Annotated in this window: 58 protein-coding genes and 1 riboswitch (2 of these 59 running past the window's edge); of the genes, 23 read left to right on the forward strand and 35 right to left on the reverse strand. The window is 55.9% G+C overall.

Annotation, left to right across the window (positions count from 1 at the left end; all coding sequences use genetic code 11):
• The 3 genes in view from H573_RS0109195 to H573_RS0109205 are tightly spaced (at most 23 nt apart) and all read left to right on the forward strand, a layout consistent with a single transcriptional unit that may run on beyond the window.
• Window positions 1-611: the final stretch of an aspartate aminotransferase family protein gene (locus H573_RS0109195; protein WP_027874004.1), read on the forward strand. The gene continues 661 nt to the left of window position 1, outside the view; only the last 611 of its 1272 coding nucleotides appear in the window; its start codon lies off the left edge, out of view; the stop codon is at window positions 609-611.
• Complete coding sequence (gene doeA / locus H573_RS0109200) at window positions 608-1864, forward strand: ectoine hydrolase (protein WP_027874005.1); 1257 nt, start codon at window positions 608-610, stop codon at window positions 1862-1864. The genes H573_RS0109195 and doeA overlap by 4 nt, the downstream gene beginning before the upstream one ends.
• A gap of 23 nt (window positions 1865-1887) precedes the next feature.
• Window positions 1888-3249, forward strand: coding sequence for an NAD-dependent succinate-semialdehyde dehydrogenase (locus tag H573_RS0109205; RefSeq protein ID WP_027874006.1), 1362 nt, complete (start codon window positions 1888-1890; stop codon window positions 3247-3249).
• Between the two features lie 3 nt (window positions 3250-3252).
• Here H573_RS0109205 and H573_RS0109210 read toward each other — a convergent pair whose 3' ends face one another.
• Both H573_RS0109210 and H573_RS0109215 read right to left on the reverse strand, forming a co-directional pair.
• The gene (locus H573_RS0109210) at window positions 3253-3936 is read right to left on the reverse strand and encodes an NAD(P)H-binding protein (protein ID WP_027874007.1); all 684 of its coding nucleotides are present in this window, start codon (window positions 3934-3936) and stop codon (window positions 3253-3255) included.
• A gap of 27 nt (window positions 3937-3963) precedes the next feature.
• Window positions 3964-4716: a hypothetical protein gene (locus H573_RS0109215; protein WP_027874008.1), complete on the reverse strand. Its 753-nt coding sequence runs from the start codon at window positions 4714-4716 to the stop codon at window positions 3964-3966.
• A gap of 81 nt (window positions 4717-4797) precedes the next feature.
• Between H573_RS0109215 and H573_RS0109220 the strand changes: the two genes are divergently transcribed.
• Window positions 4798-5076, forward strand: coding sequence for a peptidylprolyl isomerase (locus H573_RS0109220; protein ID WP_027874009.1), 279 nt, complete (start codon window positions 4798-4800; stop codon window positions 5074-5076).
• Here H573_RS0109220 and H573_RS0109225 read toward each other — a convergent pair.
• The 4 genes from H573_RS0109225 to H573_RS0109240 all read right to left on the reverse strand — a co-directional run bounded on the left by H573_RS0109225 (window position 5073) and on the right by H573_RS0109240 (window position 10634).
• Entirely contained in the window at window positions 5073-6551 is a 1479-nt protein-coding gene (locus H573_RS0109225) for a PepSY-associated TM helix domain-containing protein (RefSeq protein ID WP_036256342.1), read from the reverse strand. The genes H573_RS0109220 and H573_RS0109225 overlap by 4 nt on opposite strands.
• An 11-nt stretch (window positions 6552-6562) precedes the next feature.
• Window positions 6563-8668, reverse strand: a complete 2106-nt coding sequence (locus H573_RS0109230) for a TonB-dependent receptor (RefSeq protein WP_051171165.1) — start codon at window positions 8666-8668, stop codon at window positions 6563-6565.
• A 110-nt stretch (window positions 8669-8778) separates the two neighbouring features.
• Window positions 8779-8934: riboswitch (cobalamin riboswitch) on the reverse strand.
• Window positions 8935-8964: 30 nt separating this feature from the next.
• Entirely contained in the window at window positions 8965-9504 is a 540-nt protein-coding gene (locus tag H573_RS0109235) for a hypothetical protein (protein ID WP_027874012.1), read from the reverse strand.
• A gap of 86 nt (window positions 9505-9590) precedes the next feature.
• Window positions 9591-10634, reverse strand: coding sequence for a transporter (locus H573_RS0109240; RefSeq protein WP_027874013.1), 1044 nt, complete (start codon window positions 10632-10634; stop codon window positions 9591-9593).
• Window positions 10635-10776: 142 nt separating this feature from the next.
• On the opposite strand from H573_RS0109240, the gene H573_RS0109245 reads away from it, so the two are divergent.
• Window positions 10777-12036: an ATP-binding protein gene (locus tag H573_RS0109245; RefSeq protein ID WP_161624251.1), complete on the forward strand. Its 1260-nt coding sequence runs from the start codon at window positions 10777-10779 to the stop codon at window positions 12034-12036.
• An 11-nt stretch (window positions 12037-12047) separates the two neighbouring features.
• Entirely contained in the window at window positions 12048-12587 is a 540-nt protein-coding gene (locus H573_RS0109250) for a response regulator transcription factor (protein ID WP_027874015.1), read from the forward strand.
• Here the strand turns inward: H573_RS0109250 and H573_RS19005 are convergent, their stop codons facing one another.
• The 3 genes from H573_RS19005 to H573_RS0109265 all read right to left on the reverse strand — a co-directional run bounded on the left by H573_RS19005 (window position 12588) and on the right by H573_RS0109265 (window position 17976).
• Entirely contained in the window at window positions 12588-15527 is a 2940-nt protein-coding gene (locus H573_RS19005; RefSeq protein WP_051171167.1) for a choice-of-anchor I family protein, read from the reverse strand.
• Window positions 15528-15651: 124 nt separating this feature from the next.
• Entirely contained in the window at window positions 15652-16872 is a 1221-nt protein-coding gene (locus H573_RS0109260) for an argininosuccinate synthase (RefSeq protein ID WP_027874017.1), read from the reverse strand.
• Between the two features lie 186 nt (window positions 16873-17058).
• Window positions 17059-17976, reverse strand: a complete 918-nt coding sequence (locus H573_RS0109265; RefSeq protein ID WP_051171168.1) for an alpha/beta fold hydrolase — start codon at window positions 17974-17976, stop codon at window positions 17059-17061.
• 118 nt (window positions 17977-18094) lie between these two features.
• Between H573_RS0109265 and H573_RS0109270 the strand changes: the two genes are divergently transcribed.
• The 4 genes from H573_RS0109270 (at window position 18095) to H573_RS0109285 (ending at window position 21495) form a co-directional block, all read left to right on the forward strand.
• The gene (locus H573_RS0109270) at window positions 18095-18685 is read left to right on the forward strand and encodes a TetR/AcrR family transcriptional regulator (protein WP_027874019.1); all 591 of its coding nucleotides are present in this window, start codon (window positions 18095-18097) and stop codon (window positions 18683-18685) included.
• 21 nt (window positions 18686-18706) lie between these two features.
• A complete protein-coding gene (locus H573_RS0109275; RefSeq protein ID WP_051171169.1) occupies window positions 18707-20602 on the forward strand; it encodes an N-acyl-D-amino-acid deacylase family protein in 1896 nt (631 codons plus the stop codon).
• 109 nt (window positions 20603-20711) lie between these two features.
• Window positions 20712-21011, forward strand: a complete 300-nt coding sequence (locus tag H573_RS0109280) for a ComEA family DNA-binding protein (RefSeq protein WP_027874021.1) — start codon at window positions 20712-20714, stop codon at window positions 21009-21011.
• A gap of 181 nt (window positions 21012-21192) precedes the next feature.
• Window positions 21193-21495, forward strand: coding sequence for a hypothetical protein (locus H573_RS0109285; protein ID WP_234701854.1), 303 nt, complete (start codon window positions 21193-21195; stop codon window positions 21493-21495).
• A 31-nt stretch (window positions 21496-21526) separates the two neighbouring features.
• Here H573_RS0109285 and H573_RS0109290 read toward each other — a convergent pair whose 3' ends face one another.
• Window positions 21527-21991, reverse strand: coding sequence for a DUF4442 domain-containing protein (locus H573_RS0109290; RefSeq protein WP_027874023.1), 465 nt, complete (start codon window positions 21989-21991; stop codon window positions 21527-21529).
• A gap of 148 nt (window positions 21992-22139) precedes the next feature.
• Window positions 22140-22997: a LysR family transcriptional regulator gene (locus tag H573_RS0109295; protein ID WP_027874024.1), complete on the reverse strand. Its 858-nt coding sequence runs from the start codon at window positions 22995-22997 to the stop codon at window positions 22140-22142.
• A 100-nt stretch (window positions 22998-23097) separates the two neighbouring features.
• Here H573_RS0109295 and H573_RS0109300 point away from each other — a divergent pair, with 100 nt between their 5' ends.
• From H573_RS0109300 to H573_RS0109310, 3 genes are all read left to right on the forward strand, one after another.
• Complete coding sequence (locus tag H573_RS0109300; protein ID WP_027874025.1) at window positions 23098-23508, forward strand: nuclear transport factor 2 family protein; 411 nt, start codon at window positions 23098-23100, stop codon at window positions 23506-23508.
• A gap of 35 nt (window positions 23509-23543) precedes the next feature.
• On the forward strand, window positions 23544-24446 hold the full coding sequence (locus H573_RS0109305) for an NAD-dependent epimerase/dehydratase family protein (protein ID WP_027874026.1): 903 nt from the start codon (window positions 23544-23546) through the stop codon (window positions 24444-24446).
• Window positions 24447-24606: 160 nt separating this feature from the next.
• Complete coding sequence (locus H573_RS0109310) at window positions 24607-24789, forward strand: DUF6435 family protein (RefSeq protein ID WP_027874027.1); 183 nt, start codon at window positions 24607-24609, stop codon at window positions 24787-24789.
• A gap of 64 nt (window positions 24790-24853) precedes the next feature.
• Here H573_RS0109310 and H573_RS0109315 read toward each other — a convergent pair whose 3' ends face one another.
• The 5 genes from H573_RS0109315 to H573_RS0109340 all read right to left on the reverse strand — a co-directional run bounded on the left by H573_RS0109315 (window position 24854) and on the right by H573_RS0109340 (window position 28064).
• The gene (locus H573_RS0109315; RefSeq protein ID WP_027874028.1) at window positions 24854-25204 is read right to left on the reverse strand and encodes an EAL domain-containing protein; all 351 of its coding nucleotides are present in this window, start codon (window positions 25202-25204) and stop codon (window positions 24854-24856) included.
• 52 nt (window positions 25205-25256) lie between these two features.
• Entirely contained in the window at window positions 25257-26540 is a 1284-nt protein-coding gene (locus H573_RS0109320) for a DUF2254 domain-containing protein (RefSeq protein WP_027874029.1), read from the reverse strand.
• 198 nt (window positions 26541-26738) lie between these two features.
• Window positions 26739-27050 carry a ssr3402 family protein gene (locus H573_RS0109330; RefSeq protein WP_051171186.1) on the reverse strand — a complete coding sequence of 104 codons (312 nt, stop codon included), beginning with the start codon at window positions 27048-27050 and terminating at the stop codon, window positions 26739-26741.
• 46 nt (window positions 27051-27096) lie between these two features.
• The gene (locus tag H573_RS0109335; protein WP_027874031.1) at window positions 27097-27498 is read right to left on the reverse strand and encodes a hypothetical protein; all 402 of its coding nucleotides are present in this window, start codon (window positions 27496-27498) and stop codon (window positions 27097-27099) included.
• A gap of 65 nt (window positions 27499-27563) precedes the next feature.
• Window positions 27564-28064 carry a hypothetical protein gene (locus H573_RS0109340; RefSeq protein ID WP_154653868.1) on the reverse strand — a complete coding sequence of 167 codons (501 nt, stop codon included), beginning with the start codon at window positions 28062-28064 and terminating at the stop codon, window positions 27564-27566.
• A gap of 266 nt (window positions 28065-28330) precedes the next feature.
• On the opposite strand from H573_RS0109340, the gene H573_RS19010 reads away from it, so the two are divergent.
• Window positions 28331-31744, forward strand: coding sequence for an amidase family protein (locus tag H573_RS19010; RefSeq protein WP_027874033.1), 3414 nt, complete (start codon window positions 28331-28333; stop codon window positions 31742-31744).
• Between the two features lie 296 nt (window positions 31745-32040).
• Here H573_RS19010 and H573_RS0109350 read toward each other — a convergent pair whose 3' ends face one another.
• Window positions 32041-32454 (reverse strand): SRPBCC family protein, encoded by a 414-nt coding sequence (locus H573_RS0109350; protein WP_027874034.1) that lies wholly within the window; start codon window positions 32452-32454, stop codon window positions 32041-32043.
• 221 nt (window positions 32455-32675) lie between these two features.
• On the opposite strand from H573_RS0109350, the gene H573_RS17710 reads away from it, so the two are divergent.
• From H573_RS17710 to dsbG, 4 genes are all read left to right on the forward strand, one after another.
• Complete coding sequence (locus tag H573_RS17710; RefSeq protein ID WP_051171170.1) at window positions 32676-32972, forward strand: glutaredoxin family protein; 297 nt, start codon at window positions 32676-32678, stop codon at window positions 32970-32972.
• Window positions 32969-33562, forward strand: a complete 594-nt coding sequence (locus H573_RS0109360; RefSeq protein ID WP_027874035.1) for an RNA polymerase sigma factor — start codon at window positions 32969-32971, stop codon at window positions 33560-33562. Before H573_RS17710 ends, H573_RS0109360 begins: the two co-directional genes overlap by 4 nt.
• A gap of 122 nt (window positions 33563-33684) precedes the next feature.
• Window positions 33685-34083, forward strand: coding sequence for a VOC family protein (locus tag H573_RS0109365; RefSeq protein WP_027874036.1), 399 nt, complete (start codon window positions 33685-33687; stop codon window positions 34081-34083).
• 102 nt (window positions 34084-34185) lie between these two features.
• The gene (dsbG, locus tag H573_RS0109370; RefSeq protein ID WP_027874037.1) at window positions 34186-34965 is read left to right on the forward strand and encodes a thiol:disulfide interchange protein DsbG; all 780 of its coding nucleotides are present in this window, start codon (window positions 34186-34188) and stop codon (window positions 34963-34965) included.
• Between the two features lie 56 nt (window positions 34966-35021).
• On the opposite strand, the gene H573_RS0109375 is transcribed toward dsbG, so the two are convergent.
• Window positions 35022-35867: a LysR family transcriptional regulator gene (locus H573_RS0109375; protein ID WP_234701861.1), complete on the reverse strand. Its 846-nt coding sequence runs from the start codon at window positions 35865-35867 to the stop codon at window positions 35022-35024.
• Between the two features lie 139 nt (window positions 35868-36006).
• Here H573_RS0109375 and H573_RS0109380 point away from each other — a divergent pair, with 139 nt between their 5' ends.
• Both H573_RS0109380 and H573_RS0109385 read left to right on the forward strand, forming a co-directional pair.
• Window positions 36007-36711: an FMN-dependent NADH-azoreductase gene (locus H573_RS0109380; RefSeq protein ID WP_027874039.1), complete on the forward strand. Its 705-nt coding sequence runs from the start codon at window positions 36007-36009 to the stop codon at window positions 36709-36711.
• Entirely contained in the window at window positions 36704-37186 is a 483-nt protein-coding gene (locus H573_RS0109385; protein ID WP_027874040.1) for a nucleoside deaminase, read from the forward strand. The genes H573_RS0109380 and H573_RS0109385 overlap by 8 nt, the downstream gene beginning before the upstream one ends.
• A gap of 63 nt (window positions 37187-37249) precedes the next feature.
• On the opposite strand, the gene H573_RS0109390 is transcribed toward H573_RS0109385, so the two are convergent.
• The 10 genes from H573_RS0109390 to H573_RS17715 form a co-directional block, all read right to left on the reverse strand.
• On the reverse strand, window positions 37250-37786 hold the full coding sequence (locus tag H573_RS0109390) for a GNAT family N-acetyltransferase (RefSeq protein ID WP_027874041.1): 537 nt from the start codon (window positions 37784-37786) through the stop codon (window positions 37250-37252).
• Window positions 37787-37943: 157 nt separating this feature from the next.
• Window positions 37944-38261: a type II toxin-antitoxin system RelE/ParE family toxin gene (locus tag H573_RS0109395; protein WP_027874042.1), complete on the reverse strand. Its 318-nt coding sequence runs from the start codon at window positions 38259-38261 to the stop codon at window positions 37944-37946.
• Window positions 38249-38506, reverse strand: coding sequence for a type II toxin-antitoxin system Phd/YefM family antitoxin (locus tag H573_RS0109400; RefSeq protein ID WP_027874043.1), 258 nt, complete (start codon window positions 38504-38506; stop codon window positions 38249-38251). Before H573_RS0109400 ends, H573_RS0109395 begins: the two co-directional genes overlap by 13 nt.
• A gap of 340 nt (window positions 38507-38846) precedes the next feature.
• Window positions 38847-39224, reverse strand: a complete 378-nt coding sequence (locus H573_RS0109405) for a hypothetical protein (RefSeq protein ID WP_154653869.1) — start codon at window positions 39222-39224, stop codon at window positions 38847-38849.
• A gap of 81 nt (window positions 39225-39305) precedes the next feature.
• Complete coding sequence (locus tag H573_RS0109410; RefSeq protein ID WP_027874045.1) at window positions 39306-39698, reverse strand: hypothetical protein; 393 nt, start codon at window positions 39696-39698, stop codon at window positions 39306-39308.
• Window positions 39699-40148: 450 nt separating this feature from the next.
• Window positions 40149-41036 (reverse strand): 3-hydroxyisobutyrate dehydrogenase, encoded by an 888-nt coding sequence (mmsB, locus tag H573_RS0109415; RefSeq protein ID WP_027874046.1) that lies wholly within the window; start codon window positions 41034-41036, stop codon window positions 40149-40151.
• A 43-nt stretch (window positions 41037-41079) separates the two neighbouring features.
• A complete protein-coding gene (locus H573_RS0109420; RefSeq protein ID WP_036256348.1) occupies window positions 41080-42195 on the reverse strand; it encodes an enoyl-CoA hydratase/isomerase family protein in 1116 nt (371 codons plus the stop codon).
• Window positions 42195-42983 (reverse strand): enoyl-CoA hydratase, encoded by a 789-nt coding sequence (locus tag H573_RS0109425; RefSeq protein WP_027874048.1) that lies wholly within the window; start codon window positions 42981-42983, stop codon window positions 42195-42197. The genes H573_RS0109420 and H573_RS0109425 overlap by 1 nt, the downstream gene beginning before the upstream one ends.
• On the reverse strand, window positions 42980-44140 hold the full coding sequence (locus tag H573_RS0109430) for an acyl-CoA dehydrogenase family protein (protein WP_027874049.1): 1161 nt from the start codon (window positions 44138-44140) through the stop codon (window positions 42980-42982). The genes H573_RS0109425 and H573_RS0109430 overlap by 4 nt, the downstream gene beginning before the upstream one ends.
• 30 nt (window positions 44141-44170) lie before the next feature.
• Window positions 44171-45610, reverse strand: coding sequence for an aldehyde dehydrogenase family protein (locus H573_RS17715; protein ID WP_051171171.1), 1440 nt, complete (start codon window positions 45608-45610; stop codon window positions 44171-44173).
• Window positions 45611-45773: 163 nt separating this feature from the next.
• On the opposite strand from H573_RS17715, the gene H573_RS0109440 reads away from it, so the two are divergent.
• Window positions 45774-46664, forward strand: a complete 891-nt coding sequence (locus tag H573_RS0109440; protein ID WP_027874050.1) for an AraC family transcriptional regulator — start codon at window positions 45774-45776, stop codon at window positions 46662-46664.
• Here H573_RS0109440 and H573_RS0109445 read toward each other — a convergent pair.
• Genes H573_RS0109445 through H573_RS0109455 form a run of 3 tightly spaced genes read right to left on the reverse strand, consistent with a single transcriptional unit; the run spans window position 46661 to window position 48687 of the window.
• A complete protein-coding gene (locus H573_RS0109445) occupies window positions 46661-47443 on the reverse strand; it encodes a PhzF family phenazine biosynthesis protein (RefSeq protein ID WP_027874051.1) in 783 nt (260 codons plus the stop codon). The genes H573_RS0109440 and H573_RS0109445 overlap by 4 nt on opposite strands.
• A 22-nt stretch (window positions 47444-47465) precedes the next feature.
• Window positions 47466-48191, reverse strand: a complete 726-nt coding sequence (gene cobB / locus H573_RS17720; RefSeq protein ID WP_036256350.1) for a Sir2 family NAD+-dependent deacetylase — start codon at window positions 48189-48191, stop codon at window positions 47466-47468.
• Window positions 48184-48687, reverse strand: a complete 504-nt coding sequence (locus H573_RS0109455) for a GNAT family N-acetyltransferase (RefSeq protein WP_027874052.1) — start codon at window positions 48685-48687, stop codon at window positions 48184-48186. The genes cobB and H573_RS0109455 overlap by 8 nt, the downstream gene beginning before the upstream one ends.
• A 119-nt stretch (window positions 48688-48806) precedes the next feature.
• Between H573_RS0109455 and H573_RS0109460 the strand changes: the two genes are divergently transcribed.
• On the forward strand, window positions 48807-50573 hold the full coding sequence (locus H573_RS0109460; protein ID WP_027874053.1) for an alpha/beta hydrolase: 1767 nt from the start codon (window positions 48807-48809) through the stop codon (window positions 50571-50573).
• Between the two features lie 46 nt (window positions 50574-50619).
• Here the strand turns inward: H573_RS0109460 and H573_RS0109465 are convergent, their stop codons facing one another.
• The 3 genes from H573_RS0109465 to H573_RS0109475 all read right to left on the reverse strand — a co-directional run bounded on the left by H573_RS0109465 (window position 50620) and on the right by H573_RS0109475 (window position 54607).
• Entirely contained in the window at window positions 50620-50808 is a 189-nt protein-coding gene (locus tag H573_RS0109465; RefSeq protein ID WP_027874054.1) for a DUF3094 family protein, read from the reverse strand.
• Between the two features lie 120 nt (window positions 50809-50928).
• Window positions 50929-52716 (reverse strand): acyl-CoA dehydrogenase C-terminal domain-containing protein, encoded by a 1788-nt coding sequence (locus tag H573_RS0109470; protein ID WP_027874055.1) that lies wholly within the window; start codon window positions 52714-52716, stop codon window positions 50929-50931.
• Window positions 52717-52819: 103 nt separating this feature from the next.
• Window positions 52820-54607 carry an acyl-CoA dehydrogenase C-terminal domain-containing protein gene (locus tag H573_RS0109475; protein WP_027874056.1) on the reverse strand — a complete coding sequence of 596 codons (1788 nt, stop codon included), beginning with the start codon at window positions 54605-54607 and terminating at the stop codon, window positions 52820-52822.
• A gap of 260 nt (window positions 54608-54867) precedes the next feature.
• Between H573_RS0109475 and H573_RS0109485 the strand changes: the two genes are divergently transcribed.
• Complete coding sequence (locus H573_RS0109485) at window positions 54868-55290, forward strand: hypothetical protein (RefSeq protein ID WP_027874057.1); 423 nt, start codon at window positions 54868-54870, stop codon at window positions 55288-55290.
• On the opposite strand, the gene bioD is transcribed toward H573_RS0109485, so the two are convergent.
• Window positions 55282-55944, reverse strand: the 3' portion of a protein-coding gene (gene bioD / locus H573_RS0109490; RefSeq protein WP_027874058.1) for a dethiobiotin synthase. The gene runs 33 nt beyond the window's last position; the window shows 663 of its 696 coding nt (coding positions 34-696); its start codon lies beyond the right edge, outside the window; it ends in the stop codon at window positions 55282-55284. The two genes, H573_RS0109485 and bioD, sit on opposite strands and share 9 nt — an antisense overlap.

The following is a 55944-nucleotide window of genomic DNA, read 5'->3' on the forward strand; positions in this document are numbered from 1 at the left end:
GTCACCAGTGGTTGCAGGCCCTACAAACATTGGCAAAAGATGTTGGCGCACTGCTCATTGTCGATGATATTCAAGTCGGCTGCGGCCGAACCGGCACCTACTTCAGCTTTGATGATATGGGCCTGGACCCCGACATTATCTGTTTGGCAAAAGGTCTTGGCGGTATGGGCACTCCGATTGCCATGAATCTCATCAAACCCGAAATAGACAAACTCTGGTCACCCGGCGAGCACACTGGAACCTTTCGTGGTCAGGGACTCTCCTTCGTGGCGGGGCGCGAAGCCATACGCTATTTTGAAGACGACAAGCTGATGGATGAAGTGCGTGCCAAAGCCAAGGAGATGCGTGCAACCCTGTCCGGGCTCATCACCCACTGCCAGGGAATACAGCTGCGTGGCCGGGGGATGATTTTCGGGCTGGATGTGGGCTGCGGTGAAAAAGCAAAAGCCATTGTCGAGCAATGCTTTCAACAGGGCTTGCTGGTATCAGCCTGTGGCAGCGGTGGGCGCGTCATAAAACTTATTCCACCGCTCACTATTGACGACGACGACCTAAAGCAAGGGTTAAGCACACTCAGCAATGTGATTACCGATGTGTGGGAGGCAGCATGATCGAACGCGATGATATGACCTTTCCGTTTACCGAGTACCAGCGGCGACTCCAGGAGCTTCGCAAACGCATTGCCGAGCGTCGACTCGACGCCGTGGTCATCTCCGACCCCGAAAACATTATGTACCTCACGGACTACCAGACCACGGGCTACTCCTTTTTCCAGGCGCTGGTTGTGCCCCTGGACGATGAGCCCTTTATGATCACCCGCCAGTTAGAAGAGTCGAACATCCACGCCCGCACCTGGGTCGAGCGCACTCGCCCCTACCCAGACACCGGCGATGCCATACAAATGCTCGTCGACGCCCTGCGCGAATTCGGCCTGGCCGATGCCCGCATTGGCTACGAGCGCAACAGCTACTTCTTTCCGGCGTACCAACAGGACCGCATACATACCACCTTAACGGCCGCCAAGTTACTCGATTGTTTCGGCATCGTAGAAGAGGGGCGAATCTGCAAGTCGCCCGCCGAAATTGAAGTCATGTATCGCGCTGCGGCTGCCACAGAGGCCGGGATGCGCGCCGGGATACAAGCGGCCGTGCCCGGGGCAACCGAAAACGAAATAGGCGCAGAAATCAGTGCCGCGATGTTTCGCGCCGGCGGCGAGCCGCCAGCCGTCATGCCCTACGTTACTTCAGGGCCTCGCTCAATGATCGGCCATGCAACCTGGGAGGGGCGAACTGTTCAACCCGGCGACCATGTTTTTCTCGAAGTGGGCGGCTGTTACCGACGCTACCACACCGCCATGATGCGCACCGTGCTCACCGGCCCGCAAAGCGATGCCATGCTCCACGCGCAAGAGCGAATGATTTATGCCCTGGATATGGTGCAAGACGTTTTCCAGCCGGGGATGACGGTATCCGATGCCGACAACATGATTCGCAACATCATTTCCGACAACAATGTTGGCGCCCAGCTGATTACCCGCTCCGGCTATTCAATAGGCATTGCCTTCCCCCCAAGTTGGGACGAGGGCTATATCGTCAGCCTGAAACAGGGTGAGTCCACGGTGCTCAAAGAGGGCATGACGTTTCATATTATCCCGTGGATGTGGGGGGTGGAGGGCGACAAAACCGTCGGCATCTCCGACACCATTTATATTACCGACAACGGCTGCAAATCCTTTTTTTCAATGTCCAAAGAAATGACGGTAAAAGCGGCACTATCGGCCAGCCACGCCGATAGCAAAAGTGAGAAGGCAAACGAGAAAAAAACCGATAAAGACCAGCCCGCACCTGCAAAAACAGGTTCTTAATACTCCTAGGTTGAGAGGTGAATATGCTGATTGCGAGAAACCCGCTAACCGGAAAGATTATTGCCGAGTACCCTTCACTCACCACCGCGCAAATGCATGAGCGCATCGGCGATGCCTACCGCGCCTTTGAACCGTGGCAAGCCACACCAATAGCGGAGCGCGCTGAAGTACTAAAAAAGGTTGCGCAGGCATTGCGCAATGACAAGCCGCGGCTTGCCGAACTGATGGCCATTGAAATGGGTAAGCCGGTGAAAGAGGGCGGCCCGGAGGTAGAAAAGGCAGCGTGGTGCTGCGAGTTCTATGCCGACCATGCCGAGCAATTTCTGCGCCGGGAAGAGCTGCCCTCCGACGCCTCACTCAGTTACGTCTGCTATCAGCCACTGGGCACACTGCTTGGCATCCTTCCCTGGAATGCCCCTCTCTGGCTGGCCTTTCGCTACCTCGCTCCAGCGCTTATGGCGGGAAACACCTGCGTAATGAAGCACGACCCCAATGTGCCGGGCTGCGCGCAAGCGATTGCCGAGGCCTTTGAACGCGCAGCCGCCCCGCCGGACATCATGGTTAACCTCGCACTGGAAACCGACAAGGTCGCCGAGGCCATTCGCGACCCGCGTATTCGCGCGGTTTCTTTCACCGGTTCAGATACCGCTGGGAGAAAGGTTGCTGCCCTCGCGGGCGCCGAACTCAAACCTGCCGTACTCGAACTTGGCGGCTCTGACCCGCTAATCGTGTTGGCAGATGCCGACCTAGACACCGCCGCAGATGTCGCGACGCTGTCCCGTATTATCAACGCAGGACAGAGCTGTATCGCCGCCAAGCGCATTATTGTCGAAGACCCCGTTTACGACGCGTTCGTCGACAAAGTCCAGCCAAGGCTGAGCAAACTCCGTTTGGGAAATCCCCTTGAGCTGGATACCGACATCGGCCCACTGGCGCGCGCTGATTTGCGGGACAATCTTCACCGACAAGTCACCGCCACGATAGATGCCGGTGCAAAATGCCTGCTCGGCGGCGAACTGCCAGAGGGCGACGGCTACTTTTACCCGGTAACCCTGCTGACCGATGTCAGCGAGACAATGTGTGCTTTCAATGAGGAAACCTTCGGCCCGGTGATGTGCGTGAGCCGAGCGAGTGACGTTGAAGAGGCGCTACAGCTCGCCAACGAAACCGACTACGGACTTGGCGCTGGCGTGTGGACGGGTAATCAGGAATTAGCAGAGCAACTCGCGCTGCGCATCGAGAGTGGTCAGGTGGCGATCAACGGCATCGTCAAAACAGATCCGCGACTACCCAGCGGCGGTATCAAGCGCTCGGGCTTCGGTCGGGAGTTAGGGCCGCATGGCATCCGCGAGTTCGTTAACGCTAAACAAATTTGGATAAAGTAATCGTTATATCTGTTTCGTTGCCAAAGCCGACGGGCTTTGGCAGCTGACAATCGCCGGCGCCTTGTTCAGCAAACTGTCGTCGCGAAGCGCCGCGACCATAAAGCCAGCAAAATCCACCCGCCGCGTTTTATTGCTGGCCAAAATCGGGTCGCCGACGTGCTCGCTCCACACTGGCAGCCCCTGGCTGGGGCCTTCCTCTAAGTCGGAACCTCGCACTACCGTCCAGCGGCGGTCGCTGGCAAACACACGCCGACAGGCCTCCACTTGGTCGTCCAACTCAACCAGACGCAGCATTTTTGCGATCGCGCCCACCAGTTTCAACAACAGCGTGAAGTGCCAAGCGTAGCGATCGCGCCCATCCATAGTAATGTGCCAGCCACAGGAAAATATCAAGCGCGCTCCGGGCTCAGCATAATCCAGCGCGGCCTGCGCCGTACCAGAGGCATACTGCTGAACACCCCAGGGCACCAGTACAACCAAGGCACCATCGCAGCCGTGAAGGGCGCGACGCAGCACTGCCCGATCATTGGTTTTACCGGGAAAGACCTCAATGCGGCCGGCAAATTCGTCCAGCTTTTTCACGCTCTCGGGGCGACACACAGCGGCAACCTCATCACCCGCTTCCAACAGCTGCCGAACCATGTAGCGCCCCAACTTACCCGAGGCGCCCACCACACAAATTCGCATTTTTACCCCTCGCCTGTCAGCCTGACCTCAGCCCTGCAAACCCTCGTGGGCCATAAATTCTGCAACCCGTTGTCGCGCTTGCGCATCGCGATGTTCGTCGCCGCGCCGGCTGTCCATTTGGTCAATATAATGCAGCAACCCCACTTCGTTAAACGCATACATCGGGGTATCGCTGCAAAAGTCGGCGGCCTGATGCGACGACAGCAGGCTGGTTCGCGCATGGTACAAGTGATTGTGGTGACTATTATCGAGTATCAGTAAACCCGGCTGACGATTCAGCAGCAGACCACTGCCCTCTTCGAGACTGCGAGTCACCCACTGTTCGTGTAAGGCATCAACAGAAAGTTGTGGTTGCTGCCCCTGCAATTGGTAAAAGCGCTCAGCCATCGCATGGCCCATCACCCAGGTAGCAAAATAACGGCGCGGCGCATCCAACCAAAAGGCCGTCGGATACGGGGGAGTATCCTGGTGAGGGCTCTGACAAAAGTCAGTGAGATAAGGGTTGCTGCTGTATGCATGCTGCTGGGGTGCGCGCTGCGCCAGGGTGTAATTGGTGGGGTTCAGCGGCAAGCCGGGGAATTCGATAATGCCCCATTCAAAAATTTCCTTGCGCAGCTGCTGCATGAAGTCGTAGGCCGAGGCATTAAAAGGGTGGCAGCCGTGCAGCGCTTCCGGCACCACGATACGAAGCCCCAACAGGCGGCCATCCAGGCGATAGCACCCCCTAGTAACTGTGCATTCTGCAGCGATGTCATCAAAGCTAAAGGCTGGGCGGGACATACACACTCTGAACTATTCGCGACCGTAGGCCCGCCACATTATAATCAGCCTCCCCTAATTACCAGCCCGGGAATGCCAGCAATGAACACAGCAATGGCGCGCCACATCCTTGTCGCGACGGAGGCCGAAGCCTTGGATATCAAACGCCGCCTATCGAAAGGGCAGGCCTTTGATGTGCTGGCACGCAAGTATTCCAAGTGCCCCTCAGCGAAGAAAGGCGGCGATCTCGGCGAAGTTCGCCGCCGACAAATGGTGCCCAGCATCGACAAGGTGATTTTCAATAACGCCCTGCGCCAGACCCACGGCCCGATCAAGAGTAAGTTCGGCTATCACTTGGTGCAGGTGTATTTTCGCGGTTAAGCGCGGCGCCTGCCGGGCCGTGTCTGAAGGCGTTTCACAGCGATGATTATTGCGGTTATCGAAAAGCCAGCCCCCAACACCATCATCGCAATCACCAATACATCCCAGAGAGGGCGACGGTTCAGCAGCGGCAAAAAGTCCCAGCTATGCAAGCCGTTGTATAACCAGCGCCGCAATCGCTCGCGCTGGTTCAGCCTGCCACGCAGCTCACCCGTGAGCGGGTCAATGTGGAACCACGTTGCCTGAGGGTCGTCAAAATGCAGCCGCAGAACCGGCAACGGACGATAGCGCTGGTGGTGGCTGTAGTAGTACACGTCGTGCTCGGTCAGTACCTCAAGCCGGTAGCCGTGGCCGGGCAGCAGCTGCGCTGCGGCGTCGGCGACCTTCGCCGCCATCACCTGCTCATGCTGCCAGGACAGCGGCCGCAGCAGGTCTGTGTGGCGGGGGGAGCGCGAGCCAAGCATGTAGTATTCGCCGCCCAATCGTCGCCAATGCAGCTCTCTGTATTCCCCACTACTGAGAGCCTGTTGAAGCGCAGGCAGCGACGCCACCTCATCCGCGATTTCCCCGCCTCCGTAGTAGCGCTGCACTTGTCGTGAGTAGGGCTCGCCAGACGAAAAAATTCCCCACGGGCTCATCGACATCAAACCGCTGAACATATAGGTGGCGAAGAAGAATACGCAGATCAGCCCCAATACGTGGTGCCATTTCATCACCCCACGATAGGGGCTATAGCGACGCCCCTTGTAGGGTTTGTGCAGCCGCACACGCCAAACGCCGACAACGGCCCCACTGACAATAGACAACAGCCCCAATAGCGATAGAGCAATTACCAGCTGCGCCCACAGTTCTCCGTGGCGACGCAGCGCCGCCGGATAGAGCCAATGCAGGTTGGCCCCCAGCCAATTCCAGCCGCGTTCAAAGCGCGTGGTATCACGCAGCACCTGGCCCGTTTGCGACGACAAATAAAGCTGAAGCCCATCCTCGGCGCCAAGATCCACCCGAAAGAGCGGGCGATGCTGACGCAAGCTCGACGACAAGCTCCATTGGTCGTAGTCGATACTCGCCACCGATACCACCCTGGCGTCACCGGCAGCCAGGCGACCACTGCGCCGGGCAAAGGCCTGCGCAAGCCCGACGGCCTCCTCCGTAGAGATTGCTGCGACGGGCTCGGCTGTATCAGCGTAATACTGCTCTGTTCGGCCGTCGCTGAAACCGGCAACATAGACAGCGCGATTGCCAATGGAACGCAGACTGAGCTGAGTAACATCCGCCTCGCTCAACAACTGCCCCGGAGGAACGGCAACGGCAGAAGCCTGCAGCGGCGGCAAGCCGGCCAGTCGTTCCTCCTCGCTCAAGCCAGGATAAGGCACATACATCAATACAATGCCGCTGATGAACCACATGGCAAAGAGCAGGCACATGGCCACGCCCAGCCAGCGATGCCACAGGTATAAATACCGTTTTAGTTTCATCGCACCGCCCCTCAGAAGCGATAATTCACACTGAGGTCGGCAGCCCGTCCATCTGCCAGGATCCACTGGTCACCATAGGGTGCCAACACATAGTCGCGGGTGTCAGACAGATTTTTACCGCGCAAACTTATTTGCAGGGCATCACTGAGCTGCCAGTGAAGCGCCGCGTCGTAGACCCGATAGGACGGCAGTACCGAGGTATTACTGTCGTTGGCATAGCGCTTACCCACATAGCGCAGGCCCGCACCGAGCTGCCAGTGAGGGTGAAACTGCCAACGCAGCCACAGGTTGGCGGTTTTCTCGGCAACATTGCGCGGGGTGTTCCGAGAGAGATCATCGCCGCTTTTAACGAACTCCTCATAACGCGCCCGCGCCAACGCCAGATTAAAATCCAGGCTGACCGACTCGCTTAATTGTGAATACACCTCCCACTCGATGCCTCGGGAAGATTGCTCACCAATTTGCCGTTGCACGCCGCCGGGGTCTGCGCTCAACAGGTCGCGCTTAACGATATCGTATACCGCTAAACTGGTTTGCAAGCGCCCCTGCCAATGCTGCTGTTTTACGCCGAGCTCTACTTGCTCACCCTTGGCCAGCTCCACATCATCATTCACCGATGTCAGCACCGACCCAATCGGGTCGAGTGCGCGGCTGTATTGCGCATAGATAGAGGTTTCCTCTGACGGCTGGTAAACCGCACCAACACGCCAACTGCCGCCACTGGGCGAGGACGTGCTGCGCGACGCGCTCTGGCCGTTGCTGCGCGCAACGTCGTTGCGCTCGATCTCAAGCCGGTCATAGCGCAAGCCCAACACGGCACTCCATTGCGGCGTGATTTGCAGATGATCGTCGAGAAATAAGGCCACTTGCTGTGTATCACTGCTGAAGTCATCGCTGGTGGCACTCTGCACACCGTCGCGCCAACGGCCCGGCGCAGGCTGCTCCAGGTCGACGCTAGTGCTGCCTTGGTAAGGAGAGTTGTTGCGGTGGCTAAAGGCGATATCGTTCACTTCCAGACCGATGTTGAATCGGTTGTCACGCCCCAGTAGGGGTTGCGCTAAGGTGACATCCGCGCGATAGCCCAACTGCTCCTGGTCGTGCAGGATTTCCAGATAGAAACTCCGGTCCACCTCACCAGAGGCCGAGTTGTAGGCGTAACTCTCAACATTGCGCCAGTGGCGATCGGCACGCATGTAGTAGAGTTCACTGCGCAGTACCGCCGCCTCGCTGATCTGCCAAGTGGCAGAGAGCCGCGGCCACAAATCCTGGTAAGACACGATGGCATCGCTAACATTGTAATTGTTGCGGCGTGTCGACGGATGCACCCGACCATCGACCAGTGGCGTTCCCCAGTACGGCGCGGCATCAGTGTCGGCAATATCAACGTCAAACTGCCACGATAACTGCGCCGTCTGCTGAAACAAGACACCAACCGCCAGCGCCTGCCGATGCTCATCGGCGCGATCCACGTAACCATCGCTGCGGTGATCCACCGCATCAATGCGGTAGGCAAGTTTGTCGGATACCGCATCCCCCAGGCCCAGCGCAAAACGTCGCAAACCAAAACTGCCTGCACTGATATCAAGCTCATTCGGCGCCTTCTCGAAGGACGGTTTTTTCGGCACGTAATTCACCGTGGCGCCAATGGCGCCCACACCATTGATAACCGAACCAGGGCCACGCAGCACCTCAATGCGCGCCATTGTCCAAGTGTCGGCAGGGAAGCTGACCGTGCCACTGCCCACATACAAGCGCTTGCCATCATAGGTGCTAACCACCGAGCTGTGCCCGGCGAACCCGCGAACGGACGTGGCACTGCCGCCATTTCCCGGCGAGGCATTGGCGGCGAAGCCCGCCGCCCGCGTTAGCGCAGACAAGCCCGAGAAGTCGCCCTTTTCAGCAATGTCTTCTCCGGTGATGACCGCCACGCTGGCGGGAATTTCCATCACGGTTAAGCCCAGCCGAGACCCGGCCCGGTGTTGCTCATACAAGGATAAGCCCGCCGACGTGTCGGCTTCGGCGGTCACCGCCATTTCTTCAAGTTGAAGATGCTCCGCAAAATTTGGCGCGCACCACACCAGCCCGCTGCACAGCAGCAAACATCGCGCATTGTTCATTGTGAAACCTCAAACGTAAGTTAAAAAACGCATGAGGGAGGGGACGAGGGAATTCGACAGCGAGCCGCAAGGGCCAGAAGAAGTCCAACGCATGAAGCCCTCCGCTTCATTGCTGTTAACGTCTAAAGGCCGGTATCGGGCTCTCATCGAAATGATCACCGTTGCGGGGGCAGCGTTGGATTCACCTTGGCGGTTTACCAAACTTCCCGTTTAACCTGCCAGACCGATTGCTCGTATCGACAGGCACCTTCAGAGCGCGGGGGAGCATACCACAGCGCGCCCGCTGTACAAGCTTGTCAGGCCAGCAAGGCAAGAATCAGAAATAGCGCTGTGCCGGACAAGCTCAGCTGTAGGGTGCGTGTTTTCAGCCCTTTTGAGGCCAAACCCAAATACAAACCACTGAGCATAATCACGACCAATGCCATCGAGAATGCGATTTCAAACTGCTTATACAACGTGGGGCCGTGCCCCTTGTGCAGCTCGATTAAGGCGGCAATCAGATCGGGCTTGGCAGCGACAATATGCAGGCCATCGTCGCGCTGCAACAGCTGATAGAACTGGCGGTTGGTCGGGCGAGTATCCAGGTTTTCGCCGCGGTGCTTCAAATATTGGAAGTTGCTGTTAAGGCCCTGCTCTTGGAGTAAGTCGCGCACCTGTTGCTCGAGGCCGGGGCTTTGGGTATCGATCTTTACCGGCACAACGGCTACGGTCTCTTTTTCAATACTGCCCTTTACACCCAACAGGTAGAGACCACCTGAGAGCGCCATGATCACCACCATCGGCGCAAAGAACGCGGCTAAATACAGGTGGATATTGATAACTAGCTTTCTGGACATTACTGCACTCCCTTACAACCAAAAATGGCATGCCAGAATAGCATGCCATTGATGTCGGAGTTTGACCTAGCTCTATGACAGGCGCATTAAAATGCGTATTGCCAGCCTGCGGTTAGCGTCGAGTCCAGTTCCATTTGCGGACCGCCCAAGTGCTGATAAACCGGTTCGCCATATTCCAGCGCCAGCCGGTGCCCTTTCGCAGCCCCTTTCAGGAACAGGTAATTGAGTCCCAATGAGAGCTCGCTGCGCTCGCCGCCCTGCGCATCGGGGTCCGCCGTTGGCACCATCATCGGATTCAGGTCGTCTCGCGCGCCGTCGATATTTCCCCAGGCGCTGTGGGTTAAGCGCAGCGAAGCGCTCAACGCCGGAGAGAAGCTGTGCGCCAACCAGGCACTCACTTGGGCGCGGTTGCCAAGGCGGTAGTCGTTGTCGTTATAGTCACTGCGAATGGTCAACGCCAGCTGGGCGCCCCAGCTCAGTGACGCGTCCTGACCACTGTAAGTAACACCCGGCAGCAGGTCGACACTGCCACTACCCAGTTGCATGCGGTAGGGCAACTTAGCATTTTTCATTGCGGGCGTATCATCGCGCTCGTCAATGCTACCGGTTGGCAAGCTAAGCCCAAGGTTGGCGTGCACTCGGTGGGCATGATCAGCAGAGGTATAAAGCGTGACCAGCGCCGAGGCCTTCACGTCGCCCCAACCACTGCTCTCCGTCGTGAAGCGGCCACCCATACGCGTTTGGTGGTCCATTTCATTACTCAGATAGGGCAGCATAAACATCAGCGTTACGTCATCGCCGGGTGCATACATGGCACCAAACATATGCATTTCCATATCCATGCTTAGCGGCGCAACCATATAGGGGCCGGGGTTCATCATCGTGCCGGTAATCTCTCTGGCAGAGAGCGAGTCACCGCCGTCGAGGTTGCCTTCCATCTCCATCGCCATATAGCGATAGGAGAACATCCACTCACCCGCTTTGTGGGTGTGGTCGCCCATCACCCCGATAGGCCCATGCGAGGCGGCACCCAACGACGCGACTGGCGACACGCCTTCGTGAGCAAAAACCAAGTTTGAGCTTAACAGCGCCGCAGACAGCAGTGCCGTGCAAAGAGTAGAGCGGGACATAAAATTCGCCTGTTGTTATGACTAAGCCTAAAGTGGGATGCATGGTAGCAAAATCGCCGCCACTCTCTCTGCGACAAAATGTCGCAGTCATTCGCCTGCACTGCGACAAGCGCTATACTCGGCTCTTTACTTGGAGCCGCCTGTGAATTCAGACATCGCCAATATGCGCCGACTCTGCGCGATTCGCAGCGTTGTCATTGCCGGGCAATTCGGCGCCCTGCAGTTTGCCAAGTATCAATTGGGTTGGCTACTTCCCTACGTAACGTTAGAGCTACTGCTGGGGATCATTGCCCTATTCGCCGCCTTTTGTTGGTGGCGCAGCTATCAGCGCTGGCCTGTTACCGACTTAGAATTTTTCGTTCAACTCTGCATAGATGTCGCCGGCTTTACCGCCGTTCTGTATCTCTCCGGTGGCAGCAGTAACCCCTTTATCTCTTATTTGTTAGTGCCGCTGTGTATCTCAGCCACAACACTGCCACTGCGCTATACCTGGGGCTTGGTCATCGTATCGTTGCTGGCATATGGCCTGCTGCTGTTTTACTTCATTCCACTGGTGCCACTCTCGCCCCATGCCCAGCATATGCACAACGCGCCCGCCATCAATATGCATATGGTGGGGATGTGGATGAACTTCGTGGTCAGCGCCCTGCTCATCAGCTACTTTGTTTCCGCTATGGCGTCCAGCCTGCGCCAAAAAGAAAACGAACTCGCCCAGGTGCGTGAACGCCAGCTGCAAGACGAACAACTGCTCGCGGTCGCCACACTCGCGGCGGGTACGGCGCACGAACTCGGCACCCCGCTGGCCACGATTAAGGTGATTAGCGAAGACTTGCTGGACGAAATAGACGACAACTATGCCGACGATGTAGAGGCACTTAGCGAGCAGGTCGACCACTGCAAACAGATTCTCGATAAGTTGGTGAGCACCGCTCGCGACCTGAGCACCCAGCAAGCAGAAGCCACAGCAGTGGTTAGCTATATCGACGGTGTTATCGACCGCTGGCAGCTTATGCGCCCCGCTTGTGCTGTTGCGGTCACTATTGCCGACGACTGCAAGAGCCTGTCCATCAACTTAGACGGCACCGTCTCGCAGAGTATTCTCAACCTGTTAAACAATGCCGCCGACGCCAGCCCCGACGATGTTGCGCTGGCGGTTCATCGCGACGACATTCATTTATACATAACGATTTGTGACCGCGGCCCGGGCCTGCCGGGCGCGGAGGGGCGCATTCACCGCGCCTATGTCAGTACTAAAGGAAAGGGCCTCGGGCTCGGCCTATTGCTCAGCCACGCCACGGCCGAACGCTACGGCGGCCAGCTGCAGTGGCAGCGCCGCCCGGAAGGCGGCAGTCGCCTGGAGCTAAGCCTGCCACTGGCCGCGATTACTCAGCGAAGCTATTGAGGGGATACGCCATGACCGCTAAACGCTTTTTAGTCATTGATGATGACGACGCCTTTTGCACCGCCCTGCAACGCTCGCTAACGCGCAAAGGCTATGAGGTAAAGCTGGCGAATAACCTCGATGAAGCCCGCGAATGCTGTCAGCAATACGTTCCGCATTATGCGGTGGTAGACCTGAAAATTGACCAAGAGTCGGGTCTGAACATTATTCCTTATCTGCGCAACCGCTTCCCCGACATACGCATGCTGATGCTGACCGGCTATTCCAGTATCGCCACCGCAGTGGATGCCATAAAACTGGGTGCAGATAATTATTTGCAGAAGCCCGCCGGCACCGCCGCGATTCTCGCCGCGCTAGAGGAGAACTCAAAGCCTGAGCCAGGGCAAGCCCCTCCCCCCAGCAACGCACCGTCGCTGGAGCGTATGACCTGGGAGCATATTCAACAGGCTCTGAAGGATAACGATGGCAATATCTCTGCCACGGCGCGGCAGCTGGGAATGCACCGGCGCACTTTGCAGCGAAAACTACAGAAGCGGCCGGTTAAGTCTTAGTTAATTGGTGACGTTGCCGGCGTCGAGTTCGAAGATGCGTACATTGCCACTCACCTCGTTGCCAACAACAATGTAACCCACTCCCTCTTTCAAGAAGCCGGTCAGCCCCTCTGGGCCCACATCGCCCGTTTCGTTTTGCAGATCAGCCGCAAAATTGCGGTTGTTCACATACTGCACAAACTGCACGCCGTAGGGCGACGTCACGTCGTACACCGCAATGCCGCCGGTACGCTCCAAACCGATAAAGGCATAGACACGCCCCAGACTGGCGATCAGCGTCAGGCCTTCGGGCTCGGCACCTTTGTCGTCGCTGCGGGTGTCGCGATCGTTGGCGTTATTGCCCAGCAATGCGTGGGTCACGCGCAGCAAATCCGCGCCGGAGTCGAAGACTAAGTTGCCCTCTTCATCCCAGATCGCAAAGGACCGCGCACCGAAGGCGCTAATTTCTTCAATGTCGTTGTCAGCATCGGTATTGCCCGCTTCGCTGCTCACCTTCAAGCGGCCAAGTTGGCTGTCGTCAGCGGCAGCATTGGCGCTGGGGTTTGCCGGGTCGATATCCGGGCCACTCACACCATCGAGTTCACTGGCGCGCAGCTCCTCGGAAAAACCGCTGTAATCGCGGGCATCACCTTCGTTGGCGGTAACGAAGAAGTTCTTACCTGCAAACTGATAGGCCGCGATCGCATCCGGCTGGTACATGCCCACCACGCCCGGCCACAGCCCAAAGTTAATGGTGCCGTCGTCGTTAACATCCAGCTCATTGCCCTTCACACCAAAGTCTTTGGTGCCCAGCGCAAAAATCTCGCTGACCGATTTGCTATCGAAATCGATCACCGCTACCGCGTTGTTTTCCTGCAAGCTGACGAAGGCTTTGCTGTTGTTCAGCGCGACGCCTATGTACTCCGGCTCCAAATCCTGGGCGACACTGGCACCCGGCCCGAATACACGCACACCGGCGGGCAATTCGCTGGCGCGCGCACCGCCAACATTAAATTCACTGAAACCGATCTGCGTGACTTCCGCCGCATCAACACCGTCAGTCAGGTCAATCAGGGTTACGCTGCCTTCGGGGTCAATGCTGTAGTCGTCATTGGGCTCGCCTTCATTGGCGACCAGCAAGCGCTGCGCCAGCAGGTCAAAGGTCAACATATCCGGCCCTGCCCCCACCTCGAACGTCGCCGCCAGGGTAAGGTCTTCAAGGTTGTATAGCGCGGCAATGCCGTTTTGCTGACGGCCGCTGTTTTCAATAGCAACGGCAACGTGTTGTGTGCCCACGGCCACGCTATTGATAGCGCCCAGGTTCACACCGCTATCGGTGGCCGCCGCCGCAATATCGAGTTGCCCCAACAGCGTTGGCTGCAGAGGCGTTTCAATATCTAACACTTCGACAATACCAAGCTGGGCATTGACCACAAACAGCTGGTCATTGGTGGTATCCACGGCAACAATCTCTGCCGCGCCAGTGTCGGGTTGAGCATCAGGCCGCTGATAGCTCGCCGACTCTGCATAATCCAAGCTTGGGCGATAGGGCGGCGTGCTACTGATAATAAAGCTGCCCAGCGGCAAAATGCTGATACGGCTGCGCGCGCCAGCACTGCTTTGGTCATACACGCCATAGCGGTTATCCGACACCACGGCGACAAACGCCGAGCTGAGCAATGCCAGGCCTTCAACATTTTCGCCGAGCGCATCAATACCCGCCGGCAGCGGCATGCTCAAACTGTCAAAGCCCAATTGCTTCACGACAAAGGGCGCATCGCTGACAAGGAACTGCTCTTCCAGGCTGGGCGAGGTGCTCTCTTGATCCCACTGGCTACCCAGAATACTGGTCGCATTGGCGAGGTTGATTCGGTAGTACTTACTGACGTCGCGAGCCTGCTCAACCACCACCAAGCTGTCCACATCCACAGCGGCCGCTTCGGTTACACGCACCTCGCTTTGGCTGACAAACTCACCGTTGTCCAGCGCGCCTTTACCATCGTGTTTGGTCGCAAACTGTGAGGGTGTATCCAGGCGATACAGGTATTCGCCATCAACACTGGCAATGCTACCGTCGTCATTCAACGCCAGTTTAACGATGCGCACCACGCGTGAATCAGCTACCGCCGCCACACTGGGATTAGCCAGCGGCGCTTCCATCACAAAGTATAAAAATTCGTTGTCTGGCGTCACTGCCAAGGCTGAAATTCCGCGGTCGACTTGGCGACGAGCAAGAATACCGGGCAAGAAGCCTTCACTCACGGTATACCCGGCAGCAACGTAGTCGACGCCGCGCCCCAGGGGAACTTCGCGGCGCACAATGCGGCCGTCACTTTCTAATAACACCAGGCTGGGGCCGTATTCATCGGCCACCCAGAAGCGACCATTATTCAGCCGCACCAACGCTTCGGGGTCGAAGCCATTGGCACTGGTGCCCAGCTCATTGCCATTGGGGTCGTAACCCACTTCGCCAGACCCTTCATTCGGCAAGCCATTCACGCCAGAACCGTTCTGGGTGGAAATTTGGATCGTTTCAAGCTTCTCAATGCTGAGCTTGGTGCCCACGCCGCTGAGCTTCCACTTTTGAATTTGCGGCGCAAACTGTGGCAATGCGAAAACCGTGCCCGCATTCCCACCACACAAATTCGCTACACCGATAATTGCCTGGCTCTCTGAACAGTCAAAGGTCGGGCCGCGGTCACTTAAGGTGTAGAAAAAATTATTGCCCTCATCGGTCGAGCGAAACGCACTACTGCCGATCGACAGGCTGAGATCCAAGCTGGCGCCGCCTTGGAATTGCACGCTGCCCAGCGACTCCTCAACAAAAAATTGTCGCGAATTGAGTTCATAGGACAAGCTGCGGCTACTGGAGCTACTGTCGCCACTACAGGCAGCCAGGCCGAGTGCGGCAGCGGCAAGCACCGATAGAGTTTTTGCAAAAGCCTTGGTGGATCCCATCATCAATACGCCTTAAATCAGAGGAAAGCGCCGCAGCGCTATTTCATTCATTACTATTGTTGTTAAGTCACTGCTGCGCACAGCAAAAGGGGGCCTGCGCAGCCCCCTTACTCATCACCGCCCTGCCTTACAGTTGCGAGCGGCCTTTGTTCGCGGCGATGCGCAAGCGCAATGCATTGAGTTTAATGAAGCCTTCGGCGTCTTTTTGGTCATAGGCGCCGGCGTCGTCTTCAAAGGTGGCAATCGCTTCGTCGAACAAGGAGTTGTCTGACTTTCGACCTACTACGACCACATTGCCTTTATAGAGTTTCAGACGCACGCTGCCATTCACAAAGCCCTGGGACTCATCAATGGCAGTTTGCAGCATCCGGCGCTCGGGGCTAAACCAGTAACCGTTGTAAACCAGCTTGGCGTAGCGCGGCATCAGCTCATCTTTCAGGTGGGCCGCTTCGCGGTCCAGCGTGATCGATTCAATAGCGCGGTGAGCCTTGAGCATGATCGTGCCGCCCGGTGTTTCGTAACAACCGCGCGACTTCATACCCACGTAGCGGTTTTCAACCAAGTCCAGACGGCCAATACCGTTGGCGCCGCCAAGCTTGTTCAAGGTCTCGAGCATGGTCGCGGGGCTCAGCGCTTCGCCGTTCAGCGTAACCGGGTCACCGTTTTGGTAGCCGATCTCGATATAGGTTGGCTTGTCGGGCGCGGCCTCGGGACTAACACTCCAGCGCCACATGTCTTCTTCAGGCTCCCAGTAAGGGTCCTCCAGCTTGCCGCCTTCATAGGAGATATGCAGCAGGTTGGCGTCCATAGAATAGGGCGACTTCTTCTTTTTGCTGGAGAAATCCACCGGGATATTGTGGGTCTCGCAGTAGGCCATCAGCGTTTCGCGAGAGGTCAGATCCCACTCGCGCCAGGGAGCAATCACCTGAATACCCGGCTTCAGTGAGTACGCGCCCAGCTCGAAGCGTACCTGGTCATTCCCCTTACCTGTGGCACCGTGCGAAATGGCATCGGCGCCGGTTTCATTAGCGATCTCGATCAGGCGCTTGGCGATCAGCGGGCGGGCAATAGAGGTACCCAGCAGGTACTCGCCTTCATAAATGGCATTGGCGCGGAACATCGGAAACACAAAGTCGCGCACGTATTCTTCGCGCAGATCATCGATGTAGATTTCTTTCACACCCAGCGCCTCAGCCTTAGCGCGGGCTGGCTCAACCTCTTCGCCCTGACCGATGTCAGCAGTAAAGGTCACCACTTCACAGTCATAGGTTTCCTGAAGCCATCTAACAATGACCGAGGTGTCCAGGCCGCCAGAATAGGCCAGTACCACCTTGTTGATATCCGACATAACACACTCCGAAAAACGCCTGCAGGCACCTGGGCCGCAGGGTGGGAAAAAGGCCGCCATTTTAACGCTCTTTGCCCGCCGGTGCCATGCCGCAAGCCCGCTGGGGCAGGAATCATCACAATAAATGCCCCCGCCTCACCGCCGCGAACCGAAATTTAGCGAAAGCCGCGCCGCCTTATATCCGCGCTAGTCGTCCGCCGATACCGTGGCGAGGAAGTTTTTGTACTCCGTCAGCACCTCGCTGGGGGCTTCCACCTGCGGGTAGTGGCCGATGCGCGGCAGGCGCGCTAGAAAGTCCAGGCGGCACTCAAGCTGTTGGTAGCGCTGCACCATGTGATCACCGGAGACCGGATCAACCGAGCCATTAATCAGCGCCAGTGGCAGCTCTGCGCGCTGCAATGGCTCCAGCCAACGCTGCCGATGCTGCTTTCGGTCTCGCATATAGGTAATCAAATTATGGAAGATATGCTTGCCATCATTTTCGTTGATCAAAGACCAAAAGGCGTTTAACTCCGTGTCGCCGGGCTGAGTATCCGGGCCGAATACCCTGCTGAAATTCTTGCGAAATTGGGCAAAGCCCGACAGGCGATTCAGCAGCGGCCCAATTGGCGACAGCAATAATTTCTGCGTTAACAAGGCGCGGTGGGTTTCCGGGAATAAGCCGCCGTTTAAAAAGCAGCCGGACAACCACTGCCCGACGCCACTGCCCTCCTGCTGACGGGCTAGTAGTTCCTGCGCGACGGTGTCACCGTAATCGTGGGCCAGCACGTGATAGCGCTGCACACCCAACTCGCTGAGCACGGCCTCCACCAAATCAGCCTGCAAATGAATGCTGTAGTCGCGGCGATCGGGTTTATCAGAAAAACCAAAGCCGAGCATATCCAGGGTAATCAGTCGGTAGTCCGGGCGCAGCCCTTCCCACAAACCCTGCCAGTCCCAGCTGGATGTGGGAAAGCCGTGAATCAGAAGTATTGTCGGTTGATCTGCAGCGCCGTCATCGCGCACGAACAGACGGTGGCCCAGCACCGTTAGCATCTGCCCCTGCTCTCGCCACCGCTGCTTGCTGGCCTCATTCCACAGTGTTTTATCGTTTGCGACAGCCATTATTTCGCCCCTTGTTATTGTTGTTGCAATTACCGTAGCTAAATCCGAACTTGACGTCTAGTTCAATTTATACTGAACTAACCCTAGCCCCACAACAACACAAGGCCCACTAACACTCATGAAAGCCCTGCCCACACAACAGCGCGCACTCGCCAAACGCAATGCACTAATCGGCGCCGCTGAGCACTGCTTTGCCAAACTGGGGTACGAGGGCTGTACGGCAAAAATTGTTGCTGAACACGCCGAGGTTGCGACGGGAACCTTTTATCAGTATTTCGACAACAAAGACGACATGCTGCACACGCTGGCCGAGCAGTGGTTTTTCGAGCTCGAGCACACCCTTGATGACCACCAGAGCAGCCCGCCCACGACAGACATCGAGGCGCGCCTGGAAAACAGCCTGCGCTTTATCTACGACTTCCACGAACAGAAGCCCGAGCTCCACCAGATCTTCGAACACCGCCGCAACGTCGACGGCACGCTCGCCGACATTCTCAACCGCGGCGAAGCCAAACTGCAGCAGCACGTGGTGCAGTTTGTCCACGCGCTCAAGCTGCCCAATGCCGACCTCGTGGCCTACAACCTCTTTGCGATGGCTGAAGGCGTGGTTCATCGCCATGTATTTCACAGCGAAACGAAACAGGACAAAGACGCGGTTATTCAGCAGGCAGCCCGAATGCTCGCCAGCTATTTACACCACCCAAGCTAAACCAAAACGGGAATAACAATAATGACAAACCAACACAGCAGCATCGCCCCGACCGACATAGATACCCTGATTAAACAGGCCAAGGTATTTAACCGAGGCCATAACCCGGTTATCGAAGACATTGCCATCGGCAACGGCCGCATTGTCGCCCGCGGCTCCGCGCTCGAACCCGGACCAAACACCGAAGTCATCGACGCTAAGGGCCTGTGGGCCATGCCCGGACTCTTTGATATTCACACCCACTACGACCTGGAATTGGAGGTCGCACCGGGACTGCCCGAGTCCACCCGCCACGGCACTACCACAGTGGTGATCGCCAACTGCAGCCTGGGGCTGGCTTTCGGCGCGCAGCGCGAAAACGGCGCCGACCCCATCGTTGACTGCTATGCCCGCGTCGAGAATATTCCCAAGGGTGTACTGCGAGACTGCGCCGAGAAAGTCTCCTGGCAGACCCCGGCCGAATACCTGCACCATCTCGATGGCCTCGCACTCGGCCCGAATGTGGTCACCCTGCTGCCCCACTCCATGCTGCGCATTGATGCCATGGGCTTTAATGACAGCATTAGTCGCGACCCCAGCCAGGCCGAGCTCAGCGCCATGCAAAGTGCGCTGAAAAATGCACTCGCCGACGGCTACGTTGGCCTTTCCACCGACGCCCTGCCCTTTCACTACCTGGCGAACCAACCCAACTGCCACAAAACCATCCCGACACAATTCGCCAAATATGGCGAGCTAAAAGCGCTCACCCAAGTGGTGCGTGACGCCGGCGGCATCTGGCAGGCAACACCCCCTAAAGACAGCGCCCTGGGTACACTGAAAACGTTTCTGCTCACCAGCGGCCGCTTACACGGCCGCCCCCTCACCACCACCGTGGTCGCCGCACTGGATATCGCCAACAACAAGAAGATTGTTCGCCTGGCCCTGTTTTTGGCTCGAATGCTCAACAGCCGCTGGCTGAAAGGCAACTTCCATATGCAGGCCCTTGGCGCCGCGTTCAAAACCTGGGCCGACGGCGTCATTACGCCACTATCAGAGGAAATCCCCGAACTGCGCGCGCTCAATGAAACCGACTTAGAAGACCGCGCTGCGCGCCTCGCCATCCTCAATGACCCGGACTATATTCGCGCCTTTAAGCGCATGTGGATGAGCGGTAAACAGGGCTGGGGGCTGGCGCGCCTGAAGCGCAAACTCAAGCTCGAAGACTACGCCTTCAATCGCACTCTTGCCGATATGACCGTCGAGCGCTGCCCCATCGAAAACTGGCAGGGCAAAGACCTGCAAACCGTGTATGAGCGCGTAGTGGCAATATTGCAGCAGCGGCCACCGCAAGACCTCGGCGAAGAAGAGCGGCAGCTCGTCGAACGCGACTTCACCGCAATCAACGACGAAGCCGACTTTATGCTGCAATTGCTGCGCAGCTTTGACACCGCGCTATCGTGGAGCACGATCACCGCAAACAGGAGCCCGCAAAAGGTCCGCGAGCTGATTATGAACCCGCTTCTGTTGCCCGGTTTTAACGACAGCGGCGCCCACCTCACCAACATGGCCTTTTACGACGTGAACCTGCGCTGCTTAAAGCTGGCGGCTCAGGGCGGCGACAAGGACGTGAGCTACATGGTGAAACGCCTGACCTGCGACGCCGCCGACGTGTTCGGCGTGGACGGTGGCAGTATTGATATTGGCGACACCGCCGACCTGATTTTGGTTGACCCAAAGCAACTTGCTAATTACGACGGCCAAACCAATGTAGAGCGGCGCTACCGCGAGGAATTCCGGCACGAGCAATTGGTTAATCGCTCCGATGGCGTGGTAACACAGGTGTTTATTGGTGGCCAAAGTGCATGGCGCGACCAGCAATTTTCGCCGCAACTGGGCAAGCAAAAGTTTGGACGGCTACTGCGTCGCCGAGCGCATTAAGCCCTTCTGGCACAGGATGTTAGCGCCGGGCAAGCACGTCTAAGATGCTGTGCTACACTCAAATTGTGCATGGACCGCACACCTCTATTTCATCAACAAAAGGATTTGGATGATGAGCTACTCACTGCCACAACTCGCAACACTTATCAGTATGTTCTTTGTGCTGGCGCTGACCTTCTCAGCCCCAGCCAGTGCACTGAATATCAACACGGCCACGGCTGCCGAGCTCACCGAGCTGAAGGGCGTGGGCCCAAAACGCGCGCAAGCCATTGTGCGTTACCGAGAAAAACACGGCCCATTCCAAGACCGCGAAGCCCTGCTGGAGGTGCCCGGTGTTGGCAAAAAAGTGTTGAAGGAAAACCTCGCAATTATTGAACTCGAAGCACGCAATACCACCGCAAGCAAGTAAGGAAGGCCGTTGGCACTGGCAACGCTGCCAGTGCCCTGCCCCTTCGCAATGCCCCCTTTGCAACGCCATCTCTCTTTCTGCTTCACCAAGCCACTTTGTGAAAAGCGCTTGATCCAAGTCAGCACAGCCTCAGCCGCGGCCCCGTAGTGTTAGCTTTTGATTGATTTCAATGGGTAGCAGCATGCACTACAAAAAAATGGCCGGTACTGCCGCCGTATTCGTTTTTGCCGACCAACATGCCAACAAGCCCGTTGAGCGACAGGGCGAAATATGGAGCGCGCATGAACTTCATCTCGACACCACCCCCGCCACCCTTACCAGCAAACCCAGCATGGCCAGCAGCCTCGCCCTCGAAGGCCTGGAGAGCTACGACCCACCCCGCCACGGCGATGTGCGCGAGGTCAGCGCATTGAATGCGAGCTTCGTATACATTGAGGCCATCAAGGGCTGGGTGGAGTTAGCGTTGGATACGGAAAGCCCCTGACACAGGGCAATCCAGCCGCCCTATTTCGCCTTTACTTGGCGCGAGCCTGCGGCTTTTTTCTGATGTAAATCACCTTGCGCACCCGCGACACAAGTTGCTTGGAGGCATCGACAATATCGACGGTGAAATGAGCAAAGTACTTGTCGCCGTTTGCAGTGTTATCGCGAATATTCTGGATATCTTCATCTGAAATGGTCATCACCGCCGTGACTTTGGACTGCCCCGGTTTGATAAATTCGATATCTGCGGATTTATCCCAGACTAAATAGTCTTTGCCGAAAATCTGCATGAGCAGCAGCATAATGTGGGGGTCAACCATCGAATACAGGCTGCCGCCAAAATGCGTGCCCACCGCGTTGCGGTTATACCAGCGCAAAGGCATAGAGACCTGCAACTGCTGCCAATCCGGACTGACGTAGTCCACCTTTACACCCGCACCGATGTAGGGCGGATAACAATTAAGCATCAATTTAAATAGCCGCGGGGACAATTTCATATCGTCTACCTTACTGTCTGTAAAAAGCGGGAGAGGCGTGTATTTCCGCTCCAGCCGAACAAAGCAACGCACACTAATCGATTTATTAATGGCGCGATAGCGTCGCGCCTGCCGCTTGCGCGCTGGCTTTTGGGCCGGGCAAAGGGATTCAACGTACCCAAGGGCGCAGGGCCGTTTCCGACATAAAGTCCATAAAACAACGCACCCGGCGTGAGTCACGCAGATCAGTATGGGTAAGCAACCACAGCTCGGTGGTCACCAATGGATCATCGCAAACGGGCAAAAGCTCAGGGTAGCGCCTGGCGATGGGCGCCGTCATTAAGCCGAGCACAACACCCTGCCGAACCATTGCCACCAACTGACTGTTGCTATTGGTGCGCAAGGTGATTTGCGGGTCTTCGACCATATTGCGGAAGTAGCGATCGCCGTGATTGCTGTCAAAGGCCGCCTGCCAAATGCCCCAAGAGGCCTTATTCAACTCACCGTCGATGCTCTCCAGATACTCCCGTGTGCCATAGGCAAACAGGGAAATATCCGTCAGTTTTCGCCCAACCAACAACTCCGGCGGGTGGTCGGTGATGCGGATAAGAATATCTGCCTGAGACTGATTCAGGTTGTGTTGCGCAGAAGTGGCAAACACAGTGAGCTCGATATCAGGGTATCGCCGCATAAAATCAGCTAACGGCGCCGACAGATCGATCAATGTGGTCTCGGGAATCGACAGCGTTAAGGGACCGGCCAGCACATCGGACTGGCCGCGCATTTTCCGCTCGAAATTAATACAGCGCTCTTCCACCGCTTCGGCGTCGCTCATCAGGCGTTCGCCGGCAATAGTCAGGCGGTAGCCACTCTGGCGGCGGTGAAAGAGCTTTACCTTGCGCCGCGTTTCCAAGCGGTCGATACGGCGAGCCACGGTGACATGGGTCACACCCAGTTTGCGCGCCGCACTACTGAGCGAGCCGCTGCGCGCGAGCACCGTGAAGTAGCGAATATCATCCCAGTCCATTTGTACATTTTCTCACAATAATTGTTATTTCATTGAACTAACTATAACAGCGCAGTCTTTCGTAGACTGTAGCGATTCCATCAATTCTGGAGGTTGGTGTATGCACAGCGTGCAAGATGCCCAGGCCCTGGCGCTTCGCTATGCGCAGATTGTCGACGACCGAACGTTCGACGCCATGCGCGAGCTACTCGTCGACGACTTTACCCAGCGCGGCCCAGAGTGGCTTTGTGAGAGTGCCGATGCCTTTGTCGGCATGCTGAATCTACTCGCCGATAACTATAGCGCGACCTTTCATTTGGTTGGCAATCAGCTGGGCGAGTGGCAAGGCGACTGCTACGAAGGCGAAACCTACTGCATTGCCTCCCATATCTACGAAAAGGCCGGTCAGGGACGAAAGCTGGACATGGGGATTCGCTACCAGGAACAAGTGGTGTACGCCGAGGGCGCCTACCGCTACGCCCGCCGGGACGTGACCGTGGTGTGGACCAGCGATCACCCGCTCAATAGCTAAATTCCATTTACACGCACAATAACGAGAGCATAACTATGAATGTACTTGTTGTCGGTGGCTCCGGCTTGATTGGCGGCGACGCGGCCCTCTATCTGAAATCACACGGTCACAACGTGACTATTATGGCGCGCAACAAGCCAACAGCGCCGGCGCTGGCGGCCCTGCCTTTTTTGCAGGGAGACTACGTCAACGACGATATGGGCGACGGTCGCCTAAAAGGCTTTGATGCCATAGTCTTCGCGGCCGCAGCTGATATCCGACAACTGCCGATGGATGGCAGCGTCACGCCGGAAGACTTCTACCGGGAAGTGAACGACAGCGCGGTACCGCGTTTTTTTGCCGCTGCTCGCGAGGCCGGTGTGCGCCGCGCCGTATACATTGGCACCTTCTACCCGCAGGTGGCGGCGCATCGTATTGGCGAGTGCCCCTATGTGACGTCGCGCAGTAATACCGATGAGGCGGTGCGCGCAATGAGCAGCGACAACTTCAGCGTATGCAGCCTGAATTTACCCTTCGTGATGGGGCACATACCCGGGCTGGACATTCCCCATATTGGCGCGCTGGTGGCCTACGCCAGCGGCGCCTTAGAGCTGCCGGTGTTTGCCCCCAAGGGCGGCACAAACCACATTAGCTCTCACTCGGTGGCCCAGGCGACGCTGGCGGCCTTGGATCACGGCGAATCAGGCCGGGCCTATTTGCTGGGCGATGAGAATTACAGCTGGAAGGAATACCTCGAACTCTGGTTCGACGCAGCGGGCAGCCCGCAAACGCTCGAGGTCCGGGAGGACGACCACCCGCTTCTGCCAAATGTGATTATGTTTGCCGGCGCCGGTGCAACGGTTAGCTATGAGCCGGAAGCCGTTGACGAACTGGGCTACGACCGCCATCAGATCAAAGCGACGATCAACACGCTGATAAACGCCTACGGCGGGAAGTGATCGCTGTTCAGTAACAGGCCGTATGCGAGCGCGGCTGGCGGCCTGCTCATTGGGTCACCAATGATGTCGGGTAAGTGTGCGGGCGCTCCCCGCTCAACGCGTCACAACCAGAACGGGTCTTCCGCCGTAGATAAGAAGAAACGTTTACAAGGACCACACCATGTTTTCGCTCTTCAAAAAAGACCCCGTCGCCAAGCTCAACAAGGCGTATCTGGCCAAACTGGAAAAAGCGATGCACGCGCAGCGCAATGGCGATATCAGATCATATTCGATGATCACGGCTGAGGCACAAGCGATTGCGGAGCAGATGGAGGCACTAAAAGAAGCTAAGAGAAATAGCTAGCTTGCGCAGCATCGCTACTCTCATCACACAGCAGGTGCCCACTGGCCAGCCTCTGCGGCACTGCTTATATGCACTGATGCTGAGCTGACACGGCTTCCTGTAACGGCACTGGGCGACCAAGCAAATAGCCCTGCACCTTATCCACTCCCAGCTTCCTGAGGGCCTGAAAATCCTCCTCGGTCTCAAGACCCTCGGCAATAATTGAGCAACCGGCCGAATTCGCAAAAGCACATAGCGCTTTCGCAAGCGAATACTTTCCAGGCTCGGCATGGATATTTTGCGTCAGACTGGCATCCAGTTTGATGATGTCGGCATCAAGCTCTAAAACATGCTGAAAGCTGGCATAGCCCGCGCCGGCGTCGTCAATGGCCAGCCGCATACCTCCCTCGCGCAGCACCTCAATCGCTCGCGCCAACTTCGATTACGGCGCACAACTCGGCACCACAGGCTCTGTATTCTTATCATTATTATGCGTGTTTAATCACGGACTGGGCCGCGCTAGCAACCTCTTTGACCGCAGTTAAATCTTCATCTAATGCCAGTGCTATCGTTGCGCGCTTTAATGCTAAGTCTCTGTGATATTGCGCCGCTTTACTAATATCATCATTGCCGAGCGAATCCAGCGACGTTAAGGCTTTCTGCAGGCGTATGCACACTTCTACTGCGCCAGCGCCGTCGCGTGCGATGGCGGTAAACGCATCATCGAACATGTCGTCCACCGACACTTCCGGAACCGCGATCCGATCAAAATCCGGCTTACCCTGTTCTGGCTTCGGTCCTTCGAAAAGAGAGATCAACCGCACCATTGAGCCAATGACTTTTATCGCCGTACCGGGGTCATTTACCGCAGGGGAAAGCGCACGGGCAGCGATCTCCGACAAGGCGACTAAGCCAAACCGCGGGTCGTCCTCATAGGTGCGATCACTCCCCACCTCGAAAGACTCTACAAGGCAGCGGCAATCCGACTCTGCCAGCGCTGCACTCGCTGCATCAAGGTATGCAAGTGGCTGATTAGAACAAACAAAGGTACCCGGCAGCGCCGCCACCACCACTTTGACATCAACTTGCTCTGCCCAGCCCTGCAGCGCAGCCATATCGATGTGTTGCACGTAGCCAATCTTAGCGGCGTACACCGGCTGCCCGGTAATAACTTGCTTCGGTGCAACAACACCGCCGAGGGTTGGCTTGTCTCGCCGCCGAATGAGCGCGTCGCGTGTTGCGCTCTCGACCTTTTCAATCGTAGAGCCAACTCGGCCCAACCGCGCAATGTTGTCAACCCAGCGCACGAAGGTCACGATAACCACCGCAAACGTCATCACCGTCAGTACAAAAACAGAAAATAGACCCGCGTGCTGATAGAAATCATTTTTAACGGCAGTGAGCGCAACCACACTAAAGATAAACGCGCCGACAAATGTCGAGAGCGCATTCTGAGAGCCGTCATCGGCAAGTACCAAGGTAAAAGAACGCGGAGTTGCTGTGCCGCTGGCAGCGGCATAGGCCGATACCATAGCGCCCACCGAAAACGTGGCGATCACCAACATACTGGCCGCCAGTAACGACAGAAGGGTTTCAATTGAGTCTTTAGAAACTGCGGGAAGATAAGCGGCAAAGTGGAGGTCATCGACAAGGCTCGCCGCAAACACCACTGCAACTGACATACTGCACACCGCCAGTGGACGTACCCAAAGCTTCTCCTCGAAGCGGTTGAGCAGAAACCGGAGCCTATCCAAAGAAATCAACGTGTTCATAACACCACCCACCGGATGCTCGTATTTACCGCTAAAGCCAGCACTGATAACACCCCAACCCGCTTATTATTTTATTACTTGCTCTGGCTATTGCTTATGGGAATAAAAGCGAAATACCAAACTGTAACCAGTGTAGGCCACACCGCTAAAATAGCGAACGCGGCTGGCTATTAGTCTTGCTGACCTGCTACTTCCAGCTTACTCCGCCCTGCGCTCACCCGGACTACACGTCGACGACTTGAACTCAAGAGGCGCCGCTGGCCCAACCCACCCTGGCGGCCTTAACGTAACGCCTCTGGCAAATAGTGCCTCGCAGTTATTGCCGAAGTGCACAGTAAAGTTATCGAAGTCGATCGACCGCAACGTTGCAAGGACCTCCTCATGACTTTTAACGAAGTTAATCAATACCTCAAAGTCTCGCTCGTTTTGATACTCGGGCGCCAATGCTGCCATAGAGCTTAATGGCGACAAAACAACACTGACAAACGTCATCATTTTTTTCATAGACATCTCGATGTCCCGCAGATTGATTTGCTGAGCGAACACAATACGGACATTAATTATCAACAATAATCACATCATATTTTTCGTTATAGCTGTCCGTCGTCAGGGTAAATTTATTGCCGAAATAGAGTGTGGCTGCGCCCTTTTTATGGGCGCTCACCATACAGACCTCACCACCAAAGAGCATGCCTGGCTCACGAAAGGGCACCGCACTCCTGGCATCTTCGCAGTCAATACTGGCGATGTCTGAGGCAGATGAAATCACTCCCGGGTACATCCCCCACCAACCAGGAAAGCCATTGCCAACCACCAAAACCTCAACGCGCTCGCCCGTCGTTAAACGCAACACCGACGCGTCACCCTCGTCTTCGATCAGGCTTTTATAGCTATATCGAGCGCCCGCGCAGCCTTGAAGAAGGCAAAAAGCGCAGAGTAGATAAGCGATTTTATTCATGTCTTAACCTAGTGGGATTAATACAGCACTATCGCGGGTTCGCTAACGGTGCGCTTCAAACAATCTCAAGCACAGCCTTCCACATAGTGAATCGCATGCTCATAGCCCGAGTATATTTCTACTATGCGGTTTTTCACCACCTCAAAGCGCATGGCTATCGATCTGTCTTTTGAAAACAGTTTTATTGTTCGACTTTCCGGCCCTTGGTAATGATTGGACTGTTCATCCAATCGGTCACCGAAGGTGTTTTTCAACTTCGACAGGCTATCGCCAACACGAATACCCGATGGTGTAATCACCTGATTCAAGCTTGTCTCGATACGCACGACTCGGTCGTCATCGAGCATGAACGATAAACCATCACTCGCATAATAATAGGTGCAGCCCGAAGCCGCTTGAGGCTCGTTAACCGGCATCAGTGCACGCAAACGTGTGTACGCGTCACTCGCCTCCATGCCTATTTTAACTGGGCCATAACTATTCATCGTGAGCAGGAAATCAGAAGCCAGCGAAAAACTAGGCTGCAACAGCAATACCATTACCCACACACAAGCTGAACGCTTCATCGCACGCCTCCTTTCCCTAGGCAATTCAGACTACTGCATGCGTGCTGAAAAAGGTAGGTTGCCACCAAGTGGACCAAGCTGAACGCGTTTATTAACCGGAGTTATTCAGTCAAGGCGATCAAATAGTGATGGCCTAGCAGCCCACAACGCCTCAGCGCATCGCCACACACCTTGGCACAAATTCTGCTTACCTCTATCGCCTAGATTCCGACATTAGGACGCCACCTAAGGGCGTCGCCGTACCTTGCCTGTACTGGAGTGGGCCAATGCGCCATATATTATTAGTTAGTAGCGTTAGTGTTATTTTGTCTGCATGCGGCGGAGGCGGCAGCGGTGGAGGCTCATCTCCCGGCGACAGCCAGAACACCGGCACAAAAGTGACCGGCCAACTGATTGACTCACCAATCCAGGGCATACTGTATTCCACTGCACCAAACCCGACCGCAAATACCAATCTACCGATGACGGGGGCAAACGGCGACTTCGATTATGTCGAAGGCGACACTGTATCTTTTTATCTTGGCGCGCTAAAAATAGGTGAAGCACTCGGCGGCCAATTCATTACGCTTGATGACCTACTGCCCTCTGAAAACACCATCACCAATGTCGCACGACTATTACTAACACTTGATGAAGACCGCAACCCCGACAATGGTATTCGACTTTCTTCACAGGTTATTGAAAAAACACTGGCACTCGATATACCGCTGAGCGAATTCGATGTTGCCCCCGACGACTTCGACACCTCCCGCGCAAGCGCCTTTGCCGAGCAAGCAAACGAAGACCAACGCTCGCTCATTTCAGCACTAGAGGCCAATCAACATTTAGAAAAAACCCGCAAAGATCTATCAGATGGCAGTTATGATTTTGACGGAGGCGCAGACACCGACGACGACGGCGTTAACGACGCCGTCGACTCATGCCCCGAAACGCCAGCGGGCAAGGACGTTGATCAGAACGGCTGCGCACTCGCCGAAGCCGAACAAGACAATGACAAAGACGGCGTAAAAAATGCTGCTGACAACTGCCCCGCCAACGCCAATAGCGACCAGCTAGACACCGATAACGACAGTCGCGGTGACGCCTGCGATGCCGACGACGACAATGACGGCATACTCGACGACGATGAAGTCGCCAACGGCTCTGACCCTAAACTGGCCGACACGGACTCCGACGGCGTCCCCGATGGTGAAGATGCCTTCCCTTCCGACGACTCGGAGTTCGAAGACAGTGACGGTGACAGCATCGGCAACAATGCCGACGAAGACGACGACAACGACGGCCTGAGCGATGCCGAGGAAGAAGCATTAGGCACTAACCCTCGCCGTGCCGACAGCGACAATGATGGCGTATCCGACAGTGAGGACGCCTTTCCCACAAACTCCTCAGAAACCACCGATACCGATGGCGATGGCATTGGTAACAACACCGATGAAGACGACGACAACGATGGCGCCAGCGATGCAGAGGAGCAAGCTCAAGGTACAGACCCTCAGCGAGCTGACTCAGACAACGATGGCACCAAAGACGGTGACGATGCATTCCCCAACGACCCCTCAGAATCCACAGATTCTGACAACGATGGCATCGGCAACAACAGCGATGAAGACGACGACAACGACGGCGTCAGCGATGCCAATGAAGCCGACATGGGAACCGACCCACTAAAGGCTGACAGCGACGGTGATGGTGTATCCGATGGCCAAGACGCCTTCCCCAACGACGCCTCTGAATCTAGGGATACCGACGGTGACGGGATCGGAGATAACTCCGACGCCTTCCCTGAAGATGCCTCAGAAACGAAAGATACCGATGGCGACGGCGTGGGCGATAACAGCGACGCCTTCCCAGAAGACAACGCCGAACACGCCGATGCTGACGGCGACGGAATCGGCGACAATGCCGATATCGACGACAACAACGACGGTATTCGCGACGACCTATTTCAAATTGTCGAAGCGACCATGGCAGACGTTCACGCAGCGCTCGCTGGAGAGCTAGTCGACGAGAATGGTGATGCACTCACCTGCGTAGACATCACTCAGCAATACATCGACCGTATCCTCGCTTACAACAACAATCCACAACCCAATGGTGGCCTGCCTATCTTCGGTGTACTGGCGATTCTGCCCAACGCCATTGCCCAAGCCCAGGCCCTGGATGAACTCTACGCCAGCGACCAAGGCATTGGTGACCGATACCTCCATTGCATGCCGGTTTTGCTGAAAGACAACTACGACACCGTTGACTACCCCTCAACACAGGGGTCGTACTCAATGCTCGGCCACCAAGCCGGCGTAGACGCTAATTCAGTAAAAGGCTTACGTGAAGCCGGTGCGTTAATACTGGGCAAAGCCAACCAAGATGAATTTGCCTACTTCACTACTGGATTTTCAGCCCGGGCAATACAGGTGAGCAACCCCTACAACACCTCAGAAAGCCCAGCGGGATCATCCTCCGGCACCGGCGCATCCCTCGCGGCCAACTTTGCGCTGGGTGGCACCGGCTCTGATACCTGCCAGTCCATCCGCCATCCATCGTCTGTAGGCGGCTTGGTGGGCATTCGGCCCAGCTTAGGGGTGGTTTCCCAGCACGGTATTTTTCCGCTGGCCCACAGCCGTGACACCGGAGGGCCAATGACCCGCACCGTCACCGATGCTGCACTCATGCTCACCGCCATGGGCAAGTACGATTCACGTGACCCCAAAGCCGCTGCCTTTCCGGCAGAGCAACGCCCTGAAAGCTACACACAATACCTCGACCGCAACCAATACGGCCTCGCCGGCCGCAACATCGGCATTGTGCGAGACCTCGGCGGCAATACCGATGCCGCGGGAACGGGCACACAAGGAGAGTTGATTGCGGCAGCCGTTGCCGAAATGGAAGCACTGGGCGCCACGGTGTATGACGTGTACCTACCCAACTACACGTCGTTAGGGGCCGGCTCCAGCCATTACGACATGAACGAATACTTCTCAGTGTTCGAATCTGAAGGTGGGACCAGTGCCCGCCGCTGCGTTAGCAGCACTGCCATAGCACTTGATGGTGAAGAGTCCGCCCACGACCGTGACGACGAGTGCTACGGCATAGAGGGCATAGTTGAGTCCGGCCGGGTTGGCCCACGCACCGCGGGGCTGTTTGCCTTAACGGCACTGGGCGACCCCAACCAGCCCCCCACGCAGGCACAACTGCAAGCCATCGTCGATATGCGCGCCTATGTCACCGGCGAAATGGACATTGTCAAAGACGCTAATGGCGACCCCCTCATCGGCCCCGACGGCGGCAACGTGAGGGTCGACGCGCTCGTGTTTTCACCCGGCCCCTCCGGTGGGCGAACTTGCGACTTTGGCTCTACCACACAAATGGGGTCAATCGTCGTGCCCGTTGGTTTTGATGACTCAGTAGGGGTTCCCCGCGGTATGGAGATATTTGTTCGCCAGTTCGATGAGGGCACCGGCATCGGCATCGCCTATGACTACGAGCAGGCCACCCTGCACCGCGCCCCGCCCAATATTAGCCCTGCGCCTGCGAGCGACATCGACACCATTAGTGAGTTTAACGCCCGCGTTCAGGCCGCTATCGCCGCGTACGCAGCCTATCCACCGGAAGACCTGAACCCAGAAGCGTATCGCGACGCGTTAGAAGAGCTCGTAGGCCCGCTGCAACCACAACAGGAGTAAATACGTATCCATAATCGGCAAGCCCTTGCGAATTTCACGGGGGCTTGCCGCTTCACTTAACGAAGGCAGATACGACTAAATCGTCCGCCACTGAAACGCTAACGCGCGCCACACAATGCAGAGAAACCGCACGCGTAATGCAAACGGATTCGCACAAGCCCATTCGGATCGTCATTACGCTACCACACGTGTTTTGCTTTTCAAAAAACCAACCAAAACCCTAAACAGCCACCCCTCGACAAACAGGAAAAATTGCTAAACGTGGCGTCACAAAGCTGCGCCAATACAATACTCAGCTATCGGGCTTTACTTTCAACATAGCGCTTAAAATTATTCAGAATACACAACCAGCCATCTCGCTGCTGCGCGGCCGAGTTTTCATCTTCGGCGTCAAAGGTTTCGATGACCTCAACCCCTTCACTCGTTTCTACAAACGCGACGGTAACAAGGCGCTGGTCATCCAACTCAAAATGAATGGCCTTGTTCTCCTCCACCTTGGTATAAACCCCTGCAAAGTCAAAGCCCATAGATCCATCTTTGGCTTCCATTCGGTAATTAAAGCCCCTCCCCACTTGCAGGTTCACCTCTGCTTTCGGGCAGCACCAGTCATCAGTGGCATAGTTCCAGTTTTCTATATCCTCAGGCGTTACCCATGCGCGCCAAACAGCGGCAATGGGCGCATTCACCAGCGTTTTAATTTCAATCTTCATCCCTACCCCCAACAGCTCATCAACTCCCTAATCGGGCAAGCCACGAAGGCATGCCCCTGACCCGACGGACATTCTGCCACCATTTAAACCAAATGCTTATACACCCCAGCCCCCGTCTCAGCGCTGGATTACACAAATTGACCAGTAGTTTGAATATTCGGTCAAGTCTTACCCTGCCATCTCAGCCAACATAGCCCCATGTTTCAATGAGGCACCAGTCGATGAATACCAACAACACACAAACGCGGTTTTCGCTCTATCACTACCCGGCATGCCCCTTTTGTGCCTATACCCGCGCGGCGATCAAAAGCTTGAAGCTAGACGTGGCGCAACGGGATATTGCCGTTCACCCAGGTTATCGCCGAGAACTTCGTCAGGGCGGCGGCAAAACACAGGTTCCCTGCCTGAAAATCGAGAGTGGCGGCCAAGTGAAATGGCTTTATGAATCGCAGGACATCATCAACTTTCTCAGTCGTCAGGCCAACACTCATAAAAGCAACAAAGGGGTAAAGCGATGAATACATCCACGCCGCAAACAGAACACACCTCACCGATCTGGCAACATGATTGGGCCCTGGCCGAACGCCTAAAGCATGGCGATAGAAAGGCCTACGCCAGCGCCTACCGCGACTACCACCCCGCCATGGTCGGCATTGCCCGCCAATATGTGGAGCACAGCCTCGCCGAGGATGCCGCCCAGAGTGCCTGGGTCGCCGCACTAGAGCGAATGCATCAGTTCGAGGGTCGCTCAACGCTTAAAACCTGGCTGTGTCGCATTACCATTAACATGGCCCTCACCGCGCGCCGAAAGCGCCAGAAAGAAATTACCGTGTCGGCAGCTCGCTGGTCGGCCTTGGCCGACGAGAGCCGTCACGCTCACCCCGAAGAGGCGCTGAGTGCTCCTGAACTCGCTCTGGATAGCGCCCGCACATTGCACAACGTGGATGAAAAAATGCGGCGCATGAACCGCGCCCAGGCCAATGCGCTCTACCTCCGCGCCACCAGCGCCATCGATGGCAAACAAATCTCAGAGAGCCTGGCACTCTCTCACGCCAATATGCGCGTGATGCTGCACCGAGCGCGAAACCAGCTCTCAGCATGCCGATAAGGGCGAACTCATGATCAAGCGTCGCTCCCCACATGGCCAGCGGCGCCACAAGCACCACGGGGTTAATAACACACTCGGCGGGCAAGGAATTTGGCCTGTAGCCAACGCATAGGAGAATAGCTATGAAAACGATAACACACGGCGCGCACCACATAGGTTTAACGGTTTCCAAGCTAGAGGAAAGCGCCGCTTTCTTTACCCAGATTCTCGGCTGGAAAGAAGTGCATAGAAAACCCGACTACCCGGCCATTTTCGTCAGCGACGGCAACATTATGCTCACGCTTTGGGCTGCCAAATCTCCCTCGCCGGTGCCATTCAACCGCAACTCAAACATCGGCCTTCATCACTTGGCACTGGCGGTAAATTCAGAGCAAGCACTTAACGCCATTCACCAAACGCTGGTGGACCACACTATCGATATTGAATTTGCCCCCGAAGCGGTGGGCTCAAGTGAAGCTAAACACCTGATGTGCACCGAGCCAAGTGGCATTCGCTTGGAGTTCTTCTGGCCAGGTGCTTAAGCATTTCAGTGGATAGATATGCCACTACTCACTTGAGGCAGGCATAAACAAGCAGCCTGAATCCAGTAACTAATTTTTTACTACGCTCTGGTTCATAACACTATGAAACACTTACTAACGCGCCTATTCATTACCCTTGGCAGCGCGCTACTGCTCTCATCACACACCGCGCTTGCTGAAGAGTACCCACAAATCATTAAGCACATACTGGATCGTGGTCTGAGCATGGTCGCCGACTTCGACGCCACGCCCGACATGCGCGGCTACATTCTGGAATCGCAAGGCAAGCCGATCACTGTTTATGTCAGCAAAGATCAGCAGCACGCCTTTGTCGGCACCCATATCGACCAAGACGGCAACAATTTCTCCGCTGAAAAAATCGATGCCTTGTACTACCCCGTCAAGGCGCGTCAAACCTGGGCCGAGCTTGCCTCGAGCCACTGGGTCGCCGACGGCGATAACAGCGCACCGACCACCATCTACGCTTTCTACGATCCTAACTGCCCCTACTGCCAAGCCTTCCGTGAAGCCGCTAGCCCCTGGATTCAATCGGGGCTGGTGCAGCTCAGGCACATTATGGTTGGTGTACTAACGCCCAGCAGCTTGCCCAAAACCGCGACCATATTGGGTGCTGCAAACCCGCACACCGCGTATATGCAAAACGTGGCGCAACATAAACACGGCGGCATTGCGGTGCAGGAAAGCGCTCGAATACGCGGCGAACCACAGGTGCAGGCCAACAACCAACTAATGCAAAAACTTGGCGTGCCAGCCACGCCAGGCATCTACTACAAAGATGCCGAGGGTCGGCTACATAGGCACTTGGGCATGCCGCCAGCGCACACGCTAAACCTGATGATGGAGGGGGTAGCAAAGCCTTGAGGCGGTATGGCTGGCGCGACCAGAAAGCAAGCGATAGCGCACTTCACCAGCGCGGCCTATCCATTCAACAGCGCGTCGACCCACTCCAAAAAGCGCACGGCGCCGCGCGTTTCAAAGCTGTTTTTATTCGGCACGTAGTAACACAGACTGGAAGTCACCTCTCGCGTATCACAGCTTTGCAGCAGCTTGGCATCCACTAAGCGCTTAGCGAGCGTCGTCGAACAGAAAACCAGCCCGCGCCCGGCCATTGCCTGCTGAATCCCAAATAACTCCTGATCAAAGGGAACGCAGTTAAGTTTTGCCCCCTGCAACTCATTCTCTTCCAGCCAAGCAGTGAGTGGTGGCTCCGGCAAAGCAGTATTTTTCCACTGCGTGGTAAACAGGGTAATTCCCTCGTTCCACTCGCCATGAGCTGCCATTCCAGGAGCGCCAAAGACATTGAATGACTCATGTCGAATGATATCCGATGGCTCAACCCTAGTGGCATCGCCATAGCGAACAGGCAGAATGTAAGACTGGCTATCCACTGACTCGCCTGTCGATATTTCCAGAGAGATACCCGGGTTCGCCTGTTCAAATTCGTGCTGAGCAGGAATGAGCGCCATCGCCGCCAACGACGAGGTTGTCGTCACCCGTATCGCTGTGCCCGCCCTCATCACCTCATCCAAAGCATTATCAATTTTACGAAACCCCTCCGAGGTTGCCTTTGCCAGGCGCGCCCCTGTTGCGGTTAACGCAATCCGCCTGCCCTGACGATGAAACAAACTGACCGTTAAGCGCCCCTCCAAATTACTAATGTGATGGGAGATCGCCGTTGGCGTTAGCGACAGCTCCTCAGCGGCCAACTTAAAACTGCCCAGGCGGGCAGCAGATTCAAACGCTTTGAGCGCCTGCAACGACACTTGCAACGTGCACCTCCCCAACAGTAAGCAGCCAAACTATAGATGAGTTTAGCTCATCTGCAGGTGCATTTTTATCGTTTGTTCGCCCACCCACAGCGTCACAAAATACCCCTGTCATTAACTGAACGAGAGAACGACCATGACAACAATACTCCACATCGATTCAAGTGTAAGAGCGGCAAGCAACCCAAACCCCGAGCACGATTCCCTGTCGAAAAATATTGCGCGGCGGTTTATCGAGACATGGAAGAAGCACCGACCTCTAGATGAGTATATCTACAGAGACGTCGGCATAAACCCACCCGCATTTATCAACCAAGACTGGATTGGCGCGGTATTTACCCCCGAGCAAAACCGCAGCCCGGCGCAGCGCCAAACACTGGCCCTCTCCGACGAGCTGATTGCAGAGGTCGCAGCGGCCGATGTCATCGTTATTTCCTCGCCAATGTACAACTACGGCATGCCCGCCCAGCTTAAAGCCTGGTTCGACCAAATTGTGCGGATCAATAAAACCTTCGACTTTGACCTATCGCGCGGCGACTACCCCTTGCAGCCACTGCTATCTGGCAAAACCCTAATCATCGTGACGTCCACGGGCGAATTCGGCTTTGAAAAGGGCGGCATACGCGAGCACTCGGCCCATCTGGTTCCTCACCTGAAAACGCTCAGCAAATATTTGGGCGTGGAAACCAGCTATGAAATCGCCTCGGAATACCAGGAATTTGGCGACGACCGACACCGCCACTCACTCGCCCAGGCAAAAGCCCGTGCCGAACGCCTCGCAGCCGAGTTATGCGGCGCTATGCCGACGCAATCGCCCACCACGGAGGCAGAAAGTGCGTAATGCTCTCGAAAGCCGCCTGCAACAGCATGCAGAAAGCACCATCGAGCTGGCGATTCAGCACGCCAACGCCGGTGGCTTGCCCTTCGCCGCAATGATTATTAATGCGCAGGGGGAAGTCATCGGCCAAGGCGTCAATCAGGTCGCCCAACAGCTCGACTGCACCGCCCACGCCGAAGTTCAGGCAATACGAAACGCCTCACGCAATACGCGCCGCGTTGCGTTACACGGCGCGACACTCATTGCCTCCGGCGAGCCCTGCGCGCTCTGTTTTATGGCCATCCATATGGCCGGTATCAAAAACGTGATCTGCCTTTCGAGCCGCCATGATGCCGCCGACCACGGCTTCGACTACCGATGGACCTACCGACACATAAACACCAGCCTACTGAATGCGCTGAACGTGGTGATGTTGGAGAACGACAGGAAACTGCTGCCATTTCAGGTGGCAAAACAGCAGCTACGTAACAGTAATTAAGCCAAAAGCACCAAGGGGTGAGGAGAAACGGCTAAATAAAACCGAAAGTTGTAGCGACTGAAGTTACCAAAGCTCAGGGTCATTGAGCGCCTCAACACACCGTGTGGGGCCACTCATCGCCGGAACCGCGCCGCCATCAAGTGATTGCGCCAACCAGCCAATCGGCTGACTCAAGGGGCACGGGGCTTTTACAATCGCTTCAGTGATCTGCTCAAAGCCCACTTTGGAATAATAGCCGGGGTCGCCATAGGTAAACACCAACTCAACCCCAAGTGATTTCAGATGATCCAAACCGTATCGAATAAGCGCCTGACCAATCCCGCGGCCCTGCACATTCGTTGACACCGCAACTGGTGACAAAATAAAGGCTCGCTGCCCGCTCGGCACAATAAGCTGACTAAAGAAAATACCGCCAACAACAGCATCGCCTTCCCATGCAGTAAAGCCAATAACCGCAGACGGGGGTGTAGTTGAAATCAGATCCTTAACGAAATCCGCAATAACCTGCCCTTCTGCCTCTCCTTCAGCATCAGAGAAAACCCGCTGAAACAGCGCGACAACGGGCCCCATATCGGATTCATTGAATAATGCAAGTCTCATCAATCTAGTTGCTCTCAGTGCTACCGACTGCTTCAAACATGTGACGAATTCCGGTTTCTCTCACACTGTCGAGTCAGGCTCGGCATGAGTATTCTGCGTTAGCTACCAGAAAGCGCACATCAAAACCGGGGGAACGAGAGCCCGCCGGCTTGACTCGTTAATCGCCCCAATCATCGCGATCTTCGAGTAAGTAATTTCGGAGCTCACGTTCGCTGCGCAGAACATATAAGATGAAAATTTTCTTCCCGGCGTGGCGATAAAAAATTCGACAGGGATTGCATACAACTTCGCGATAGCGACTATCTGTCAGCTCCCCGGGAACCTTGCCAGAGCTTGGGTGTTCTTTGAGGCGCTCTACAGCAGAGAACACTCGCTGTACCAGTTCACGCGCTGCTGTAAGATTTTCTATCGCTATGTATTCCGCGATTTCGTTCAGGTCAGATAGGGCCGGTTCAGTCCAGATTAACTCAGCCATTTTTTCATTTTGGCTTTGGCTTCATTATGAGTCAGCGTCCTGCCTTCTTGAACAGCGGACTCTCCTCGAGCGATACCTTCCAAAATTGTCATTCTACGCTGAAGGGACTCAAAGTCTTCGACGTCAACAAGATAGGCAGATGGCTTACCATGCTCTGTGATTAGCACAGGCTCTTTGGATTTATGAAGTTCAGACAATATCTTGGTTGCCTGGCGCTTCAATGTGGTCACTAATTCAGTCTTCATGAAAGTGATACTATTCTATCACTCAATGCTTTACAAGGGCATTTATGCTCGGCACAAGAGCGGCTTACCCATAGCGAAGAGGCGGATAAACCGCCCCAGCCGCGCAGCTTTAGCGCGGTGATAGGCTTCTGCTTGTCAGGCGCACTTTGGGCGATTCACTACATGGAATTTCACGCACGCAGGACACAAAAGCCCATCACGGAAGCTCTCTCCAGAGCCGAGAAGCTCCAAACTCAGAGATTTTGCAATACTTGCCTACCTCCAGGTTGAGATAGGCGTCTACTAATTAGGGGGAGGTTCCTGCGGCTTTATCGCGTCGGCCGGCCTTTTCTTGTTATGCTTATTTAAGCTTAAGAAGTTTCCTGATCTCATTGAGTGCTTCCTTTACCGCTGGCAGTTCATCCTTTATGATTTTTTGGCCTCCGCATCCATCCGGTATATGCGCCTTTCTGTAGGCTCGTATATAGTTATCGTAAAGCCGGAACAATTCTTTCTGGTCTTTTTCCCTAAGCAGACATGCAACGGAATTTAAATCTTTTTGCTCTATTCCCTGCCAAGCCGTCCCGCTGTCTATACTTCGAATTGCATCAAGAATTCTTTCATGGATAGGGAATGCGCAGTTATTGAACTCGATCCTTTTGTCTCGGCCAATCGATAACCAATGACCAATTATCCCTCCGAGCAAAACTCCAATTATCCCACTGGCTAATTCAGACAACTGCTTCTCCAATCGATCACTGCTTGAACATAACGCCAAAAGCAGGCGCGCCGCTTTTTGGCGTCGCTCTGCCTTTTCTTGTTATGTGTTGATAAGTAAGCTGGCGAGCGCACCAACAACCCCAATTTTATAGAAGAACTGAAATGCGTAGCTGTTTGCAGCTTCTTGTATGGAACTCCCACCAAACGTTTGAATCTCCCAGCTCAGCTTGGCCAGAACTGCAACAGCAATAAAAACCGACGATGCGAACCGCAAAAACATTAAATTACTTTGGGAAATTCCACCGGAGCTATTCACTATGTACGCTAGCAATATGGCCAGTATTGCTAGTAAAACAATCGTTAAAATAGCAGTGGCGTAACTTTTCCTTATTTTATCGATTGCCTCCTTAGCCTGCTCCTCAGTATTGCCCTGCCCCTTCGCCAAACTCGCCAGCTTACTTGGCCAAAAAAACAACAGGAAAAGCAATTTCATAGTCTGAGCAATCCTTTACACATAACATTTGTATATCGCGCACGCTCGATTTACCCCAGCGTTAGCTAGTGCAAAAATCTCGTAACAGTCTGATTTAAAAAATAAACGACCGTTAACGCCAGAGGCGCTTAGCGGGCTAAACGCGCGTGCGCTTAAATCTTGTTGCTGGGGCCTCATAGATATTGCCCATATTTCCTTATGTGGCTGATTTGCCGCGCGTTTTTTACAATCGTTCTGAATTAACGCACATTCCTTGCTGGGATACGTAGCATAAAACCTGAACACCCAAAACACTAGCCACGGCAGTACATCAATTAACCAATGCGGCGCTTGCAGAAGGCTGCATTCGCGGGCCCAAATAAGACATAGAAGGGAAAATAGCGGCGCCTGGGCTTGAAGGCGGGGAGGATGCTTGACGCTGAGCAGCGCCAAGCGAATGAGCGTGTCTTGTTAACCCTGCATCATTTCAATAATGGCGGAGAAGTCTCGCTGGGCATTGCCGTCTTTGCCGGCAAAGCTAGCGTAAAGACTGCGCGCCAATGCGCCCATAGGCACCGCGCTCTGGGTTTTCAGGCTGTTTTCCATCGCTAGCCCAAGGTCTTTGAGCATCAGTTGGGCCATAAAGCCGGGCTGGTAGTCGTTGCTGGCCGGGGTGGCTGGCATAACGCCGGGTACCGGGTTGTAGTTTTGCAGTGACCAGTTGTCGCCGGAGCTGTTCTTCATAATCTCTGACAATACGCTGGCATCCAGGCCGTTATTTAAGCCCAGCTGCAGTGCTTCGGCGGTGCCGACCATATGCACGGCCAGCAGCATGTTGTTGCACATTTTGGCGATTTGGCCAGCGCCGTGGTCGCCAGCATGGAAGATTTTTTTACCCATCCCCGCCAGGATTTGCTCTGCGCGGGCAAAGCCCGCTTCGCTGCCGCCGCACATAAAGGCAAGTGTGCCCGCCTGCGCGGCTTTTACGCCACCGGATACCGGCGCGTCTAACATATCCAGCCCTGCGTCCTCGGCCGCCGCGCCGACTTCGCGGGCGGTTTCAGCATCAATGGTGCTGCAGTCGAGGATGAGCGTGCCTTTTTGCGCCTTCGCAATCAGGCCTGCCTCGCCAAGGTATAAACCGGCCACGTGCTTACCGGCGGGCAGCATACTAAGAATCACCTCGGCGCCGTCGATGGCCGCTTCAGCAGTGCTGGCACACTGCGCGCCCTGCTCGGCTAGCGCTTGCATGGCGGACTGAGACAGGTCAAAAACGGTCAGGCTGTGGCCTGCCTTGAGTAGATTGGCCGCCATTGGGCCACCCATATTTCCCAAGCCGATAAATGCAATGCTGCTCATGGTGTTCTCCTTATTGCGGCCCCTGGAAGGCGCGGCGGTATGATTATAAATCGTGCAGTGGATGTTCTGACCAAGGGGCTTCGAAGTAAGCGCCTACTTCGGCGCTGTCTATCGCTTCGTAGCTGCGGTGGCGCCACTGCGGATTTTTATCTTTGTCGATTAACAAGGCGCGCACACCCTCGGCGAAGTCGCTGTTACGCACCACATTGGTGGACAACACTAACTCGGCGCGGAATACCTCGCGCAGGCTCAGGCCGTCGGCGCGGCGCAATTGCTCCAGAATTAGGCGCGCACTCAATGGCGAACCCGCAGACAAGGTTGCCGCCGCTTTGTGCAGCCAGGGGTTGTCGCTGGATAGCTCGGTGATGGCCTTGATGGCGGCAATATCATCGCCCTCGCAGAGCTGATTAATTATTGGCGCCGCAGGCTCGACGTTGGCCTCGGGAAGCGCCGCTTGTGAGGCTTCTATATGGCTGGCCATCAGGCTGTACAGGCGCTCGTGATTGTCGCTGACATCGTCCGACCACAGCTCCTTGGCCATCGCTGCCAACACGTCGTCGCGGCGACTGTTTTCAATAAAGCCCTCGGCCAAGCCGAGGTACAGCGCGTCGCGGCCATTGAAAGACGCGCCGGTTAGCGCCAGGAAGCGCCCACAGTGGCCGGGCATGCGATTAAGGAAATAACTGCCGCCCACGTCGGGGTAGAGACCGATGGTAATTTCCGGCATGGCCAGGCGGGACTTTTCGGTGACAACGCGATAACTGCCCGCCGCGAAGATACCCAAGCCACCGCCCATAACAATGCCGTGCCCCCACACCACAACGGGTTTGGCGAACTGGTGCAGCGCGTAGTCGAGGCGATATTCCTGCTCGAAGAAGCGCTCGGCGTATTCGCAGGGGCCGCCCGGTGTTTCGGTTGCGGAGCGATACAAGGCCTGCACGTCGCCACCTGCGCAGAAGGCTTTTTCACCGGCAGCGGTAATAAACAGGCAGGCGATATCGCGGCGGTCTCGCCACTCGGCCAGCTGCATTAGCATGGCCTCGACCATGCCGAGGTTAAGGGAGTTCAGCGTTTTTTCTACATTGACGGTGACAATGCCCAGCTTCTGACCGCTGGCGGTGTCGCGCTCTTCAAATAGTACGTCCTGGCTTGTGCTCATTAGGCGTTTTTCCACTCCGGTTGCCGTTTTTCCAAGAAGGCATTCACGCCTTCTTTTTGATCGACAGTATCAAACAGTTGCACAAAACGCTCGCGCTCCAGAATCAGCCCTTTTGGCATGACGGCATCGCGCGCTTCGTGGATTAACGCTTTGCAGAAGCTGACGGCCACTGGGCTTTGCTGGGCAACAGCGCTTGCCATATTCAGCGCCGCCTGCAGCGACTCGCCTTGTGGCACTAACTCTTCAACCAAGCCGATGCGGTGCGCCGTTTCGGCGCTCACTCGTTCGCCACACAGAATCATGCGTTTGGCCCAGCCCGCACCCACCAGCGCGGTAAGACGCTGGGTGCCACCCGCGCAGGGCAACAGGCCAACCTTGGCCTCGGGCAGTGCCAGTTGTGCCTGCTCTTCGGCAATACGGATGTCGCAGGCCAGCGCACATTCCAAACCACCGCCCATCGCAAAGCCGTTAATGGCAGCAATGCTCACGCCGCGAAAATCGGCTAAGGCTTCAAACGCCTGACCAAACTTCAGGCCGATATCTTGCGCCACCGCTTTGTCGCCGCTGGCAAACATTTTCAGGTCGGCCCCGGCGGAGAAGAATTTTTCGCCGCTACCGGTGATCACCAAGGCGTAGATATTTTTGTCGGCGTTGAGCGCGGCAATCAGCGTTTTCAGGCCACTCAAAGATTCCGCGTCCCAGGTGTTGGCGGCGGGGTTATTGATGGTTACCACGGCTGTGTGGCCCTGCACATCAAGCTGTAATTTTTCGGTTGGGCTCATGCTCATTTAATCACCTCCAGTGCGCCTTCCATTAAGATTCGGCGGGCGATAATCACCCGCATAATTTCGTTGGTACCTTCCAGAATTTGATGCACGCGACTGTCGCGCAGGTGCCGCTCCAAGGGGTACTCACGTATGTAGCCGTAACCGCCGTGCAACTGCAGTGCGGCATTGCACACGTCAAAGCCCACGTCGGTGGCAAAGCGCTTGGCCATGGCGCAATAGCTGCTGGCCTCCGGGTGGCTGGTGTCGAGTTTAAACGCCGCCAGCCTAACCATTTGTCGCGCGGCAACAAGCTGGGTGGCCATATCGGCCAGGGTAAATTGGGTGTTTTGAAAGTCGGCAATGGCCTGACCAAATTGCTCACGTTCTTTCACGTAGGCGGTTGCCGTTTCCAGCGCGGCTTGCGCGGTGCCAATAGAGCAGGTGGCAATATTAATGCGGCCGCCGTCCAGGCCTTGCATAGCAATGCGAAAGCCCTGCCCCTCGTCGCCGAGGCGGTTGCCAGCAGGCACCCGCACATTGTCGAAGGTAACCGTGGCGGTCGGCTGGCTGTTCCAGCCCATTTTTTCTTCCGGCTTACCGTAGCTGATGCCTTCACTATCGGCGGGAATGGCAAAGGCGCTAATGCCTTTGGGGCCAGGCTCGCCGGTGCGCAGCATGGCAACCAACACGTCGGTGGCGCCTGCGCCAGAGATAAACATTTTGCTGCCATTCACAATGTAGTGGTCACCGTCGCGGCGAGCAGTGCTGCGCAGGCTGCCCGCATCGGAGCCGGCACCGGGCTCGGTAAGGCAGTAGGAAGCCAGCGCCTCGCCAGTCACCAAAGCCGGGCACAGTGCTTCAACCAACTCAGGCTGGCCGTAATGACCGATCATACTGGTGGCCATATTATGGATGGTTAAAAACGCCGCCGTAGAGGTGCAGCCGCGGGCCAACTCTTCAACAATCAGGCTGGTATCCAAACGGCTCATGCCCAAGCCCCCGGCAGATTCCGGGGTATACATACCCATGAAACCCAACTCACCGGCTTGACGCAGTGCGTCTTGAGGGAAGATGTGTTCGGCGTCCCACTTTGCGGCGTTGGGCATGAACACGCCCTCGGCAAACTGGCGCGCGCTCAGGGCGTAGGCCTGCTGGTCGTCGTTTAATTCAAAATCCATTACTGTTTTACCTTCACCACCACTACTAACTTATGCGCTGGGCGCCAAACCTGCGTCACGCTCGGCGGCAATCGCTGAGGCAAATAACTGCTCGTCGGCGGGAAGCTGTTTGGTTTGTGCCAACGGCCGCGACACCCAGGTAATGTTTACCAGGTCTTGCCAGCTAATATTATTGTTGGTGCCATTGCCGCCCCAACTGCCACAACCGAGCGAAAAGGTCTGGCGCATACCATTCCAAACATTACCACTATTCGACGGCGCTTGCGGCTGATTTACCATCACCCGCGAGGTAAACGTTTGCTCGGCGTAGCGCTGGATATTGTCATCGCTGCGCGAGTAGATGCCGCAGCTATGCCCCCGACCCTGATACGCCTGAATGGCATTGGTGGTGGCAATGGCCTCGTCCAGGTCGGACACGCGATAGAAGGCCATTACCACCGACATTTTTTCCCCTGAGAAAGGATGCTCCGCGCCCGCGCCGGTTTCCGGCACAATGAAAAACTGCTTGCCCTCAGGCAGGTCGATACCCGCCATCGCCGCCAACACCGATGCCGGCTGGGCGACAATTTTGCTGTTGATGTAGCCATCTTCCCAGATCAACACCTGCAAGCGCTGCTTTTCTTCGCTGTTGCAAATATAGCCGCCCTCGGCCTGAAGCTTGTCGAGCAGGCTGTCGGCAATGGCGTCAAACGCCACCACCGAGTTATCGGACGAGCACGACGCGGCCAAATCTAGCGTTTTTGAAAGGCGGATTTTTTCTGCAGCCATCTCCAAATCAGCGGTGTCATCGACAACAATCACTGCATTGCCCGCTCCCACGCCCAGTGCAGGTGTGCCGCTGGCATAGGCCGACTTCACCATTGCCGCGCCACCGGTAGCCAGAATGCGGTCGCACTGTTTCATGAGTTCGTTGGTGCTTTCCAGTGAGGGCTGCTCAATCGCGATGACCAAGTCCTCGGGAGCGCCCAGCGCGGCAATGGCGGCGCGCATGCGGTCGCAGATCATTTTATTGGTGAGCTTGGAGCGCGGGTGCGGCGCAATAATGATGGCGTTGCGCCCTTTTACAGCAAAAATAGACTTAATCACCGGCGTTGCTTCGGGGTTAGTGCAGGGTGCCAAGGCGCCGATCACACCGACTGGCTTGGCGATTTTAACAATATTGCGCTCGCGGTCTTCTTCAATCACACCCACCGATTTGTCGTGCAAAATATCGAACAGTGTTGCCCGCGTTTTCTTGGCGATTTTTAAATACTTGCCCTCGTAATTACCCAGCTGGGTTTCCTCTACGGTAAAGCGCGCCACCTCTTCGGCAACCCCCGGCTTGGCAACAGCCCACACCATGGCCGTGATCAATTCATCAACCTGCTGCTGGCTGTAGTGCGCAATTTGCTGCTGAGCAGCGCGCGACCGCGCCATCAAACCTGCAATATAGTCGGCGGCGTTGGCCTCTGCCTGTTGGGTTTTTTCCATGGTGTTTACCTGCTGATCTCTGTGCCCCAGCAACCGCGCATAGGACGAAATTGTTAACAGGCCGCTATAAAACCACAGCTCAGCTGGCTTCTGGATTGACTATATTGGGCTATTGATGGACTATATTGCTACACCAAAGAACCACTCCGGCTAGGCCATAATTATGAGCATCACCTCTGACTGGCCCCTTCCCACCGATGGCGTGCGCTTCCTCACGCCGCAGCGCGTCGCCCAACAACTGGCCTCCCACCCACTGAGCGAAGCCTTGTACCCACTGGCTATGGGCTACTACCCCTATGCCCACGGCCACCGTATGGAACGGGATCAGCACGACAGCTTTCTTTTAATTTACTGTATTGATGGCAGTGGTGTTTTGCGCAGTGGCGAGCGCCAGTTCACCATTACCAGCGGGGATTTAATTTTGTTGCCCAAGGGCATGGCGCACCAGTACGCCGCCGACGACGACACGCCGTGGACCATTTACTGGCTGCACTTTGACGGCCGATTGGCCGACGACTTTTATCGCCACAGTCAGCTACACACCCCGCATATCCATATTGGCGTTCAACCTCGTGTGGTACGCATTTTTGATGGCCTGTCAGAGTTGCGACGCAGCGCCTATCAACTCGCCGAATTTATTCAGGGCTGTCACCAGTTACAGGCTCTACTGAGCTACATCGCCTTGCTGGTTCGCCAGCAACCCTCACGTGGCGGCAAACGCCTGGATTGGGAACATATTCGCGCGGTAATGCAGGAACATATTCACGGCCAGCTGAACCTAGAAACGCTCGCCGCCAGCGCCAACATGTCGAAGTATCACTTTATTAAAAAGTTTAAAGCCTGGAGCGGGCAGTCGCCGATTCAGTACTTTATTCACATGAAAATACAGCGCGCTTGCTACCTGCTGGACAGCACGGCAATGTCGGTGAAGGAAGTGGCGGCCACGCTGGGTTATGACGATATGTATTATTTTTCCCGGCTTTTTAAAAAAGTGCTGGGCATTGCACCCAGCGACTACCGGCGCCATCGAGGCGCGATTCCGCCACAAACTTAAATCATCAGTTCCCCGGCCAATACGGTGCGGGCACTACCCGACAAAACGACCCGATCGCCGTGTATGGCAATACCGACATTACCACCGCGCGCGGAGATTTGCCGCGCATTAAAGCTATCGCGAGCGAGCTTTTGCTGCCAGTAATGCGCCAACGCGCAATGCGCCGACCCTGTCACTGGGTCCTCGTCAATACCGACAGCCGGTGCGAAGAAGCGCGAGACAAAGTCATGCTGCTCGCCGCGAGCGGTAACGATTAAGCCCCTTACATTCAGGGCTGAGATAGCCACGCTGTCAGCCGTAAACTTCTCCACCGCACGCTGATCCGTCAGCTCTAGCAATAGATCTTCGCCTGCGGTTGCCGCCGCTACGGCACCAACGGTGAGGCTGGCAGGCCAGCCGTCAAAGCGACAGCTTTGCGTCACACACAAGGGAAAGTCCATCGATAGGCTGTCGCCGCAACGCTGCACGCGCAACTCGCCGCTCAGGGTGTCAAAACGTAAGGTTTCGGCGCCAATCTGACACTGTTCCCATAAGGCGTGCGCACAAGCCAGCGTTGCATGCCCGCAGAGGGACACCTCCGCTTTCGGGGTAAACCAGCGCAGACTCCAGCGCTCACCCTGGCTGTCCAGCGGCTGGAGAAATGCGGTTTCCGAGAGGTTAAATTCCGCGGCGATTTTTTGCAGGTTTTCGTCATCGAGTTGACGGTTTTGTAAAACGACAGCAGCCGGGTTACCGGAGAACGGCTGGTCACTGAAGGCATCGACAATAAAACTTTTCATGTGTTGTTTTCCTTGTAGCGCATTAGTCGTAAGCGCCATTGAGTATGTCTTCACAAAGTTGTGGCAACACTACACTGGCCAGGCCCTGGCGATGCTCGGCAAATTCACTGGCGGGGCTCGCTGGCTCGATATTAACCTCAATACTGTGCGCACCGGAACGGCGCGCCTCATGAACGAAGCCAGCGGCGGGATACACCTGCCCGGAGGTGCCTATGGCAATAAATAACTGGCACTGAGACAGCGCCCGCTGAATATCGTCCATATACAGCGGCATCTCGCCAAACCATACCACGTGGGGACGCAGTGTCTGCGGCAAATTACAGCATTCACAATGCTGTGATGGCAGCAGATCCTGCTGGATCTCAAAACACTGGCCGCTAGTGGCGCAGCGCATCTTCAACAGCTCGCCGTGCATGTGCAGCAGCTTATTTGAACCGGCCCGCTCGTGAAGGTTGTCGATATTTTGGGTGACTAACAGCAGGTCACCAGCAAAGTGTTTCTCCAACTCCGCCAGCGCAATGTGAGCAGGATTGGGCGCGATATCCGCTAACAATAATTGCTGACGGCGACGGTTGTAAAAGTCATGGACTCGCTCGGGGTTGCGCGCAAACCCTTCCGGGGTGGCCACGTCTTCAATGTGGTGTTCTTCCCAGAGGCCATCGGCCGCGCGAAAGGTCTGTATACCCGACTCGGCGGAAATGCCCGCGCCGGTTAATACAACAATTCGTGACAAGGTTTGGCTACTCATCTATGGCGCCCTCCAAAGGCTTCTCCATAAAGCGCGCGCTGCCGTACTCCGGCCGCAATTGGTAGTCGACAAAACCAAAGCGCTGATAGTTCTGTCGAGCAGCGGTATTGCCTTCCAATACCTCCAACGTCAGCTTGCAGCAACCGCGCCTCTGCGCCAGTGTTTGAATATGCTTCAGCATGGCCGAACACACGCCGCGCCGACGCCAGGCGGGGTGCACAATAATGTCGTGGATATTCAACAGCGGTTTGGCTTTGAAGGTAGAAAACCCCACAAAGGCATTGATCAGACCAATGGCTTGCTCACCGTCCCAGGCGATGACACTGACCGCTCCCGGCTGCTCGGCCAGCGCATCACACAAACCCGATACCACTTCTGGTGCCAGCGCGTCTGAACCACCCATCGGGTCTTTGGCGTAGCACTCCATCAACAACACGATAGCCTTACGATCACGCTCACTGTCGTAATCAGCTATTTCGCACAGCCAATCCCTCATTTCCTTCCCCTTATATCGACCCACGTCACGCCGCTAAGCTGTCACGTCATATTCACACTTCTAGCGGCCGCGGGCGTTCCGTATACTCCGTGTCATAAACACCAATAAAGAGAACCGTTATGCCCCAGAAACTCTTGCCTGTACTCGGCATCAGCGCCGCGCTTTTGCTTAGCGGCTGCGGTAGCAGTTCATCCTCGTCGACGACCAATAACGGCTCGCCAAGTGGTAACGGCGGTGTTGCTGAGGCAAAAACCTTCAGCGACCAGGCCATTACCGCCGACGACGGCGAAACCATCGCCTTTACCGCCTATACACCGGAGAACCCGAACGGCAAAGCCGTACCGTTGATTCTGCACGGTCACGGTTTTGGTCTTTCCCGCGCAAAAAATCTGGAAAACCCCAATCCACTGGAAGCGTTCACAACTAAAGATGTTTCCGGTGATGTGGCTCGCCAAGCGTGGCTGGACAAGGGCTACTATGTGATCAGCTTCGACCAGCGCGGCTTCGGTGACAGCACCGGGAAAATTAGTGTGATGGACCCCGATGTGGATTGCAAAAGCATTTCCTCCATCATCGACTGGGCGGAAACCAACCTGCCGAATTTGAAGCGCGACAATGGCGACCCGCTAATCGGCTCGGTCGGCCTGTCCTACGGCGGCGGCTTTCAAACCGTGTGTTCAAGCGTAGATAAACGCTTCGACGCCATTGTACCGCTGGCCACCTGGAGCCACCTGCCCTATAGCTTGTACGCAGACAGCAGTCCTAAAACCAGCTGGCTGGACATATTGGGCATTGCCTCGATGGGCAACCTGGAAGACTACCTGTGGCCAGCGTTTCTGCAGGCCAACTCCACCGGCAATATCGACCAGTCGGTTATCGACAAGCTCGCGGGGCACGGCCCCCTGTCCTACTGCCTGGGTGAGCGTAGCGACGGCGGCACCTTATCCAAAGCAGACGCGCTGTTTATTCAAGGCGCTAACGATATCTTGTTCAATGCCAACGAGGCTGTTGAAAATTACGAGTGCTGGACCGGGCAAGGCCGCGACACCCATTTGTTTGTGCAGCGCGAGGGGCATATTTTGCCACTGCTGCAAGATGCCGGTGAAATGATCCTGTTTGGCACTGACGAGACCCTGTACTGCGACGACCAGCAATTCGACACCACCACCATCGCGCTGGGTTTCCTCGCCAATAAACTGATGGGCGAACCGCAACAAGACCTGCCCGACGTGTGCTTCAGCCACGCGGCGTCTCAGCAGGGTCGCAGTTTCAGCAGCGTGGTTCGCGGTGGCACCACAACCCTACTGCCGGCCAGCCAAGTGATTCCCGGCGGTGCTGCCTACGTGATTAATCTCTTGCAGGCCCTGCCTCTGAGCACCTTGCTAGAGGTATTAGCGGGCTTACCCGGCGAAACCGCGGCCGTGCTTGAGGCGGTATTGGGCGGCTTACAGGACCCAGCCTCCATCGCCGATTCCCTCAATGACATCCTGAATTTGATTCCCGCTGAAGTGATCAATAAAACCCTCGCGGCGGGTCAGTTTATTCCGCTGATCACGGTAGACAGCGACGGCTTGCTGGCCGGCATCCCCACTGCCAACCTGCTATTGGAGGGCGGCAATGGTGACGGCAACCTGCTGTATATAGGCCTGGGTAAACGCCGTGGCGGCGACGCAGCGCTGGTTAACGACCAGGTACGACCCGTGCGCGGTATCGGCGCCAAGCAATTGGAGCTTGTCGGTGTGAACGAGGACTTACAGGTGGGCGATGAACTGGGACTGATGGTCTACGGCATTCACCCTTACTATTTATATCCTGCGGGCTTGGTGCAACCGCCTCTGCCGGTTAGCGTGAATGGCACGGTGCAGCTCCCCATTCACACTCAGTAAGGACTCAGCCGGGGGCATTGCGCCTCCGGCTTATAGAGGTGCGACGCTAACCGATACCCACAAACGTCGCCAGCCAAAGGCTCAACAGCGTCATTGAGGTGACCGACGCAGCGAGAATCAGCAGCAATTTAAACGGCTTAAAGGGCTTTCGCTCGACGTCGTTGTAGCCGGCCTTTAAATACTCGTCGACCTTTTGCTGGTCTTCGGGATACAGCTTATTGTGTTCGTTTTCCATCAATTACCGCCCCAATATAAAAACGTTGCCATAAAAAAAGGCGGCCCCATTATCACAGGATGCCGCCTTCAACTCCAGCCGTCGCCGAGCAGTGCCCGGCTGGCTGTGTAATACGCGCGATTAAACGAACGCTTCTTCCGCAATATCCATCAACGTGCTGCTACCGTTACGGATCGATGCGCTCAGTGCGCTGGCCTGTGGCAACAGGCGCTGAACGAAGAAGCGAGCGGTTTGCAGCTTGGCTTTGTCGAACTCTTCACCCTGCTGGCTTTCACCGCTGAGCACAGTGCGACACATCATTGCCCACATGTAGCTGAACATTGTGAAGCCCATTACGTGCAGGTATTCGTTCGCGGCTGCGCCAATCGCGTTGGCATCGCTGCCCGCTTGCTCAAGTACAAACTTGGTCAGCGACTCGAGATTGTCTACGGCGTCGTTCAGCGGGTTAAGGAATTCATCCATGCCCGCTACCGATGCTGAGTCGGCGCTGAAGGCGCGCATTTCAGCGATCAGTGCCTGAAGGTTTTTCGCGCCATTGGCGGCAACCTTACGACCCATCAGGTCCATCGCCTGGATGCCGTTGGTGCCTTCGTAGATTTGCGCAATGCGCACGTCACGCACCAGTTGCTCCATGCCCCACTCACGCACGTAGCCGTGGCCGCCGTAACACTGCTGACCCAGTACGGTACCCTCGAAGCCCTTGTCGGTCAGGAAGGCTTTCGCAACAGGCGTCAACAACTCAACCATGCCGGCAGCTGCCGCTTTGGCATCGCCGTCGCCAAATTTAGACACATCCAACTGCTTGCCCACGTACACAGCAAATGCGCGACCCGCTTCAACCAGTGCTTTCTGAGTGAGCAGCATGCGGCGAACATCGGGATGAACAACGATTGGATCGGCGGGGCCAGCTTGGTTAACAGGACCAGTCGGTGCGCGGCTTTGCAGACGCTCACGCGCGTATTCGCAAGACCACTGGTAGGCAGTTTGCGCGGCGCTCAGGCCCTGAATACCTACTGACAGGCGCTCGTAGTTCATCATGGTGAACATGCCTTGCAGGCCGCGGTTGATTTCACCAACGAGGTAGCCTTCGGCACCGTCGAAGTTCATCACACAGGTGGCCGACGCATTGATACCCATTTTGTGCTCGATGCTGCCGCAGTTCACGCCGTTGCGCTCGCCAAGGCTGCCGTCGTCATTCACTTTTACCTTGGGTACCAGGAACAGTGAAATACCTTTAGAACCTGCTGGAGCATCGGGCAGTTTTGCCAGCACCAGGTGGATAACGTTTTCGGTCAGATCGTGGTCACCACCAGTGATAAAGATCTTGGTACCAGTGATTTTGTAAGTGCCGTCAGCTTGTGGCTCGGCCTTGGTACGGATCATACCCAGGTCGGTACCCGCGTGGCTCTCTGTCAAACACATGGCGCCAGCCCACTGACCGGAGTACATGTTGGGCAGGTATTTTTCTTTAAGATCATCGGAGGCGTGGTTGTCGATGGCCAGTGCCGCGCCTGAGGTCAGGGTCAGGTAGAGGCCCATCGCGATGTTGGAGGAGTACAGCATTTCCTCGAACAACAGCACCAGCATCTTCGGCATGTTCTGGCCGCCGTAGTTCGGCTCACCCGCCAGACCACCCCAGCCGCCCTCGGCCAGTTGTTTGAACGCTTCCGGATACCCTTTGGGTGTGGTGACAACACCGTCGTCCCACTTCACACCCTCTTCATGGCCAGACTGGCTCAAAGGGGCGATCAGGTTTTCATTGATCTTGGCACTTTCTTCAAGGATCGCATCCGCCAGCTCGCGGTTAACTTCCTCGGTTCCCGGCATGTTTTGCCAAAGCTGCTCGGCCTTAAATACCTCGTGCAGGACAAACTGCATATCACGCAGCGGCGCTTTATATTCGGGCATATCTGATTCTCCACATTCTTTCGCGACGATCAGTCGCTATCCATAACGCAATGCACAAACGCCCACCGAAGGGTGGGCGTTGCTCGTTTGGGACCTTGCTAATTTAGAACGCAAATGCCTCTTCGGGCATCTCCATCAAACTGTCAGCGCCGTTGAGCATGGACAATTTGTGCGATTCAGTACGCGGCAGCAGGCGATCGTAATAGAACTTCGCAGTCTGCAGCTTGGCTTTCAGGAACTCGTCGTCGGCAGCACCGTCTGCGGCGGCAGCGGCCATGCGTGCCCACATGTAAGCCAGCGAGATGTAGCCAGAATACATCAGGTAGTCCACCGATGCAGCACCGACTTCGTCGGGGTTCTGCATGGCTTTCTCACCCAGCTTCATGGTGACTTCGCCCCACTCTTTGTTCAATTCAGCCAGCTTGCTGATGAACGGCTCCAGCTCGGGATTCGATGCATTCTCTTCACAGAACTTGTGAATGATCTTGGTGAAGACCATCAGCTGCTTGCCGCCAGTACCCATTACCTTGCGACCCAGCAGGTCGAGGGCCTGAATGCCGGTTGTGCCTTCGTACAGTGTGGAGATGCGCAGGTCGCGAACGATCTGTTCCATGCCCCACTCTGAGATGTAGCCGTGACCACCAAATACCTGCATACCGTAGTTGGCAGACTCCAGGCCCGTCTCGGTAACAAAGGCCTTGGCGATCGGCGTCAGCAGTTCAGACAGTTCTTCTGCATCTTTACGCGCTTGCTCGTCGCCGCTGAAGTAGAAAGTGTCGACCAGTTGCGCCACCCAGTAGATAAACGCACGGCTACCTTCAGCCAGTGCTTTCTGAGTCAGCAGCATACGGCGCACATCGGGGTGCACGATCAGCGGATCAGCGGGGCCTTCTGGGTTTTTCGGGCCGCTCAGTGAACGCATTTGCAGACGCTCGCGAGCGTACTCCAGCGCGCCTTGGAATGATGCTTCACCTGCAGACAAGCCCTGCAGAGCAGTACCCAGACGGGCAGAGTTCATCATGTGGAACATCGCCTGCAGACCGCGGTTCTCTTCGCCGACCAGGAAGCCCTTGGCGCCGTCGAAGTTCATCACACAAGTTGCAGAGGCTTTGATGCCCATTTTGTGCTCGATGCTGCCACAGCTCACGCCGTTGCGTTCGCCGATATTGTTGTCTGCATCAGGCAGGAATTTAGGTACCAGGAACAGGGAGATGCCCTTGGTTCCCGCTGGCGCACCGTCAATGCGGGCCAGTACCAAATGAATGATGTTTTCCATCATGTCGTGCTCGCCACCTGAGATAAAGATCTTGGTGCCAGTCACGTTGTAGCTACCATCGGCGTTGGCTTCGGCCTTGGTGCGCAGAATGCCCAGATCTGAACCGCAATGGGGCTCGGTCAGACACATAGTGCCGCCCCAGGTACCGTCGGTCATTTTAGGCAGGTATTCGTTTTGCAGGTCTTCGCTGGCGTAGTTTTCCAGCAGGCGCGCAGCCGACTGAGACAAGCCCGTGTACATACCCCACGCCCAGCACGCTGAGCTGACCATTTCGGTCACGACCAGGCCAAGCGAGTTGGGCAGGCCTTGGCCGCCAAAGCGGGCGTCAGCAGTCATCGACGGCCAACCACCTTCAGCAAATTGTTGGTAGGCTTCTTTAAAGCCGGTTGGCGTCTTTACGCCGCCTTCCGACCATACACAGCCTTCCTGATCGCCAACTTGGTTAAGCGGCGACAGAACATTTTCAGAAAATTTGGCGCCTTCAGAAAGGATGGCGTCCAGCAGATCCTCGCTCACTTCTTCACGGCCGGCCAGGCTCGCAAAATGCTCGTTTGCGTTGAGCACATTTTTGAGTACGAAATTGATATCGCGTAGTGGCGCTTTATATTGCGGCATGATGAAACCTCACGTTAGTTACTGCGAGCGATGAATCGCTGCAATGTTGACGGTGACAACTATATCGATTTATCTACGTTGCGCAAGGCCGAAAAGATCAAGAATTTTGTCACCACGGCCAATAAAAAACACACCTAATCTATAAAAAACAATCACTTAGCAAAATTTTCATTCGCAGCTACGGAGTTCTACGGATGTAGACAAAAAAACAGATCGGGCTAACTTTGACACTATGTAGAGGAAAACATAGACCAAAAACTATGATTTACCGCGCTCACGGCGATCATCAATTGCACTGGCAAGACGATATTGTTATCGCCAAACTCCACGGTAGCTGGAATGAGGAAGCAGCCACTGAATACGGCAAGGCGTTAAGACAGCAGGTGCAAGCACTGCAAGGACGCCCTTGGTGCCGCGTGATCGATCTCAATGACTATGAGCTCCATACGCCTGAAGTGGTGAAAGCTGGCCAGCGCTTTGCACGCTGGGCGGAGGAGAATGGCTGCATTTTCCACTGCTACATTTTCTCCAACCTTCTCCAACGAGAGACCGTGAAGCAGATGTTCAAGCCTGCGGGCCAGCAACACCGAAACACCGTCACTATAGATGAAGCGCCCACCGTCGAAGATGCCGTAGCAAAGTGTCGATTCGCACTCGCTCGCAGTGCCTGCAAATCAAGATAGCGGCAGCGCTGCCAAGTCGATAAACGGTGCCACATCCGCACCACTTGCGCCCTTGCCCAGGTGCGGCACCACCCCGAGACAAGGTGCGGGAAGCATCGCCTTCAAGGTTTCAAGGTTCTCGTCAAAACGGGCCATTTCCGGGTCTACTCGGTTTGCCACCCAGCCCGCCAGTGGCATGCCGTCGCTACGAATTGCCTCCGCGGTTAACAGTGCATGATTAATACAACCGAGCTTCATTCCCACCACCAGGACCACCGGTAAATTTAGCTCGATGACCAAGTCCGCCAGGGTCTCGCGCTGGTTTAACGGTACTCGCCAGCCACCGGCCCCCTCTACCAATAACAGGTCAGCGGGGCGCATCATCGCGCCGCGGCAATAGCCCGCCAATTGGGCAGCGCTCAAGCGCCGTCCAGCCCGCTCGGCAGCGATATGCGGGGCAATCGGCTCTGCAAAAACCACCGGATTTACCTGTTCGTAGCTCATCGACTCGGACATCGCCGACATCAACGCCAGCGCATCGTCGTTACGCAACTCGCCATCAACCGGTTCCGCCCCCGCCGCGACAGGCTTCAGCGCCAAGGTGCGCAAGCCCTGCTGCTTGGCGGCTTCGAGCAGACCACAGGCGATCAAGGTTTTGCCCGCATCGGTATCGGT

The organism is Neomelitea salexigens DSM 19753, from assembly GCF_000422345.1.
Taxonomy (GTDB): Bacteria; Pseudomonadota; Gammaproteobacteria; order Pseudomonadales; family Spongiibacteraceae; genus Spongiibacter; species Spongiibacter marinus_A.

What these genes read in the sequence shown, in the direction of transcription:
- mmsB (WP_027874046.1), bottom strand. Translation starts at nt 41,036, where the DNA reads ATGAGCAGCATTGCATTTATCGGCTTGGGAAATATGGGTGGCCCAATG.
- H573_RS0109250 (WP_027874015.1), top strand. Translation starts at nt 12,048, where the DNA reads ATGACCGCTAAACGCTTTTTAGTCATTGATGATGACGACGCCTTTTGC.
- H573_RS0109350 (WP_027874034.1), bottom strand. Translation starts at nt 32,454, where the DNA reads ATGAAGATTGAAATTAAAACGCTGGTGAATGCGCCCATTGCCGCTGTT.
- H573_RS19010 (WP_027874033.1), top strand. Translation starts at nt 28,331, where the DNA reads ATGCGCCATATATTATTAGTTAGTAGCGTTAGTGTTATTTTGTCTGCA.
- H573_RS0109335 (WP_027874031.1), bottom strand. Translation starts at nt 27,498, where the DNA reads ATGAATAAAATCGCTTATCTACTCTGCGCTTTTTGCCTTCTTCAAGGC.
- H573_RS17715 (WP_051171171.1), bottom strand. Translation starts at nt 45,610, where the DNA reads ATGGAAAAAACCCAACAGGCAGAGGCCAACGCCGCCGACTATATTGCA.
- H573_RS0109380 (WP_027874039.1), top strand. Translation starts at nt 36,007, where the DNA reads ATGACAACAATACTCCACATCGATTCAAGTGTAAGAGCGGCAAGCAAC.
- H573_RS0109400 (WP_027874043.1), bottom strand. Translation starts at nt 38,506, where the DNA reads ATGAAGACTGAATTAGTGACCACATTGAAGCGCCAGGCAACCAAGATA.
- H573_RS0109310 (WP_027874027.1), top strand. Translation starts at nt 24,607, where the DNA reads ATGTTTTCGCTCTTCAAAAAAGACCCCGTCGCCAAGCTCAACAAGGCG.
- H573_RS0109285 (WP_234701854.1), top strand. Translation starts at nt 21,193, where the DNA reads ATGCACTACAAAAAAATGGCCGGTACTGCCGCCGTATTCGTTTTTGCC.
- cobB (WP_036256350.1), bottom strand. Translation starts at nt 48,191, where the DNA reads ATGAGTAGCCAAACCTTGTCACGAATTGTTGTATTAACCGGCGCGGGC.
- H573_RS0109290 (WP_027874023.1), bottom strand. Translation starts at nt 21,991, where the DNA reads ATGAAATTGTCCCCGCGGCTATTTAAATTGATGCTTAATTGTTATCCG.
- H573_RS0109445 (WP_027874051.1), bottom strand. Translation starts at nt 47,443, where the DNA reads ATGAAAAGTTTTATTGTCGATGCCTTCAGTGACCAGCCGTTCTCCGGT.
- H573_RS0109485 (WP_027874057.1), top strand. Translation starts at nt 54,868, where the DNA reads ATGATTTACCGCGCTCACGGCGATCATCAATTGCACTGGCAAGACGAT.
- H573_RS0109455 (WP_027874052.1), bottom strand. Translation starts at nt 48,687, where the DNA reads ATGAGGGATTGGCTGTGCGAAATAGCTGATTACGACAGTGAGCGTGAT.
- H573_RS0109340 (WP_154653868.1), bottom strand. Translation starts at nt 28,064, where the DNA reads ATGAAGCGTTCAGCTTGTGTGTGGGTAATGGTATTGCTGTTGCAGCCT.
- H573_RS0109230 (WP_051171165.1), bottom strand. Translation starts at nt 8,668, where the DNA reads ATGAACAATGCGCGATGTTTGCTGCTGTGCAGCGGGCTGGTGTGGTGC.
- H573_RS0109305 (WP_027874026.1), top strand. Translation starts at nt 23,544, where the DNA reads ATGAATGTACTTGTTGTCGGTGGCTCCGGCTTGATTGGCGGCGACGCG.
- H573_RS0109470 (WP_027874055.1), bottom strand. Translation starts at nt 52,716, where the DNA reads ATGCCCGAATATAAAGCGCCGCTGCGTGATATGCAGTTTGTCCTGCAC.
- dsbG (WP_027874037.1), top strand. Translation starts at nt 34,186, where the DNA reads ATGAAACACTTACTAACGCGCCTATTCATTACCCTTGGCAGCGCGCTA.
- H573_RS0109365 (WP_027874036.1), top strand. Translation starts at nt 33,685, where the DNA reads ATGAAAACGATAACACACGGCGCGCACCACATAGGTTTAACGGTTTCC.
- H573_RS0109440 (WP_027874050.1), top strand. Translation starts at nt 45,774, where the DNA reads ATGAGCATCACCTCTGACTGGCCCCTTCCCACCGATGGCGTGCGCTTC.
- H573_RS0109215 (WP_027874008.1), bottom strand. Translation starts at nt 4,716, where the DNA reads ATGTCCCGCCCAGCCTTTAGCTTTGATGACATCGCTGCAGAATGCACA.
- H573_RS0109270 (WP_027874019.1), top strand. Translation starts at nt 18,095, where the DNA reads ATGAAAGCCCTGCCCACACAACAGCGCGCACTCGCCAAACGCAATGCA.
- H573_RS0109425 (WP_027874048.1), bottom strand. Translation starts at nt 42,983, where the DNA reads ATGAGCATGAGCCCAACCGAAAAATTACAGCTTGATGTGCAGGGCCAC.
- H573_RS19005 (WP_051171167.1), bottom strand. Translation starts at nt 15,527, where the DNA reads ATGATGGGATCCACCAAGGCTTTTGCAAAAACTCTATCGGTGCTTGCC.
- H573_RS0109320 (WP_027874029.1), bottom strand. Translation starts at nt 26,540, where the DNA reads ATGAACACGTTGATTTCTTTGGATAGGCTCCGGTTTCTGCTCAACCGC.
- H573_RS0109260 (WP_027874017.1), bottom strand. Translation starts at nt 16,872, where the DNA reads ATGTCGGATATCAACAAGGTGGTACTGGCCTATTCTGGCGGCCTGGAC.
- H573_RS0109220 (WP_027874009.1), top strand. Translation starts at nt 4,798, where the DNA reads ATGAACACAGCAATGGCGCGCCACATCCTTGTCGCGACGGAGGCCGAA.
- H573_RS0109295 (WP_027874024.1), bottom strand. Translation starts at nt 22,997, where the DNA reads ATGGACTGGGATGATATTCGCTACTTCACGGTGCTCGCGCGCAGCGGC.
- H573_RS0109465 (WP_027874054.1), bottom strand. Translation starts at nt 50,808, where the DNA reads ATGGAAAACGAACACAATAAGCTGTATCCCGAAGACCAGCAAAAGGTC.
- H573_RS0109330 (WP_051171186.1), bottom strand. Translation starts at nt 27,050, where the DNA reads ATGTCTATGAAAAAAATGATGACGTTTGTCAGTGTTGTTTTGTCGCCA.
- H573_RS0109280 (WP_027874021.1), top strand. Translation starts at nt 20,712, where the DNA reads ATGATGAGCTACTCACTGCCACAACTCGCAACACTTATCAGTATGTTC.
- H573_RS0109390 (WP_027874041.1), bottom strand. Translation starts at nt 37,786, where the DNA reads ATGAGACTTGCATTATTCAATGAATCCGATATGGGGCCCGTTGTCGCG.
- H573_RS0109420 (WP_036256348.1), bottom strand. Translation starts at nt 42,195, where the DNA reads ATGAGCACAAGCCAGGACGTACTATTTGAAGAGCGCGACACCGCCAGC.
- H573_RS17710 (WP_051171170.1), top strand. Translation starts at nt 32,676, where the DNA reads ATGAATACCAACAACACACAAACGCGGTTTTCGCTCTATCACTACCCG.
- H573_RS0109300 (WP_027874025.1), top strand. Translation starts at nt 23,098, where the DNA reads ATGCACAGCGTGCAAGATGCCCAGGCCCTGGCGCTTCGCTATGCGCAG.
- H573_RS0109265 (WP_051171168.1), bottom strand. Translation starts at nt 17,976, where the DNA reads ATGGCTGTCGCAAACGATAAAACACTGTGGAATGAGGCCAGCAAGCAG.
- H573_RS0109395 (WP_027874042.1), bottom strand. Translation starts at nt 38,261, where the DNA reads ATGGCTGAGTTAATCTGGACTGAACCGGCCCTATCTGACCTGAACGAA.
- H573_RS0109410 (WP_027874045.1), bottom strand. Translation starts at nt 39,698, where the DNA reads ATGAAATTGCTTTTCCTGTTGTTTTTTTGGCCAAGTAAGCTGGCGAGT.
- H573_RS0109235 (WP_027874012.1), bottom strand. Translation starts at nt 9,504, where the DNA reads ATGTCCAGAAAGCTAGTTATCAATATCCACCTGTATTTAGCCGCGTTC.
- H573_RS0109205 (WP_027874006.1), top strand. Translation starts at nt 1,888, where the DNA reads ATGCTGATTGCGAGAAACCCGCTAACCGGAAAGATTATTGCCGAGTAC.
- H573_RS0109460 (WP_027874053.1), top strand. Translation starts at nt 48,807, where the DNA reads ATGCCCCAGAAACTCTTGCCTGTACTCGGCATCAGCGCCGCGCTTTTG.
- H573_RS0109430 (WP_027874049.1), bottom strand. Translation starts at nt 44,140, where the DNA reads ATGGATTTTGAATTAAACGACGACCAGCAGGCCTACGCCCTGAGCGCG.
- H573_RS0109275 (WP_051171169.1), top strand. Translation starts at nt 18,707, where the DNA reads ATGACAAACCAACACAGCAGCATCGCCCCGACCGACATAGATACCCTG.
- H573_RS0109240 (WP_027874013.1), bottom strand. Translation starts at nt 10,634, where the DNA reads ATGTCCCGCTCTACTCTTTGCACGGCACTGCTGTCTGCGGCGCTGTTA.
- H573_RS0109475 (WP_027874056.1), bottom strand. Translation starts at nt 54,607, where the DNA reads ATGCCGCAATATAAAGCGCCACTACGCGATATCAATTTCGTACTCAAA.
- H573_RS0109210 (WP_027874007.1), bottom strand. Translation starts at nt 3,936, where the DNA reads ATGCGAATTTGTGTGGTGGGCGCCTCGGGTAAGTTGGGGCGCTACATG.
- H573_RS0109360 (WP_027874035.1), top strand. Translation starts at nt 32,969, where the DNA reads ATGAATACATCCACGCCGCAAACAGAACACACCTCACCGATCTGGCAA.
- doeA (WP_027874005.1), top strand. Translation starts at nt 608, where the DNA reads ATGATCGAACGCGATGATATGACCTTTCCGTTTACCGAGTACCAGCGG.
- H573_RS0109225 (WP_036256342.1), bottom strand. Translation starts at nt 6,551, where the DNA reads ATGAAACTAAAACGGTATTTATACCTGTGGCATCGCTGGCTGGGCGTG.